The 57,437-nt window shown below is 72.2% G+C and carries 51 protein-coding genes and 2 rRNA genes (1 of these 53 running past the window's edge); 14 read left to right on the top strand and 39 right to left on the bottom strand.

The window, feature by feature from the left end; genetic code table 11:
* Both BM424_RS22445 and BM424_RS22440 read right to left on the bottom strand, forming a co-directional pair.
* On the bottom strand, positions 1-15 hold the 5' end (the start) of the coding sequence (locus BM424_RS22445) for a DoxX family protein (protein ID WP_093421521.1). It extends 390 nt beyond the left edge of the window; only the first 15 of its 405 coding nucleotides appear in the window; it begins with the start codon at positions 13-15; its stop codon lies beyond the left edge, outside the window.
* 132 nt (positions 16-147) lie between these two features.
* Positions 148-1,248, bottom strand: coding sequence for a J domain-containing protein (locus tag BM424_RS22440; protein ID WP_093421519.1), 1,101 nt, complete (start codon positions 1,246-1,248; stop codon positions 148-150).
* 523 nt (positions 1,249-1,771) lie between these two features.
* On the opposite strand from BM424_RS22440, the gene BM424_RS22435 reads away from it, so the two are divergent.
* Positions 1,772-2,677: a dihydrodipicolinate synthase family protein gene (locus BM424_RS22435; RefSeq protein WP_093421516.1), complete on the top strand. Its 906-nt coding sequence runs from the start codon at positions 1,772-1,774 to the stop codon at positions 2,675-2,677.
* Complete coding sequence (locus BM424_RS22430; RefSeq protein ID WP_093421514.1) at positions 2,678-3,451, top strand: SDR family oxidoreductase; 774 nt, start codon at positions 2,678-2,680, stop codon at positions 3,449-3,451.
* 103 nt (positions 3,452-3,554) lie between these two features.
* Here BM424_RS22430 and BM424_RS22425 read toward each other — a convergent pair whose 3' ends face one another.
* Positions 3,555-4,400: an SGNH/GDSL hydrolase family protein gene (locus BM424_RS22425; protein WP_093421511.1), complete on the bottom strand. Its 846-nt coding sequence runs from the start codon at positions 4,398-4,400 to the stop codon at positions 3,555-3,557.
* A gap of 330 nt (positions 4,401-4,730) precedes the next feature.
* Between BM424_RS22425 and BM424_RS22420 the strand changes: the two genes are divergently transcribed.
* The 4 genes from BM424_RS22420 to BM424_RS28535 all read left to right on the top strand — a co-directional run bounded on the left by BM424_RS22420 (position 4,731) and on the right by BM424_RS28535 (position 10,458).
* Positions 4,731-6,290: an aldehyde dehydrogenase family protein gene (locus BM424_RS22420; RefSeq protein ID WP_093421509.1), complete on the top strand. Its 1,560-nt coding sequence runs from the start codon at positions 4,731-4,733 to the stop codon at positions 6,288-6,290.
* 270 nt (positions 6,291-6,560) lie between these two features.
* The gene (locus BM424_RS22415) at positions 6,561-7,637 is read left to right on the top strand and encodes an EfeM/EfeO family lipoprotein (RefSeq protein ID WP_245776050.1); all 1,077 of its coding nucleotides are present in this window, start codon (positions 6,561-6,563) and stop codon (positions 7,635-7,637) included.
* On the top strand, positions 7,634-8,845 hold the full coding sequence (locus BM424_RS22410; RefSeq protein WP_093421960.1) for a Dyp-type peroxidase: 1,212 nt from the start codon (positions 7,634-7,636) through the stop codon (positions 8,843-8,845). Before BM424_RS22415 ends, BM424_RS22410 begins: the two co-directional genes overlap by 4 nt.
* Before the next feature lie 41 nt (positions 8,846-8,886).
* Positions 8,887-10,458, top strand: coding sequence for a phospholipase C (locus BM424_RS28535; protein ID WP_425442052.1), 1,572 nt, complete (start codon positions 8,887-8,889; stop codon positions 10,456-10,458).
* On the opposite strand, the gene BM424_RS28530 is transcribed toward BM424_RS28535, so the two are convergent.
* The 3 genes from BM424_RS28530 to BM424_RS22395 all read right to left on the bottom strand — a co-directional run bounded on the left by BM424_RS28530 (position 10,448) and on the right by BM424_RS22395 (position 13,232).
* Positions 10,448-11,740: an FAD-dependent oxidoreductase gene (locus tag BM424_RS28530; RefSeq protein ID WP_139274134.1), complete on the bottom strand. Its 1,293-nt coding sequence runs from the start codon at positions 11,738-11,740 to the stop codon at positions 10,448-10,450. The two genes, BM424_RS28535 and BM424_RS28530, sit on opposite strands and share 11 nt — an antisense overlap.
* Positions 11,737-12,042 (bottom strand): (2Fe-2S)-binding protein, encoded by a 306-nt coding sequence (locus BM424_RS22400; RefSeq protein ID WP_245776049.1) that lies wholly within the window; start codon positions 12,040-12,042, stop codon positions 11,737-11,739. The genes BM424_RS28530 and BM424_RS22400 overlap by 4 nt, the downstream gene beginning before the upstream one ends.
* A 203-nt stretch (positions 12,043-12,245) precedes the next feature.
* Positions 12,246-13,232, bottom strand: coding sequence for a M28 family metallopeptidase (locus BM424_RS22395; protein WP_245776048.1), 987 nt, complete (start codon positions 13,230-13,232; stop codon positions 12,246-12,248).
* 369 nt (positions 13,233-13,601) lie between these two features.
* On the opposite strand from BM424_RS22395, the gene idi reads away from it, so the two are divergent.
* The gene (idi, locus tag BM424_RS22390; protein WP_093421499.1) at positions 13,602-14,180 is read left to right on the top strand and encodes an isopentenyl-diphosphate Delta-isomerase; all 579 of its coding nucleotides are present in this window, start codon (positions 13,602-13,604) and stop codon (positions 14,178-14,180) included.
* Between the two features lie 69 nt (positions 14,181-14,249).
* Here the strand turns inward: idi and BM424_RS22385 are convergent, their stop codons facing one another.
* Positions 14,250-15,581 carry a GNAT family N-acetyltransferase gene (locus tag BM424_RS22385; RefSeq protein WP_093421497.1) on the bottom strand — a complete coding sequence of 444 codons (1,332 nt, stop codon included), beginning with the start codon at positions 15,579-15,581 and terminating at the stop codon, positions 14,250-14,252.
* A 149-nt stretch (positions 15,582-15,730) separates the two neighbouring features.
* On the opposite strand from BM424_RS22385, the gene BM424_RS22380 reads away from it, so the two are divergent.
* A complete protein-coding gene (locus BM424_RS22380) occupies positions 15,731-16,687 on the top strand; it encodes an aldo/keto reductase (RefSeq protein WP_093421494.1) in 957 nt (318 codons plus the stop codon).
* Positions 16,687-17,256, top strand: a complete 570-nt coding sequence (locus tag BM424_RS22375; RefSeq protein WP_093421491.1) for a TetR/AcrR family transcriptional regulator — start codon at positions 16,687-16,689, stop codon at positions 17,254-17,256. Before BM424_RS22380 ends, BM424_RS22375 begins: the two co-directional genes overlap by 1 nt.
* Before the next feature lie 8 nt (positions 17,257-17,264).
* Here the strand turns inward: BM424_RS22375 and BM424_RS22370 are convergent, their stop codons facing one another.
* The 6 genes from BM424_RS22370 to BM424_RS22345 form a co-directional block, all read right to left on the bottom strand.
* Positions 17,265-17,903: a class II aldolase/adducin family protein gene (locus BM424_RS22370; RefSeq protein WP_093421489.1), complete on the bottom strand. Its 639-nt coding sequence runs from the start codon at positions 17,901-17,903 to the stop codon at positions 17,265-17,267.
* Positions 17,904-17,920: 17 nt separating this feature from the next.
* Positions 17,921-18,406 (bottom strand): ribose-5-phosphate isomerase, encoded by a 486-nt coding sequence (locus tag BM424_RS22365; protein ID WP_093421487.1) that lies wholly within the window; start codon positions 18,404-18,406, stop codon positions 17,921-17,923.
* Complete coding sequence (locus BM424_RS22360) at positions 18,403-20,148, bottom strand: dihydroxyacetone kinase family protein (RefSeq protein ID WP_093421485.1); 1,746 nt, start codon at positions 20,146-20,148, stop codon at positions 18,403-18,405. The genes BM424_RS22365 and BM424_RS22360 overlap by 4 nt, the downstream gene beginning before the upstream one ends.
* 1 nt (position 20,149) lies before the next feature.
* Positions 20,150-21,610 carry an FGGY-family carbohydrate kinase gene (locus BM424_RS22355; RefSeq protein WP_093421483.1) on the bottom strand — a complete coding sequence of 487 codons (1,461 nt, stop codon included), beginning with the start codon at positions 21,608-21,610 and terminating at the stop codon, positions 20,150-20,152.
* Entirely contained in the window at positions 21,607-22,662 is a 1,056-nt protein-coding gene (locus BM424_RS22350) for a 2-hydroxyacid dehydrogenase (protein ID WP_093421480.1), read from the bottom strand. The genes BM424_RS22355 and BM424_RS22350 overlap by 4 nt, the downstream gene beginning before the upstream one ends.
* Positions 22,663-22,725: 63 nt before the next feature.
* Positions 22,726-23,421, bottom strand: coding sequence for an HAD family hydrolase (locus BM424_RS22345; protein ID WP_093421478.1), 696 nt, complete (start codon positions 23,419-23,421; stop codon positions 22,726-22,728).
* A gap of 122 nt (positions 23,422-23,543) precedes the next feature.
* On the opposite strand from BM424_RS22345, the gene BM424_RS22340 reads away from it, so the two are divergent.
* Together BM424_RS22340 and BM424_RS22335 are read left to right on the top strand one after the other, a co-directional pair.
* Positions 23,544-24,332, top strand: coding sequence for a DeoR/GlpR family DNA-binding transcription regulator (locus tag BM424_RS22340; protein WP_093421476.1), 789 nt, complete (start codon positions 23,544-23,546; stop codon positions 24,330-24,332).
* A 308-nt stretch (positions 24,333-24,640) separates the two neighbouring features.
* Positions 24,641-25,984 carry an RbtT/DalT/CsbX family MFS transporter gene (locus BM424_RS22335; RefSeq protein ID WP_093421474.1) on the top strand — a complete coding sequence of 448 codons (1,344 nt, stop codon included), beginning with the start codon at positions 24,641-24,643 and terminating at the stop codon, positions 25,982-25,984.
* On the opposite strand, the gene BM424_RS22330 is transcribed toward BM424_RS22335, so the two are convergent.
* The 3 genes from BM424_RS22330 to BM424_RS22320 are packed head-to-tail and all read right to left on the bottom strand — an operon-like array spanning position 25,981 to position 31,000.
* Positions 25,981-27,639 carry a PIG-L family deacetylase gene (locus BM424_RS22330; protein WP_093421471.1) on the bottom strand — a complete coding sequence of 553 codons (1,659 nt, stop codon included), beginning with the start codon at positions 27,637-27,639 and terminating at the stop codon, positions 25,981-25,983. The genes BM424_RS22335 and BM424_RS22330 overlap by 4 nt on opposite strands.
* A complete protein-coding gene (locus BM424_RS22325) occupies positions 27,636-30,062 on the bottom strand; it encodes a GtrA family protein (protein WP_093421469.1) in 2,427 nt (808 codons plus the stop codon). The genes BM424_RS22330 and BM424_RS22325 overlap by 4 nt, the downstream gene beginning before the upstream one ends.
* Positions 30,062-31,000 carry a glycosyltransferase family 2 protein gene (locus tag BM424_RS22320; protein ID WP_093421466.1) on the bottom strand — a complete coding sequence of 313 codons (939 nt, stop codon included), beginning with the start codon at positions 30,998-31,000 and terminating at the stop codon, positions 30,062-30,064. The genes BM424_RS22325 and BM424_RS22320 overlap by 1 nt, the downstream gene beginning before the upstream one ends.
* 292 nt (positions 31,001-31,292) lie before the next feature.
* On the opposite strand from BM424_RS22320, the gene BM424_RS22315 reads away from it, so the two are divergent.
* A complete protein-coding gene (locus BM424_RS22315; RefSeq protein WP_093421463.1) occupies positions 31,293-33,371 on the top strand; it encodes a S9 family peptidase in 2,079 nt (692 codons plus the stop codon).
* On the opposite strand, the gene BM424_RS22310 is transcribed toward BM424_RS22315, so the two are convergent.
* From BM424_RS22310 to cmk, 5 genes are all read right to left on the bottom strand, one after another.
* On the bottom strand, positions 33,372-34,457 hold the full coding sequence (locus BM424_RS22310) for a sensor histidine kinase (RefSeq protein ID WP_093421461.1): 1,086 nt from the start codon (positions 34,455-34,457) through the stop codon (positions 33,372-33,374).
* Positions 34,454-35,131, bottom strand: a complete 678-nt coding sequence (locus tag BM424_RS22305) for a response regulator (protein WP_093421458.1) — start codon at positions 35,129-35,131, stop codon at positions 34,454-34,456. The genes BM424_RS22310 and BM424_RS22305 overlap by 4 nt, the downstream gene beginning before the upstream one ends.
* 82 nt (positions 35,132-35,213) lie before the next feature.
* Complete coding sequence (gene der, locus BM424_RS22300; protein ID WP_093421456.1) at positions 35,214-36,641, bottom strand: ribosome biogenesis GTPase Der; 1,428 nt, start codon at positions 36,639-36,641, stop codon at positions 35,214-35,216.
* Positions 36,638-37,309, bottom strand: a complete 672-nt coding sequence (locus BM424_RS22295) for a lysophospholipid acyltransferase family protein (RefSeq protein ID WP_093421453.1) — start codon at positions 37,307-37,309, stop codon at positions 36,638-36,640. The genes der and BM424_RS22295 overlap by 4 nt, the downstream gene beginning before the upstream one ends.
* Positions 37,306-38,004 (bottom strand): (d)CMP kinase, encoded by a 699-nt coding sequence (gene cmk / locus BM424_RS22290; protein ID WP_093421451.1) that lies wholly within the window; start codon positions 38,002-38,004, stop codon positions 37,306-37,308. Before cmk ends, BM424_RS22295 begins: the two co-directional genes overlap by 4 nt.
* A 219-nt stretch (positions 38,005-38,223) precedes the next feature.
* Between cmk and BM424_RS22285 the strand changes: the two genes are divergently transcribed.
* The gene (locus tag BM424_RS22285; RefSeq protein WP_093421448.1) at positions 38,224-38,706 is read left to right on the top strand and encodes a cation:proton antiporter regulatory subunit; all 483 of its coding nucleotides are present in this window, start codon (positions 38,224-38,226) and stop codon (positions 38,704-38,706) included.
* Positions 38,707-38,761: 55 nt separating this feature from the next.
* Positions 38,762-39,937 carry a cation:proton antiporter gene (locus BM424_RS22280; RefSeq protein WP_093421446.1) on the top strand — a complete coding sequence of 392 codons (1,176 nt, stop codon included), beginning with the start codon at positions 38,762-38,764 and terminating at the stop codon, positions 39,935-39,937.
* A gap of 60 nt (positions 39,938-39,997) precedes the next feature.
* Here BM424_RS22280 and BM424_RS22275 read toward each other — a convergent pair whose 3' ends face one another.
* The 18 genes from BM424_RS22275 to BM424_RS22190 form a co-directional block, all read right to left on the bottom strand.
* Positions 39,998-40,771, bottom strand: a complete 774-nt coding sequence (locus tag BM424_RS22275; protein WP_093421443.1) for a pseudouridine synthase — start codon at positions 40,769-40,771, stop codon at positions 39,998-40,000.
* Positions 40,761-41,510, bottom strand: coding sequence for an SMC-Scp complex subunit ScpB (gene scpB, locus BM424_RS22270; RefSeq protein ID WP_175548214.1), 750 nt, complete (start codon positions 41,508-41,510; stop codon positions 40,761-40,763). Before scpB ends, BM424_RS22275 begins: the two co-directional genes overlap by 11 nt.
* A complete protein-coding gene (locus BM424_RS22265; protein WP_175548213.1) occupies positions 41,510-42,457 on the bottom strand; it encodes a segregation and condensation protein A in 948 nt (315 codons plus the stop codon). Before BM424_RS22265 ends, scpB begins: the two co-directional genes overlap by 1 nt.
* Positions 42,454-42,813, bottom strand: coding sequence for a hypothetical protein (locus BM424_RS22260; RefSeq protein WP_093421441.1), 360 nt, complete (start codon positions 42,811-42,813; stop codon positions 42,454-42,456). The genes BM424_RS22265 and BM424_RS22260 overlap by 4 nt, the downstream gene beginning before the upstream one ends.
* On the bottom strand, positions 42,810-43,748 hold the full coding sequence (locus BM424_RS22255) for a ParA family protein (RefSeq protein ID WP_093421438.1): 939 nt from the start codon (positions 43,746-43,748) through the stop codon (positions 42,810-42,812). The genes BM424_RS22260 and BM424_RS22255 overlap by 4 nt, the downstream gene beginning before the upstream one ends.
* 174 nt (positions 43,749-43,922) lie before the next feature.
* Positions 43,923-44,870, bottom strand: a complete 948-nt coding sequence (gene xerD, locus BM424_RS22250) for a site-specific tyrosine recombinase XerD (RefSeq protein ID WP_093421953.1) — start codon at positions 44,868-44,870, stop codon at positions 43,923-43,925.
* Positions 44,867-45,514, bottom strand: coding sequence for an NUDIX domain-containing protein (locus tag BM424_RS22245; RefSeq protein WP_425442051.1), 648 nt, complete (start codon positions 45,512-45,514; stop codon positions 44,867-44,869). Before BM424_RS22245 ends, xerD begins: the two co-directional genes overlap by 4 nt.
* Positions 45,515-45,600: 86 nt before the next feature.
* Positions 45,601-47,316, bottom strand: a complete 1,716-nt coding sequence (locus BM424_RS22240; RefSeq protein WP_425442057.1) for a CTP synthase — start codon at positions 47,314-47,316, stop codon at positions 45,601-45,603.
* 236 nt (positions 47,317-47,552) lie between these two features.
* Positions 47,553-48,497, bottom strand: a complete 945-nt coding sequence (locus tag BM424_RS22235; protein ID WP_093421431.1) for a copper transporter — start codon at positions 48,495-48,497, stop codon at positions 47,553-47,555.
* Positions 48,494-49,678, bottom strand: coding sequence for a putative cytokinetic ring protein SteA (gene steA, locus BM424_RS22230; RefSeq protein ID WP_093421428.1), 1,185 nt, complete (start codon positions 49,676-49,678; stop codon positions 48,494-48,496). Before steA ends, BM424_RS22235 begins: the two co-directional genes overlap by 4 nt.
* A 317-nt stretch (positions 49,679-49,995) precedes the next feature.
* Positions 49,996-51,774 (bottom strand): DNA repair protein RecN, encoded by a 1,779-nt coding sequence (recN, locus tag BM424_RS22225; RefSeq protein ID WP_139274133.1) that lies wholly within the window; start codon positions 51,772-51,774, stop codon positions 49,996-49,998.
* A 132-nt stretch (positions 51,775-51,906) separates the two neighbouring features.
* Positions 51,907-52,794 carry an NAD kinase gene (locus BM424_RS22220; RefSeq protein WP_093421423.1) on the bottom strand — a complete coding sequence of 296 codons (888 nt, stop codon included), beginning with the start codon at positions 52,792-52,794 and terminating at the stop codon, positions 51,907-51,909.
* Positions 52,791-53,645 (bottom strand): TlyA family RNA methyltransferase, encoded by an 855-nt coding sequence (locus tag BM424_RS22215; RefSeq protein ID WP_093421421.1) that lies wholly within the window; start codon positions 53,643-53,645, stop codon positions 52,791-52,793. Before BM424_RS22215 ends, BM424_RS22220 begins: the two co-directional genes overlap by 4 nt.
* 4 nt (positions 53,646-53,649) lie before the next feature.
* Positions 53,650-53,880, bottom strand: a complete 231-nt coding sequence (locus tag BM424_RS22210) for a hypothetical protein (protein ID WP_093421418.1) — start codon at positions 53,878-53,880, stop codon at positions 53,650-53,652.
* A gap of 122 nt (positions 53,881-54,002) precedes the next feature.
* Positions 54,003-55,001 (bottom strand): HAD-IIA family hydrolase, encoded by a 999-nt coding sequence (locus BM424_RS22205; protein ID WP_093421414.1) that lies wholly within the window; start codon positions 54,999-55,001, stop codon positions 54,003-54,005.
* Positions 54,998-56,833 carry a tetratricopeptide repeat protein gene (locus BM424_RS29575; protein ID WP_245776047.1) on the bottom strand — a complete coding sequence of 612 codons (1,836 nt, stop codon included), beginning with the start codon at positions 56,831-56,833 and terminating at the stop codon, positions 54,998-55,000. Before BM424_RS29575 ends, BM424_RS22205 begins: the two co-directional genes overlap by 4 nt.
* 273 nt (positions 56,834-57,106) lie before the next feature.
* Positions 57,107-57,223 (bottom strand): 5S ribosomal RNA (gene rrf / locus BM424_RS22195).
* A gap of 127 nt (positions 57,224-57,350) precedes the next feature.
* Positions 57,351-57,437: ribosomal RNA gene (locus BM424_RS22190) — 23S ribosomal RNA — on the bottom strand; the annotation flags it as partial.

The following is a 57,437-nucleotide window of genomic DNA, read 5'->3' as shown; positions in this document are numbered from 1 at the left end:
CGCACTCGTAGTCATCCGATGCACCCTTCCCAAGCGCCGTCGAGGTTCGAACGCAGGTATCGACTCCTCGGGCGCCGGAAACTCATCGGTCGCCCGACGGCGTGAGCGGATCGGGACGCCTCGGGGGTGATGAGGGGGTGCGGCCGGTCAGTCCACCAGCTGGTCGAGGACCGCGGTGAACACGTCGCGGTCGACGGTGACCGGGTCCTGGGCGAGCCAGTGCCCGATGTCCTTGACGAACTGCGCCGGGGTCATCGGCACCACCTGGTCGCCGTGCTGTTCGACGGTGGTGATGTCACCGGCCCTGCTGGGGTAGATCAGCACGGCGCCGCGCACCTCGACCTCGGGCAGCAGGTCCTCGAAGGTCGCCACGCCCTCGTTCAGGCGGGTCACGCCGCCGCGGAACGGGTGCCCGTTGCGCCACAGCTCGCCGTTCTCATCGGTCGTGTAGTGCCCGGGCAGCCAGCTCTTGGACTCCAGCAGCACCAGCCGGCGCCCGCACAACACGGCGTGGTGGACGTCCTCGTAGTCCGAGTCCGGCGAGGCCAGGCCGTGGAACACCCGCACGCCGGGCAACCGGATGAGGTACTTGGCGCACAGCTCGGCGGTGAGCAGCTGGGCGCGCTCGTGCTGGATGTCGGGCAGCCCGAAGATGCGCTGGTCGCCGAACTCGGCGGTGAACATCCGGTGCTCGCGGTGGGCGCAGATGTGCTTGCGCAGCAGGACGACGATCACGACCCCGGAGGCGATGAGCAGCCCCAGCCAGGTCGCCCTGAGCGCCGCGTTGAGCTCCACGGCCATCCCCGCCAGCAGCAGCAACGACCAGGCGCCGACCAGCGCCAGCGTCGGCCACCGGTCCGGCCCCAGCACCGGCAGGTACTGCACCCGCGCCTGCGGGTCGACGACGTCCCACCAGGCCAGGTCGTCGAGCCGCACCCGGGGCATCCGGGGCACGTAGTCGGGATCCTCGCCGAGGTCGCTGCCGGGGCGCCGGCTGCCGCCCGGCCGCCGGGAACGCTGGGCCGCCGCCTTGGCCTCGGCCTTCCGGCGCCGGGAGCTGTCGTAGGACGCGCGGCGCGCCGGGTCGGTGAGGGTCTCGTAGGCCTCCTGCAGGAGCAGGAACGCGTTGTCGTTCCCGCCCACGTCGGGATGCATGGTGCGGGCGAGCGTCCGGTACGCCGATTTGATCTCGACCGGTGTGGCGTCGCTCCCCACGCCGAGGAGTTCGTAGTAGTCGACCCCGCGCACTACCCTCCCCGCCTCCCGGACCGCGCGGCAACAACGAGCTGCAATGACAAGCCCGGTCATGATAGGACGCGCAGCGAGATCAAGATCAACCGACTGGCCGGATTTCACCCCAGCGCCACCCGTCCGAACGGGCTCGGACACGAAAAACCCGCTGACCTGCCTGGCCAGCGGGCTCTTCCACGCGGATGACCGAGACGGCGTTGGCCGTCCCTCCCTTTTGGCCATCCGGGAGCCGGGCGCGGTCCTGGATGGCGCCTGGGACCGGCTCGGCCTGCTGTGCGGTGCACGACCGCGTAAGTCCTGGTGGGATGCCCGGTGGAACGGGGTCCGCCCGGCATCGCCGTCCACCATAGCCGATCGTGGCGGCGTTGTGGGGCACATCTGGCCCCGCTTCGGTGAGCGGTTCCGCGCGCACCGGCGCTCGGGCCGCCCGGAGGCGACGATCGGCCTCGGGGCGTTCTTGACGCGATCTGATCCGGCGTGCATAGGATCGCCGGTCGAACCGCTGGGGGGAGGCTTTCGAATGGTCGCGGATCCGCTCGCCCCGGGCGTCTGGGGAGTGGTCGCCACCCCGTTCACCGAGTCCACACTGGACGTCGACGTGGCCTCGCTGGCCAAGCTGGTCGCGCACTACCACCGCATCGGCGTCACCGGGCTGACCGTGCTGGGCGTGTTCGGCGAGGCGGTGCGGCTGTCATCCGCCGAGAAGCGCGCGGTCCTCGAGGTCGTCGTGGACACCGTGGACCTGCCGGTCGTGGTGGGCGCCTCCAGCACCTCGCTGGCACCGGTCATCGAGGAGGTCGAGCTGGCCACCGACGTGGTCGGCGACCGGCTGGCCGGTGCGATGGTGCAGGTCAACACCGCTGACCCCGATCTGCTGGCGAGCCACCTCGGCGCGGTGCACGACGCGACCGGCGCCGGTCTGGTGGTCCAGGACTACCCGCTCATCACCGGCACCGCGATCAGCGCGCTGAACCTGGCCGAGGCCGTCGAGCAGGTCGAGTCGGTGGTGGCGATCAAGGCCGAGGCACCGCCCACTCCCCCGGCGATCGCGACGCTGACCGCGCGCACCGGGGTCCCGGTGTTCGGCGGGCTCGGCGGTGTCGGCCTGCTGGACGAGCTGGCCGCCGGCGCTGCGGGTGCGATGACCGGCTTCTCGTTCCCCGAGGGGCTGCAAGCCTGCGTGGACGCGTGGTGGCGCGGCGGCTACCAAGCCGCCCTGGAGGCCTACCTGCGGTACCTGCCGCTGGTGAACTTCGAAGCGCAGGCCCGCATCGGCCTGGCCATCCGCAAGGAGGCCCTGCGGCGCCGGGGCCTGATCAGCGACTCCGGGGTTCGGGCGCCCGCACCGGGCATGCCCGAAACCCTGGACAAGCAACTGGACCGGCACGTGGCGGCCGTGGAGAACATGAACGACCGGGAGAGCTGAATGGATCTGGGAATCGCCGGGCGCACCGCCCTGGTGTGCGCCTCGACGGGCGGTCTGGGTGAGGCGACGGCGCGGGCGCTGGCCGCTGAGGGAGCCCGCGTGGTGGTCTCCGGCCGTCGCGGTGAGCGAGCGCGTGCCATCGCCGCCGAGCTGCCGGAGGCGGTCGGCGTGGAGGTGGACCTGACCGCGCCCGGCGGTGCCGAGCACCTGCTGTCGGCGGCGCAGGACGCGCTGGGGCCGATCGACGTGCTGGTGCTCAACGGTCCGGGTCCGCGTCCGGCCACGGCCTCCGAGGTCGATCCGGAGTCGACGGCGGAGGCGGTGCAGAACCTGCTGCTGGTGCACCAGAAGCTGGTCGGCGGGGTGCTTCCGGGGATGCGCGAGCGCCGGTGGGGCCGGATCCTGGCGATCGCCTCCAGCGGTGTCGAAGCGCCGATTCCGAACCTCGCGCTGTCGAACATCGGTCGCAGCGCCCTGGCGGCCTACCTCAAGAGCCTGTCGATCGACGTGGCCGACGAGGGCGTCACCGCGAACCTGCTGCTGCCCGGCCGGATCGCCACCGACAGGCTGTCGGCGCTGGACAGCGCCGCGGCGGAGCGGGAGCGGCTGCCGATCGAGGAGGTCCGGGCCCGGGGCGAATCGGCGATCCCCGCCAAGCGCTACGGGCAACCGGCCGAGTTCGGGGCCACCGCGGCCTTCCTGTGCAGCGCGCACGCCTCCTACATCACCGGCACCGCGATCCGCTGCGACGGCGGCCTGGTCCCCACGCTCTGATCCCCGGGTCCTCTGGACCCGGAGCCGGGAACGCGGGTGCGGCGTGCCGCGCGGAACGACGGGATTTCTCCGCGCGGCACGCCTCGTTCCGCCACCGGGAGTGTCAGCCGGTGACGGAGTCCAGGGTCGGCAGGTACGCGTTGGCGTGCCCGTCGACGTTGGGGTGGAACGACTCCTGGATCGGGTTGCTGGGCCCGTTGATCCACTCCTCGGAGGAGCACACGCCGTGGCCGGAGAAGGCCTCGCGCGGGTCCGCGAAGGAGAACCCGGCGGCCGAGGCGCGGTCGGAGATCACCGAGGCGAGCTCGTCGGCGCCCTCGTTGATCCGCTGCCGCTTGTTCTCGGTGTAGAACGGGATTCCGCAGTCGCCCATCTCGTTGAGGCGCGGGTAGCCGACCACCACGACCTTCGCGTTGGGCGCGGCCTCGCGGATGTTGGCGTAGGTCGTGTCGAGCTTGGCGGGCAGCTCGTCCTGGGCCTTGGCGGTCGCCTCGCTGACAGCGCCGTCGCAGGCCTCGTCGGTGCCGGCCACGCACCGGGTGACGACGTCGACGAAGCCGATGTCGTTGCCACCGATGGAGATGGTGACCAGGGTCGTGTCGGCGCTGAGCGCACCGAGCTGGTCGGCGTTGACGTCGTCGGTCACCGCACCGGAGCAGGCGGCGAACTCGAAGGACGCGGCACCGTGCTCGTCGGCCCATAACTGCGGGTAGGCCTTGGGGCTTCGCAGGCAGTCCCCGCTGTCCTCGAAGTAGTCCCGGGTTCCGGTTCCCGAGGCGTAGGAATCGCCCAGGGCGACGTAGTTCTCAGCGGCGGAGGTCGTGGATCCGGAGTTCTTGGCGGAGAGCGAACCCGCCGCGAGGGAATCCGCGGCGAAGGCCGGGGCGGCCATGCTCGAGGCGACCGTGCACGCGGTCACCGCACCGATGAGGTACCTTGCGTGGCGCATGTTTTCCTCCGTTCGGAGCGCGAAAAGCCCCTTCATTCAAGGAACTCCGCGCCGGATTCAGGAGGAATTGGCGAATACCCGCCAGTAACCCCCATTCCCGGCACGCCGAACGAAGACGTGGTATCCGCCAACGGAACAATTCCGGGAATCGATTTCCCCGGATTTCCCACAGTCCGGCGCGCGCACGAGGCCGAGAGGAGCCCTGAACGGGTTCACAAGACGCACGTACGTTTTGTTCGAATTCGCACGATTGCAGCAGGCGTCGAGCGCCCTGACGTGGCATAGTTCTATGCCTCCCGGCACCCCATCCCCATGTTCTGAGGAGGGCGTATGACACTCCGGGTTCCCGATCACCGCACCGCTTCGGCAGTGCTGTCGCGCGTCACCGCCGCGGTACCGGAGGCCATCGGCGACGGCGTGCCCCACAACCTCATCGACGGCGACTGGCGGGCCGTCGGCACCCCCGCGCCGCAGGTGACCCCGGTGGACGGAACGATCTTCTCCCAGCTGCCCAAGATCGACGCCGACACCGCCCAGCACGCCGTGCGCGCCGCGTCCCGCGCGCACGTGTCGTGGGCCCGGACCACCTACGACGAGCGGCGCGAAGCCGTGCTCGCCGCCGTGGAGGCGATGGCCGGGGTCCGCGACGACCTGGCGCTGCTGCTCGCCTGGGAGATCGGCAAGCCGTGGAAGCTCGCCTGCGCCGACGTCGACCGCTGCCTCGACGGCGTCCGCTGGTACGCCGAGAACACCGAGCAGATGCTCAACCAGGACGTGGAGGGCGCCCCGTTCAAGCGCCAGCCGCTGCCGGGCCCGGTCAGCAACATCGCCAGCTGGAACTACCCGATGAGCGTGCTGGTGCACGCCGAGCTGGTGCAGCTGCTCGCCGGCAACGCGGTCATCGCCAAGACCCCCACGCAGGGCGGAGCGGTCACGCTGACCGTCGCCCACGCGCTGATGGCGCGCGCCGGGCTTCCGGCCACGCTGCTCTCCGGCGACGGCTCGTCGCTGTCCGATCCGCTGGTGCGCTCCCCCGAGGTCGGTGCGCTCGCCTTCGTCGGGGGCCGGTCCAACGGCGGCAAGATCGCCGCGCAGCTGGTCGACACCGGCAAGCGGCACATGCTGGAGCAGGAGGGCCTCAACACCTGGGGCCTGTGGGAGTTCTCCGACTGGGACGGGCTGAGCGCACACCTGCGCAAGGGCTTCGAGTACGCCAAGCAGCGCTGCACCGCCTACCCGCGGTTCGTGGTGCAGCGCAAGCTGATGGACAAGTTCCTGGCAACGTACCTGCCGGTGGTCCAGTCGGTGCGCTTCGGCCACCCGCTGGCCGGCGAGAACGACGAGCCGCCCGCGCTCGACTTCGGCCCGCTGATCTCGGCGGCGAAGGCCACCGAGCTGGAGGGCCGGGTCGCCGAGGCGCTGCGGCACGGCGCGGTCCCGCTGCACCACGGCGACCGCGCGCACGGCCACTACCTGGAAGGCCAGGACGTCTCGGCGTACGCGGCCCCGGTGACGCTGCTGGCCCCGCCCGGGGCGAGCCGGTTGATGCACGAGGAGCCGTTCGGGCCGGTGGACACGATCGTCGTCGTCGACACCGAGGCCGAGCTCCTCGCGCAGATGAACGCCTCCAACGGCGCCTTGGTGGCCACCCTCTCCTGCGACGACGAGGCGTTCGCCGCGGAGCTCTCCGAGCACGTGCAGGCGTTCAAGGTGGGCATCAACAAGCCGCGTTCCCGCGGTGACCGGGACGAGCCGTTCGGCGGGCGGGGCGCGTCGTGGAAGGGCGCGTTCGTCGGCGGCCGGCACCTGGTGCACGCGGTGACCCAGGGGCCTCCGGGTGAGCAGCTCTACGGCAACTTCCCGGGCCACCACCGCTATCCGCAGACCTGATCGCGGCGCGAGCGAACGGGGAATCCCGCCACGGCGGGGTTCCCCGTTCGTATCACCGGAGTTCACCGCCGGTTCGGGATGATTCGCGCAGCGAGCGCGCAGCGGTGCGAGAACGGCCAATCGGGGCGAATGCGCCTTTGCGTCCGATTGCCCGACAAAGGCCCCGGTGAGCCTTGTCGGAATGCCGGGAGCGGCCTAATCTCCTGCCGCCGGAAGCGGTTTTCGCTGGTCGTCACTCCGAAGGGCGGGATCGTGCGCGAGGGGATGCGCGTGGCTGCGTGCGCGGCCGTGGCGGGAACCCTCGCGTCGTGCCAGGCACTTCCCGATCCCGCGCCGGTTCCCGCGGTCGCGGTGTCGAGGACGCACTGCGGTGAGGGCTGGACCGCGCCGCACCCCGGCGCCCAGGTCTTCCACCTGCGCAACACCGGGAACCTGGCGGCCACCGCGCGGCTGGTCGATCCGCGGACCGGTGTCGTGTTCGGCGAGGTCGATCAGCTGGGGCCGGGCGCCGAGCGCGACCTCTCGGTGGTGCTGGGCGGTGGCCGGTACGCCTTCCGCTGCCTGCCCGAGGCGCACGACCCGGTCACGGGACCGACCGTGCAGGTGGCCGGCCCGGTCGTGCGGATGCCCTCGGCCTTGCCCGTCTCGGAGAACGACCTGCTGGAGCCGCTGCGCCGCTACCGCGAGTACGTGCGCGGCGGACTGGACGGGCTGGTCACCGACACCGAGCGGCTGCGCAGCGCGGTGCGCGCGGGCTCCCCGCAAGCCCGGGACTGGTGGCTGACCGCGCACCTGGACTACGAACGGCTCGGCGCCGCCTACGGGGCCTTCGGCGACTTCGACGAGGCGATCAACGGCGAGGACACCGGTTTCCACCGGCTCGAACGAGGCCTGTGGTCCGGTGCGGATCCCCGGGAGCTGGGCCCGGTCGCCGACCGGCTGGCCGAGGACGTCGCGGCGCTGCGCGCGGACTTCGAGCAGCAGCGGATCGATCCGCTCGACCTGGGGCTGCGCGCCCACGAGATCCTGGAGAACACGCTGCAGTTCGAGCTCACCGGCCGCAACGACCAGGGCAGCGGCAGCACCCTGGCGACCGCCCGCGCCAACCTCGACGGCACCTACGCGGTGCTCGACGTGCTGCGCCCGCTGCTGGTCGGCCGCTACCCGGAGCTGCCCGCCACCGACGCCGCGCTGCAGCGGGTCCGCGACGAGCTGGACCGCCACCGGGGCACGCCGCTGGACGCGCTCCCACGACGAGACCGCCAGCGGCTCAACGGGTTCGTAGGTGAGGCGCTGGAGCGACTGGCGCCGATCGCGGCGCTGTGCGAACCGAGGCGCACCCCGTGAGCGCCCTCGACCGCCGCCGGTTCCTGCGCGGCACGCTGCTCGGGGCGGGCGCGGCGGGCACTCTCGCCGCGTCGACCGGTTCGAGCGCCGACGAGGCGACGAGCAGCGCGGGAGCCGCGCCGGTGTTCCACGGCAGGCACCAGAACGGCATCCTGCCCGAGCCCAGCAGGCACACCGCGATCGCCGCGTTCGACGTCATCGCCGGAACACCCGGCGAGCTCCGGGATCTGCTCCGCACCCTCACCGACCGGCTGCGCAGGCTCACCACGGGCGGCACGCCCACACCGGTGGGGATCACCGCACCGCCGGAGGATTCCGGAGTGCTGGGCCCGGAACCGCCCGGGGGCGTGCGCAGCGTCGTCGGCGTGGGCGCGTCGCTGTTCGACGAGCGCTTCGGTCTCGCCGCGCGGAAACCGGCCGCGCTGACGCCGATGCGGGAGTTCCCCAACGACGACCTCGACTCCGCCCAGTGCCACGGCGACCTGAGCCTGCAGCTGTCCGCCGAGCACCCCGACACCGTCCTGCACGCGCTGCGCGACCTCGCCCGGCACACCCGGGGCGGGATGCAGCTGCGGTGGCGGGTGGACGGGTTCACCTCTCCCCCGCGCCCCGACGGGGCACCGCGCAACCTGATGGGTTTCAAGGACGGCACCGCCAACCCCGATCCCGCCGACTCCGCCGAGATGGACCGGCTGGTCTGGGCCCGTCCTGAGCCGGAGTGGACGGCCGGCGGCAGCTACCAGGTGATCCGGCTGATCCGCATGCTGGTGGAGTTCTGGGACCGGATCTCGGTCAACGAGCAGGAGCTCATCTTCGGCAGGCGACGCGATTCCGGCGCCCCGCTGGACGGTTCCCGCGAAGCCGACGCCCCGGACTACCGCCTGGACCCCGCGGGCGCGGTGGTCCCGCTGTCCAGCCACATCCGCATGGCCAACCCGCGCACCCCGGACACCGACGCCCACCGGATCCTGCGCCGCAGCTACAACTACGACCGGGGCATCGACGAGGTCGGTGACCTCGACATGGGCCTGGTCTTCACCTGCTTCCAGCAGGACCCGGCTCGGCAGTTCGAGCAGGTGCAGACCCGGCTCGTCGACGAGCCGCTCACCGACTACATCGCACCGTTCGGCGGCGGCTACTTCTTCGCGCTGCCCGGGGTGCGCGACGAGTCCGATCACCTCGGCCGCTCCCTGCTGGCCGACCTATGAACCCGGGTCCTGAGCACGGACCCGGTGAGGGGAGAACGCTCGTGTCCGCGAAACCGCTGAAGCTCGCCGCCCTCGGGCTGGCCGGCGTGGTGGCGGCGGGCTGTTCGGCGACGCCCGCCGCGCAGCCGGTCACCCAGACCGCCACGCCGATCCAGCACGTGGTGGTGATCTTCCCGGAGAACATCTCCTTCGACCACTACTTCGGGACGTACCCGAACGCCGCCAACACCGACGGCACCCCGTTCACACCGGCCCCGGGAACCCCGGCGGTCAACGGGCTCAACGACGACCTGCTGCACCACAACCCCAACGCCTACCAGCCGAAACGACTCGGTCCCGAGCACGCGCTGACCTGCGACCAGGACCACAAGTACTCGTCGGAGCAGAAGGCCGTCGACGACGGGAAGATGGACCGCTTCGTCGAGCACACCGAGCACGACCGCTGCACCGGCCAGCCGGTGCTGTTCGGCGAGCCGGGTCTGGTCATGGACTACTTCGACGGCAACACGGTCACCGCGATGTGGAACTACGCCCAGCACTACGCGATGAGCGACAACTCCTTCGACTCGACCTACGGGCCGTCGACTCCGGGCGCGATCAACCTGGTCTCGGGGCAGACCCACGGCGCGCAGGCCGTCGACGCGCACAGCCACGAGCCGGTCGCCGACGCGGAGAACGTGGCCTCCCCGGACCGCCGCCAGGTGGGCACGCTCATCGAGGACCCGGATCCGCTGTTCGACGAGTGCTCCAACAACAACCTCACCGGCGACGACAACCTGGCCCGGATGCAGGGCCGCAACGTCGGTGATCTGCTCAACGACCGCCAGGTGACCTGGGGCTGGTTCCAGAGCGGTTTCCGGCCGACCGGCCAGTCCGACGGGCACGCGGTCTGCGACGCAGCGCGGCCGAACGTCGGCGGGCAGTCCCAGGTGGACTACAGCCCGCACCACGAGCCGTTCCAGTACTACGAGTCGACGGCGAACCCGAAGCACCTGCCGCCGAGCTCGGTGCAGGCCATCGGGCACACCGATCAGGCCAACCACCAGTACGACATGAGCGACTTCCACGACGCGCTCGACGCGGGGAACCTGCCCGCGGTCAGCTACCTCAAGCCGCCGAAGGCGCAGGACGGGCACGCGGGCAACTCCGATCCGCTGGACGAGCAGCGCTTCATCGTCGACGAGATCAACCGGATCCAGCACTCCCGGGACTGGGCTTCGACGGCGATCGTCATCGCCTACGACGACTCCGACGGCTGGTACGACCACGTGGCCCCGCCGAAGATCAACGGTTCGGCCGACCCGGCCGAGGACGTGCCCGGCGTCTGCGGCGGCACCCCGGTCATGGGTGGCCAGCAGGACCGCTGCGGCTACGGGCCCCGGCTGCCGCTGCTGGTGATCTCGCCGTACAGCAAGCAGAACCACGTCGACCACACGCTCACCGACCAGGGCTCGGTGCTGCGCTTCATCGAGGACAACTGGCGCCTGGGTCGGATCGGCGAGAACTCCTGGGACACCAGGGCGAACCCGATCACCGGGATGCTCGACTTCACCGCTCCCCCGCACCCGGAGCCGCTGCGGCTGGACCCGGCGACGGGCGCGGTCAGCCCCTGAGCAGGTTCTCGGCGAGCTCCTCGGCGTTGCGGCCGCACATGCGGCCCTGGCAGCGGCCGACCCCGACTCGGCAGGACGGTTTCAGCGACCGCGCGTCGCCCTCGTCCTGCCGGGTCCGGCCCTGCACGCCGTCCCGGAACGCCTGGTAGGGCACCTCCTCGCAGCGGCACACCAGGGTCTGCGGGGTGAGCCAGGCGTTCCAGTCCTCGCCGATGCGGGTCGCCGAAGCCATCGCGCGGCCGAACCTGCGTCCACATCGGACGACGAGTTCCGCTCGGCGGAGCTGTCTTTCGACCGATCCCCAGGTCGCGGCACCGACTTCGACGGCGGCGGCGAGCCCGGCGACGGCGCCTTCGGCGGCTGCGGCCCGGGCTCCGGCGATCCCGGTGGTCTCGCCCGCCGCGAACACCCACGGGACCGAGGTGCGCTGGGTGGCGTCGACCCGCACGAACCCGTTCTGGAGGTCGCAGCCCGCGGCGTGGGCGAGTTCGAGCCTGGGCACCAGGCCGTGGGCGACGCAGATCGCGTCGACGGCGATGCGGCGGCGGGTGCCCGGCACCGGGCGCCAGCGCGCGTCGAGCTTGGCGACGACGGCCTCGCGCACCCGTTCCTCGCCGCGCGCTTCCACCACGCCCGCGCGCGTGCGGAACTGCGTGCTGCCGACGAGCCTGCGCAGGTATCCGGCGAACCCGGCGAGCTTGTCCCACTGCCCGGCCAGAGTCGGCGCGCGCCGCAGCCACGCGCCCGCGCTGCCCGCGTCGAGCACGGCCACCACCTCGGCGCCGACCTCCAGCAGCGACTCGGTCACCGGCAGCAGCATCGGCCCCGCCCCGGCGACCAGCACCCGGCTGCCCACGGCGATCCGCTGCCCCTTGGCCAGCGCCTGCGCGGCCCCGGCGGTGAACACGCCGGGCAGTTCCCAGCCGGGGAACGGCAGCACCCGGTCGTGGGCGCCGGTGGCCAGCACGAGCGCGTCGGCCCGCGCTGTCCGCATGGTCTCGCCGTCGTGGACGTGGACGGTGCGCCCGTCCAGCGAGCGGACGGTGCCCGCGAGACGGCGGATGCGCGGGTGGGTGCGGATCTGCTGGTCCAGGACCGCGAACGCGCGCTGGTCGCGGCGGGGACGACGTGGCGCGACGCCGAACTCCACCGGGGGCGCCAGGTGGTACTGCCCGCCCAGGGAGCGCGCGGGGTCGATGAGCAGCACGTCGGCACCGGCGCGGGCGGCGCGCAGCGCGGCGGTCATGCCGGCGGGACCGGCACCGACGACCACGACGCTCATCGCGTCCCCGGTTCCCGCGTGCTGATGACGTCGCCGGGTTCGACCTCGCGCAGGCAGGCCCGCACGTCCGGAGTCCCGTTGACCACCAGCAGGCACTCCGAGCACACGCCGATCCCGCAGAACAGGCCGCGTCTGCGGTCCGGCCCGCGCCAGCTGGTCACGCCGAGCGACATCAGCACGGCGGCGACGGTCTGCCCGGCACGCGCGGCGACCCGGCGGCCGTCGACCTCGACGGCGAACCCGGTCCTGTGCCGGGGCCGCGCGGGGTCCAGGTGGGCGGGCAGCAGGTACGGTCCGGTCAACGGCCGCCACCTCCCGGCGCGAGAAACGACTCCGACGCCGGAAATTGAACTGCCCCAGCCGTGATCGCGCATCAATCCATCGGTGTAGGCCCGTCAGACGTGGGACTGAGGAGTGAGCTGACCGGGCGGAACAGTCGTCCCCGGCAGCCACCGCCTGCGCTGCAGCGGCTGCCGGGGACGACCTCTTTCCCTCTCCCGATGGTCTAGGGCTGGGGGAACTGCGCGGCGTAGGTCGTGACCGCGTTGCTGATGGCCGCGAAGTTGCGCTCCAGCGCCTGGGTGTCGACGTTGTCGAGGGTGTCGCAGGACTGGTGGTAGCAGGCGTCGAACGCCTCACCGGCCTGCCCGCCCCACTTCTCGGCCTGCTCGGGGCTCTTGGTCTCCTCGGCACCGGTGAAGGTGCCGCCCGCCGGGATGCCGACCTCGATGAACGGGCCGTAGTCGGAGCGACCGTCGAAGTCGGTCCCCTCCGCCGGGGCACCGGCCGCGGCCAGGGAGTCGTTGAGCAGCTTCTCGATCTGCGCCGACCCCTCGGGGCCCGGTCCGGCTCCGACGCCGTCGGAGTCGTCGCCGTCGTAGGTGAAGTACCCGGCGTTGGGCGAGCCGACCATGTCGAAGTTGAGGTAGGCGGCGATCTTGTCGCGGTCGGCCTCCGGCAGCGTCTCCACGTAGTGGGTGGACCCGACCAGGCCTTCCTCCTCGGCGCCCCAGAAGGCGAAGCGGAGCTTGTTGGTCGGCGTCTCACCACCGGCCGCGTAGTCCAGCGCGGCCTGCAGGATCGCGGCCGAGCCGGTGCCGTTGTCGTTGATCCCGGGGCCCTCGCCGACGCTGTCGAGGTGGGCGCCGAACATGACGACGTTGTTGGCGTCGCCGCCGGGGCTGTCGGCGATGAGGTTGTAGGTGGTGCCGGCCAGGGACGGGAACTCCTGTACCTGGGTGGTGAACCCGGCCTCGTCGAGCTTGCCCTTGATGTAGTCCAGGGACGCCTGGTAGCCGGGCGTGCCGGAGGCCCGGTTGCCGTTGTGGGCTCCGGCGATGTTCTGCAGCTCCTGGAGGTGGTCCTGCACCGCCAGGACTCCCGCGCGCGGTGCGGCCTGGGTGGTGTTATCGGCGAGCGCCGCGGTGGGCAGCACCAGCGCCGCGGCCGCGGCCAGAGCCGCGGCGGTGGCGAGCATCGGTCGATCAGGCATCGCGCGATCCCCTTCGTCGAGGTCCGATCTCAATCGATCTCGTAGTCGCACGGCGAAGGTATCGGCGGACATCCGGGTGAAGACCGTTTTGACCAAAAGTCGCCGGGACAACGCGTTTTTCCCGTTCTCCGGGCGGATCTCACGACACGCGCGCCCGCTTGGGCCGTTCGGGGGATTCGGTGCCGATCGCCTCGCGTTGTTCTCGCGGCTCCGCTGAGGCAAGCTGGACGAGCACCTGGTCACGGCGTCGTGGCCGAGGACCCTGGCGGTCAGGCCGGTCGGTCCGGCGTGGCAGGCGCCGCCAGGACTGGATAGGGTCCCCACTTCGGTTGAAGATCATTTTCCCGCGTTCCCAGGGAGGTACCGCACGTGGAACAGGTGGTCCTGCTCGACGAGGCAGGTCAGGCCATTGACGTCGAGGACAAGGCGACCGTGCACCACCAGGAGACGCCGCTGCACCTGGCGTTCTCCTGCTACGTGTTCAACGACCGCGGCGAATTCCTGCTGACCCAGCGGGCTCACCACAAGAAGACCTTCCCCAGCGTGTGGACCAACACCTGCTGCGGCCACCCCGCTCCCGAGGAGGAGATGAAGGCGGCCATCACCCGGCGCCTCGGCGAGGAGCTCGGCCTGACCGTGCGCGGCCTCGAACTGGCGCTGCCCGCGTTCCGCTACCGCGCCACGATGGACAACGGCGTCGCCGAGAACGAGATGTGCCCGGTGTTCGTCGCTTTCACCGACAGCACCCCGCACCCCAACGCCGACGAGGTCGCCGAGACCCGCTGGGTGCAGTGGAAGGAGTTCAGCACCGGTGTGCTCGCCGGCGACACCGAGGTGTCGCCGTGGTGCGCGCTGCAGGTCCGCGAGCTCACCGAGCTCGGCGCGGAACCGGCGCAGTGGCCCGTGGGCGACCCGGCGAACCTGCCGCCCGCCGCGCACGTGGCCTGATCGGTCCCCGAAAAAGCGCTCGACAGCCCCGGATTCCGGTGAATCCGGGGCTGTCGTGCGTCTGCTGGGCTACTTCGCCGCCGCCTGGGTGAGATCGCGTGCCCAGCTCCACTCGCCGGGTTCGGGGGCGCCGACGAGCTTGAGCCCGGCGCCGCGCAGGGTGCGGGCGATCGCGGTGTTGTCGACGTGGGTGTTGGCGGTGAGCGTCGTGATGCCCAGCTCGGCGGCCTCCCGCACGATCTGGTCGGCCAGCGCGGTGCCCACGCCTCGGCGCTGCCAGTCGTCGCGCACCAGCAGCGCCAGCTCGCCGGTGTCGCCGTCGTACATCAGGTTGCCCATGCCGACGACCTCGCCGTCCGGGCTCAGCGCCAGCAGCGACCGCCCCAGGGCCGGGGTGAGCAGCCTGCGCAGTCCGCGCTCGCCCGGCGCGGGGCCGGGGCTGAAGTAGCGGCGGAACCGGGCGGCGCTGGAGCAGCGCTCGTGGAACTCGGCGACCAGCTCGATGTCGTCGCGGTCGGCCGGGCGCACGGTCAGCTGGACGCCGCTGCGCGTGGTCGCGGTCCGCTCCACCGGGCGGAGGCGAGCGCGGCAGCTGATCGCCAGGTCGACCAGGGCGCGAGCGCGGGCGAACTCAGCGGGGGTGAACTCCCCGCCGGGACGGGTCAGCAGGAGCTCCCCACCACCGGGTTCGGCCAGCCGCATCGCGGTTTCGCTGAAGGCCTCGGCGACGGGCTCGGCCTCCTCCTGCCAGCGCACCTCGACGGACCCGAGCAGCGAGCGGAGTCCGCGCACCAGGTCCGTCCGGCCGTTGACCAGGTCGTTGGCGAGGTGGGCGGTGCGGGTGGGCACGTCGTCGAGCTCGTGGACGTCGGCCCGCGCGGCGGTCACGTCGTAACCGCCGGCCTCCTCCACGGCCGCGACCAGGTCGGCGTGGCGGACGTGCGCGGGCACGTGCAGCAGCACCTCGTCCACGGCGCCGTCGGCGACCGGGTGCACCTGCATGGTGCGGATGTCCCCGCCGAGCCCGGCCAGCGCCCCGGCGAGCTTCGCCAGCCGCCCGGGCGTGTCGGTCACCCGCGCCCGCAGCCGCCACAGGTGCTGCGGCACGAACACGGCCTCCGGCGAGGCGGGATCGAGCGAGTCCGACTCCGAGCTCCCGGACGCGTCGGCGTGGGCGGCGTCGGGCGTGCGAGGCGCGGCCGCGCGACGCGACCACCACCGCACGGCCGCGATCACCATCAGCGCCGCGCCGATGGTCAGCAGCAGCAACGTCGCACCGGAGTGGCTGCGCACCCCGGTGACGACCAGGTTCGCCGCGCCCGCCACCAGGAACAGCACGGCCAGTTCGACGATCTCGCGGGTCCAGTCCCCGTGCGCTCGGCGGTGCTCGCTGGAAGTCATGCCCCCATGCTTCCGCCACCACGTTTCCCCCGGACGAACCCACATCACACCGGGGTTAACACCCGAACATCACATCCCCGGGGGCATCGTCGAGTTCGAGGCAAGGTTACAGATTTTGAAATCTGTCATCGGTTCGCTACGGTCTCCCCATGCGGATGAGCACGCTCGGTTCCCTGTCGGTTCCGGCGGTCGGCTTCGGCGCCGGCGGCCTGACGGCAGGCCAGGAGGCGATCGATACCGTGCGCGCCGCGGTGAACGACGGCATGACGTTCCTGGACACGGGGGACTTCTACGGCTCCGGGCTGAGCGAGGAACTGCTCCGCGAAGCCCTCCGGCCGATTGATCGCGACGCCGTGCAGCTGAGCGTGAAATTCGGTTCGCTGCGCGATCCGCGAGGCCGGTTCCTCGGAATCGAGGGCCGCCCGGCGCACGTGAAGAACTTCCTCGCCTATTCGCTGCAGCGGCTCGGCACGGATCACGTCGACGTCTACCGACCGGCACGGCTGGATCCCACCGTCCCGATCGAGGACACGGTCGGAGCGATCGCCGAGCTCGTCGAGGCCGGGTGGGTGCGGCACATCGGCCTGTCGGAAGTCGGGCCCGACACGATCCGACGCGCGCACGCGGTGCACCCGATCGCGGACGTGCAGATCGAGTACTCGATCTTCAGCCGCGGCCCGGAGAGGGCGGTGCTCCCGACCTGCCGAGAGCTGGGCATCGGTGTCACGGCCTACGGCGTGCTCGCGCACGGCCTGCTGACCGGATCTTTCCGCGCAGGCGGACCGGCACCGCAGCATCTGCCCCGCTTGCACCCGGAGAACCTGCCCGCGAACCTCGCGCTGGTCGAGCGGCTTCGCCCGATCGCCGACGCGCACGACGTGACCGTGGCGCAGCTCGCCATCGCATGGGTGCTGGCGCGCGGAGGAGATCTCGTCGCGCTGGTCGGCGCTAGCCGCCCCTCCCGCGTTCCCGAGGCCGTCGCCGCGGCCGCGCTCGCCCTGTCCCCGGGCGAACTCGCAGCGATCGACGAAGCCGTCCCCCAAGCGGCCGTGGCCGGCGAACGCTACGCGGCTCCGCTGATGGCGTCGCTGGACAGCGAGCGCTGATGCTCGATCGCGACACCGTCCTGACCGCGACCGAGCGCGTGCTGCGTCGCCACGGCCCGGCGAAGGCCAACGTCGTCGACGTCGCGCGCGAACTCGGGGTGAGCCACGCCGCGGTCTACAGGCACTTCGCCTCCAAGTCCGACTTGCGCGAGGCCGTCGTCCGCCGCTGGCTCGGAAACGCCCGCGATGAGCTCGCGGAGATCACGCGGTCCGCACAGCCGCCGGCGGACCGGCTGCGGTCGTGGTTGACCGCGCTGTTCGAGGTGAAGCGGGCCGCGGTCGACGAGGATTCGGAGCTGTTCGCCACATTCGGCCTGCTGGCCGCGGAGAGCGGCTCGGCGCCGTCCGAGCACGTCGCCGATCTCCTCGCTCAGCTCACCGGCATCATCACCGACGGTGTCTCCAGCGGCGCCTTCGCCGCCGGAGACCCGGAAGCGACCGCACGCGCGGTGTTCGACGCCACGGCCGTCTTCCACCACCCCGCCCACGCGACCCACTGGTCCCGTCCTGGGACCGAGGCGCGGCTGGCCGCCGTCTGCGACCTCGTCCTCGCCGGGTTGCGCACCTAGCGCGCGGGTCAGCGGGGAGTTTGGCCGTAGCCGGCGAAGAGGGTGGCGCAGTGGGCGAGCTCGGCGTCCGGGAGCAGCGCGGGGTCGCCGAGCTTGGCCGCGGTGAGCCAGAGCTCGCACAACCACTCGAGCTGGCGGGCGCGGTTGTAGGCCTTGGTGAGGGTGTCGCCGAGGGTGACCGTGCCGTGGTTACGCAGGATGCAGCCGGTGCGGTCGCGCAGCGCCTCCGACATCGACCGCGCCAGCTCCGGGGTGCCGAAGGTGGCGTAGTCGGCGACGCGCACCGCGCCGCCGTAGTCGGCCAGCTGGTAGTGCACGGCGGGCACCTCGTCGCGCAGCAGCGACAGGGCGGTGGCGTGCAGCGAGTGGGTGTGCACCACCGCGCCCGCGTCGTGCTCGGTGTAGGCGGTCAGGTGCATCGGCAGCTCGGAGGTCGGCTTGAGCTCGCCGTCGACGATCTCACCGCTGAGGTCCACCAGCGGGATGTCGGCCGGGCGCAGCCGGTCGTAGTCCACGCCCGAGGGCGTCACGGCGACCAGGTCACCGCTGCGCACGGACACGTTGCCGGAGGTCCCCACCACCAGCCGGTCGGAGGTCATCCGCCGGGCGATGTCGATGACCTCGTCGCGCTCGTCGGCCAGCCGCACCGCTCATCCCCTCCCGTTCAACAGGCCACACCCGTGCCCTCGTACCCGTCGATCGCCGCGACCTTGTCAGCCGAGGCCGACGTCGTGTCGAAACGGTAGTCGAGCCACTCGCCGGCGAGCTTGCGGGCCAGTTCGAGGCCGATCACCCGCTGCCCGAAGCACAGCACCTGGGCGTTGTTGCTGAGCACGGACCGCTCCACCGAGTAGCTGTCGTGCGCGGTGACCGCGCGGATGCCGGGCACCTTGTTGGCGCTGATGGCCACGCCGAGCCCGGTTCCGCACACCAGCAGCGCCCGGTCGGCCGACCCCTCGGCGACCAACCGGGCGGCCTGGACCGCCACGTGCGGGTAGGCGGTGTGCTCGTCGGTGCCGACGCCGACGTCGACGACGGAATCGACCCGCGAGTCCTTCTCCAGATCGCGCTTGAGCGCGTTCTTGTAGTCCAGCCCGGCGTCGTCGGAGCCGACGACGATCCGCAGCGACCGATCATTCGTGCTGCTCACTGGTGTTCTCCCCCTTCGGTGTCCGCCGCGCACGTCGCGTCATCGAGCAGTTCTGCGAGCCGGGTCAGCACGAGCGCCAGCGACGTCGCGCCCGGGTCCGGTGTGCCGACGCTGCGTTCGGCCAGCGGTCTGGCCCGCCCGGTGCGGGGTCGCAGGTCCGCGGTGGCGGCGGCCGCCTTGGTCGCCACCGCCGCCGCGCGCCGCCACGCCACGGCTCCCCCGCATCCCTCGTCGACCGCGCCGCGGAGCTCGTCCGCGAACGGCGCCAAGGCGTCGACCAGGGTCTTGTCGCCGAGCTCGGCCCGCCCGAGCCGCTGGACCGCCGCCAGCGCCGCCTCGGCACCGGCGGCCAGGTCGGACGCGGTGACGGGGCGGTCGTCGGGCAGCAGGTCGCCGAAGGACCGCAGCGCCGCTCCCCACAGCACCCCGGAGGTCCCGCCGGCCTTCGACGCCCACTCGTCACCGGCCGCGAGCAGCACCGCGGCGGGGCCCACCCCGTCGGCCGCGGCGCTCTCGGCCGCCTGGACCGCGGCGGCGCTGCCCCGCGTCATGCCGCGCCCGTGGTCGCCGTCGCCCGCGATGGCGTCGAGCCTTCCGAGCTCGTCCTCGTTGTCCCGCAACAGGTCCGCGATCGCGTACAGCGCGCCGACGACCTCGGCGGAGGTGGCCTGCCCGGCTTCCGGGGCGACCACGACCTCCGGTTCGGGCACCACCGGCTCGTCGACCTCGACGTCCGATGTGGACGGTGCGACGGTTCCCCTGCGGTAGGCCGGGGTGTCGGCGGGAGCGAGCCAGAGGCGTTCGAGCTCCTCGTCCAGCCAGGTCAGGGTCAGCGAGCACCCGGCCATGTCCAGGCTGGTCACCAGCTCCCCGACCTCGGGGGCGACGACCTCGACACCGGCCTCGGCCAGCAGCCGGGACGCGGTGCCCCACACCACGAACAGCTCCTCGTACTTGGTGGCGCCGAGCCCGTTGAGGATCGCCGTGACCCGGCCGCCTTCGGCCGGGGCCTCCGCCAGCAGCCCGTCGACCAGCGTCTTCGCCAGCTCCGACGCCGAGGGCATGGCGCTCTCCGACACGCCGGGCTCGCCGTGGATGCCCAGGCCGAGGCCCATCCGGCCCTCGGCGACCTCGAACAGCGGGTGGTCCTGGCCGGGCAGCGTGCAGCCGTCGAAGGCCACGCCGAGGCTGCGGGTGCGCGCGTTGGCGTGCTCGGCCACGCGCACCACCTCGTCGAAGTCGTAGCCCTCCTCGGCGGCCGCGGCGGCGACCTTGAACACCACGAAGTCGCCCACCACGCCGCGCCGCTTGCCGCTCTCCTCGGCGGGTGCGCTGGCCACGTCGTCGGTGACGACCACGTTGTGCGCGCGAATCCCCTCGCGCTGCAGGCGTTCCACCGCCAGCCCGAAGTTCATGTTGTCGCCGGCGTAGTTGCCGAAGGAGAAGATCACCCCGGCGCCGCGGTCGGCGGCACGCCCCACCGAGCAGGCGTCGGCGGCCGACGGCGAGGTGAAGATGTTGCCGATCACCGCTCCGTCGGCGAAGCCGGGCCCGACCACGCCGCAGAACGCCGGGTAGTGCCCGGAACCGCCGCCGGTGACCACGGCGACCTTGCCCGCGCGGGCCGGGCGGGAGCGCACCACGCCCCCGGGCACGCGGCGCACGTGGCCGGGGTGGGCGGCCACGAACCCGGTGACCATGTCCTCGGTGAACGTGGCCGGATCGTCGTACAAGCGCGTCACGTCAGGCCTCCTCGACGGGCGCCCAGTGCGGCCGGGCGCGTTCGATGGCGGTCAGGTAGTCGCGGTAGCCGCGGTCGTAGAACTCCACGGCTCGCGGATCGGGTCGCACGACCCGGCGATCGGCGGCCCACCGCTCGCGGTCGACGGGTTCGCCGAGCGCGTCCCAGGCGGTCATCGCCGCGCCCCGGGCACCGACCCCCTCCTCGTGCGGGACGTGCAGCGCGCGGCCGAGGACGTCGGCGAAGATCTGGCTCCACGCCTGCGATCGGGCACCGCCGCCGCAGGCCGCGACCGCGCCGGAGAGCCCGGCGCTCTCCAGGTTGTGCCGCGCGGCGTAGGCGACGGCCTCGCACATCGCGCGCACCAGGTCGGCCGGGGTGGTCTCCAGCGACAGGCCGGTGAACTGCCCGCGCGCCCGCGAGTCGACGAACGGCGCGCGCTCGCCCGACGACGACAGGAACGACAGCGCCGACACCCCTCCCGCGCCCGGTTCGCTCTGCGCGAGCAGGGTTTCCAGCTGCTCGACGCCGGAACCGGTGGTGGCCAGCACCCAGTCGAGGTTGGCGGTGCCGACCATCGCGGGCATCACCCGCAGATAGTGCTGCGGCAGCGGCGTGGCCAGCCACATCCCGGCGGGTTCGCCGTGCGGGTCGATGACGACCTCGTCGCGCAGCACCTGGCAGCCCAGGGTCGTGCCGATCACCAGGCTGCCGTCGCCGACCTCGCTCACGCCGGAGCCGAAGGCGCAGGCGGGCAGGTCGAACGGACCGGCCGACACCGGGAGCCCGGACGGCAGGCCGAGTTCGGCGGCGGCCTCGCCGGTGAGCGCGAACAGCTCGCCCACCGGCGTGGTCTCGGCCAGCAGCCGGCGGTGCTCGGAGATCCCGCAGACGTCGAGCGCGGTGTCGGAGTACTCCCGCGCGGGCACGTCCAGGAACGGCAGCGAGGCGTCGGAGGCGTCCACCGCGATCTCGCCGGTGAAGCGCTGCACGATCGCGTCCACGCAGTACCCGGCGACGGCGGCGCGCTCCAGGCGCTCGGGTTCGTGCTGGGCCAGGTGCGCCAGCAGCGGTCCGGCCGAGCCGGGGAACATCCCGGAACCGGTGAGCGCGTAGACCTTCCGCTGCACCCCGGAGGCTTCCCAGGCGCGCAGCGTTCCGGCCGCGCGGGCGTCGAGCCAGGAGATGGCGCGGCCGACGCCGCGACCCCGCTCGTCGCGCAGCCACAGCCCGTCGCCCTGACCGGTGATGGCCAGCGCCTGCACGGGTTCGGTGGCCGCGGCGGCGACCTGGCGCACGACCTGCACGACCGAGTCGACGACCTCGTCGAGGTCCTGCTCCACCAGTCCGGGCGCGGGCCGGTGCAGGGTGGAGCGCACGCTGCGGGTCAGCTTCGCCGACCCGTCGCGGCCCAGCAGCGATGCCTTGGTCACCGAGGTGCCGACGTCGACTCCGATGATCATGGCTGCAGGTCCTCGTACCGGGCGAGCACGTCGGGGTTGGCCACGAACCGCGGTCGCCGCCCTTCCAGGAAGCGGCCGACCTCGCCGGCGACGATCTCGGCGGCCCGGTGCGCGGTCTGCCGGGTGGCCCCGGCCAGGTGCGGGGTGGTGATCACGTTGGGCGCGTCGAACAGCGGCCAGTCGCGCGGCGGCGGTTCGATGTCGTAGACGTCGACGGCCAGCGCGCCGAGCCGGCCGCTGCGCAGCAGGTCCGGCAGCGGGGCGTAGTCGAGCAGACCGCCGCGCGCGGAGTTGACCAGCACCGCGCCTTCGGGCAGCAGCTTGAGGTTCTCGGCGTTGAGCAGGTTGCGGGTCTCCGGGGTGAGCCGGGCGTGCAGGCTCACCACCGAGCTGCGCCGCAGCAGCGCCTCCAGCTCGACGAGCTCGACACCCTCGCCCGCGGCCTGGATCGGGTCCGCGAACGGGTCGGCGACCAGCACGGTGGCGCCGAAGGCGCGCAGCACGCGGGCGACGATGCGGCCGATCGCGCCGTAGCCGACGAGCCCGACGGTGGAGCCTTCGAGCTCGATGCCGGCGTTCTCGTAGGCGTAGTAGTCGCCGCGCCAGTTGCCGTCCTTGAGCTCGGCGTCCGAACCGGGGATCCGGCGCAACGCGGCGAGCATCAGGCCGACGGCGAACTCGGCCGCCGCGGCGGCGTTGCGGCCGGGGGCGTAGCTGACGATGACGCCGTTGTCGGTGGCCGCCTGCAGGTCGACGTTGACCGGGCCGCCCCGGCACACCCCGACGAACTTCAGGTTCTTCGCCGCGGCGAGGACGTCGCCGGTGAACGGCGCCATCTGGGTGGCGACAATCTCGTGGTCGCCGAGGGCGTCGAGCAGCTGCTGCTCGGTGCCGCTGGCCTCCTGCACATTCCCGACGGGGCCGAAGGGCTCCACCGGCCACGGCAGCTTCAGCGTGTCGAAGCGCAGTTCGCGCGCGCTCGCGCGGCGCAGGGCGTCGACGAACACCTCGGGATGCACGAAGTGGTCACCGGCGGCCAGAACGCTCGTCATCTCCTGGACTCCTTTGTCGCGAGGTGCATCGGCTCCACGAGCCGGGGATTCGGCTCTGTCGGGTCAGCTCGGGGGTTGGGGCAGCGATCCGACCAACCGCAGCCGCACGTCGTCGAGGTCGGTGGCGATGTGGGCGGCTCCGGCGAGCGCGTCCTCGGCCGGCGGGTAGTCGCCGTTGGGGATCGCCACGACCGTCATGCCCGCCCGGGCAGCCGCGCGCAACCCGTTGCTGGAGTCCTCGACCGCGAGGCACTGCGCCGGGTCGTGGCCGAGCTTGTCGGCGGCGGCCAGGTAGACGTCGGGGCTGGGTTTGCCGCGCGGCACCTCGGCGCTGGACACGGTCGCCGAGAAGTGCGGGGTGAGCCCGTGCCGGTCGAGGACGGCGTCGATGAGCCGTCGCGGGGCGGAGGAGGCCAGCGCGATGGGTGCGCGGGCGGCGACGTCGGTGACCATCTTCTCGGCGCCGGGCAGCAGCTCGATCTCACCGCCGTCGAGAGCGGTGATCATGTCGTCGACGACGATCCGCTCGGTGTCGGCGGCGGATTCGGCGGCCCGGCTGAACTCGGCGAGGAACGCGGCCCACTCGGGTGCGCTCATGCCCTGGACCTGCCGGGTCTGCTCCCCCGTCCAGCTGCGGCCGCGAGCCGCGGCGAAGCGGGTCCACATCCGCTCCCACAGGTGCTCGCTCTCGACCAGGACGCCGTCCATGTCGAACACGACCGCGCGATGAGCGCCGTTCGGCCGATCCGGCTGGGTCATCCGTACCTCCCACCAATCACTGGTGGAGCCAAATTAACACTCGGATCGTTAACTGTCACTAGTCCAGTGATAGTCCGGCGGGTCTCCATCACATCGGACGCTCGACGAGGCAAGATGTCCGCATGTCGTCCGCACCGAAGAAGCAGTCCCCCCGACTCCAGCGGCAGCAGAGGATCGTCGACCACGTCCTCGCGCAGGGCTTCGCCAGCGCCGCGGAGCTGTCCTCGCTGACCGGGGTCAGCCTGATGACGGTGCACCGCGACCTCGACGACCTGGCGACGCGGGGCCTGCTGCGCAAGTACCACGGCGGGGTCTCGGCCCAGCCCTCGACGGTGTTCGAGTCCAGTTCGGACTTCCGGCTGCACACCCACACCGCCGAGAAGGAGGCGCTGGCCCAGGACGCGCTGCGGTTCATCACGCCGGGCATGTCGGTGATGCTCGACGACTCCACGACGGCGCTCGCGCTGGCCAGGCTGCTGCCCGAGGTGGGCCCGCTGACGGTGGTCAGCAACTACCGGCAGGTCCAGGAGACCCTGCGCGACGTGCCCGACATCCGGCTGATCGGACTGGGCGGCGAGTACTCCCGCACCCACGACTCCTACCTGGGCCTGCCGTGCCAGGAGATGATCTCGACGTTCTCGGTGGACATCGTGTTCCTGTCCACCTCGGCCATGAACGCCCGCCTGACCTACCACCAGGAGCAGGAGATCGTCCTGGTCAAGCGCGCGATGATGGGCAGCGCCACCACGAAGGTCCTGATGATGGACGCCAGCAAGGTCGCCCGCTCGGCCCTGCACCAGCTCGCCCCGGTCAGCCACTTCGACCACGTCCTGCTGGCCGGAGACCTCGACGAAGCCCTGGTCGAGGAGATGCGAGAAGAAGCCGAAGTCCACATGACCAAGGCGCACTGACGACAGCAACCCGAGCACGTCAGGCAACCGGCGAAGCCGGTTCCTCACTACCCCACCTAAGACGCTTGCACCGCCGCGGGTTCTGACACGTCTTCTGGGGAGGACAGCCGACGCGCCGTGTATTGGCATACATAAGCCTCGGATCCCGGAGCCAGAAGGCGTGTCAGGTTCCGCTTCTGGCACCGCCAAGCAAAGGGACCACAGAGTAGTGTCAGTGGACAGAACCAAATTCACACCTTGTGCGTTAACTTCAACAGGGTGCATGATGTCCGACATTCGTTGGTAGACACGACCCGTTGGAGACAGTGATGTCCCAAACGTCCGCGACCGGGGCCCCGGGGTTCCTGGACCGCATCGGCATCCCGAGACAGCTCTTCTGGGGCTTCGTAGCCGTCCTCATCTTCATGATCGGCGACGGCGTGGAGACCACGTTCCTGTCCGACTACCTGCAGCAACCCGAGGGCGGAGCGCTGCCGGGCGCGGTGGCCTCGTTCGCGACGGTCACGCTCTACGGCGTCGCGGCCATGATCGCGGCGTGGTTCTCCGGGACGCTCTCGGCGATCTGGGGTCCGCGCCGGGTGATGTGGCTGGGCGGCGCGTGGTGGGTCGGCTTCGAGTGCCTGTTCCTGTTCGCGGCGCTGCCGTCGCACAACGCGGTGTTCATCGTCGCCACCTACGGCGTCCGCGGCTTGGCCTACCCGCTGTTCGCGTTCTCGTTCCTGGCGTGGGCGCAGGTGGCGAGCCCGACGAAGATGCGCGGTTCGGTGGCGGGCTGGTTCTGGTTCGCCTTCACGGGTGGTCTGCCGACGCTGGGCGCCGCGCTGGCGGCCCTGTCGATCGGCGTGTTCGGGCTGAACGACTACCAGACCCTGGTGCTGTCGCTGGTCGTGGTGACGGTCGGTGTGCTGCTGGGTTCGTTCGCGGTGCGCGAGGAGCACGGGCTTCGGCCGATCGCGGATGAGACGGTGGAGAACCCGCGCAGCCTCAAGCGCCTGGCGGAGGGCGTGGACATCCTGTGGCGGGATCGCCGGGTGCTGGCGGGCGGTTTGATCCGCATCGTGAACACGGCGCCGCAGTACGGGTTCTTCGCGATGTTCCCGTTCACCTTCGGCCCGGCGGCCCCGGGCGGCGGGTTCCTGACGGCGGCGCAGGTGGCGTCGCTGGCGTCGATCGCCTACGGCGCGAACATCGCGGCGAACCTGTTCTTCGGCGTGTTCGGCGACCGCTTCGGCTGGCGCCGCACGGTGACCTGGTTCGGGTGCGTGGGCTGCGCGATCGCGACGCCGCTGTGGTACTTCAGCTCGATGGCCTCGCAGAGCTTCGCCGTGGCGGCGACGTTCGGCGTGCTCTACGGCTTCGTGCTGGCCGGGTTCGTGCCGTTGTCGGCGCTGATGCCGTCGATGGTGGCCGCCAAGGACAAGGGTTCGGCGCTGGCGGTGCTGAACTTCGGTGCGGGCGGCGCGGCGTTCGTCGGCCCGGTCGTGGTGACGGTGCTGTACCCGCTGGTCGGCGGTGGTGGCGCGGCGATCGTGTTCTGCCTGATGTACCTGGCGGTGGGCTTGCTGTCGTTGCGGATGAAGGACGACAGCGACCCCGGCGAGCACCGCGCGTCCCGCTCCGGTGCGCCCGAGACCGCCGGGGCGTCCGCCTAATCCACTTCGAAGGTCCTGATCAGGCCGTCGTCCGCGAGGGCGGCGGCCTGATCGCCGTCCGGGGTCAGCGCGGGTGGTCCCGCGACGGGCCCGAGCTCGGTTCTGCCGCCGTCCGGCCGGATGATCTCCAGGAGCCCGTCGGCGTTGCGGATCGCGAGCACCGGCCCGGGCGCGATCGCGGGGTCGGAGATCGCCTCGGCGTCGACGGTCCGGACGCGCCGCCAGCCGGCTTGCTCGGCCAGCACCACCAGATCACCCCGCGAGTCCCGGAAGGCCGCGTACCCCCTGGTCACGGCGATGCCGCCGACGGGGTGCTCGTTCGAGGCGAGCGGCTGCCCGCAGCCGGACGCGGTGAGCCGCCAGTGCCGCAGCCCGGATCGCGAGGCCGCCAGCACGTGGACCTCGCCGCTGCCGTCGAGGACCGCGGACACCTCGTCGGCGACGTCGGTTCCGCCGAGCCGGCACCACCCTCCCGCGTCGCGCACGCTCACTCCCCCACCCCGGTCGCGGACGGCGACGAGGACGTGGTCGCCGACCGGCACCGCCGAGGGCGGCCCGAGGTCCACTCCCGGTTCCCGTGGCGGTGGTGCGCCGAGCGGGAGCCACCGGTCGCCGTCCCGCAGCCACACCGCGCCGTTGTCGCGTTCCTGCACCACGAACCGGTCCGGACCGGCGAAGCTCACCGAGCCCTCGCGCGGCACGAACCCCGGTGTGTCCACAACGGACTCGACTCCGGAATCGGTGCGGACGAGCCGGTTTCCGCGCACGTGCACCTGCTGATCGGTGGTGGCCCACCGGGTTCCCCACGGCCGGCGCAGGCGCATCGAGGCCAGCCACGCGTCGTAGGGCGCGTCGAGACTGACCTGCGGGTCGTGCTCGGCGTAGCGGGCGAACACGGCTCGCTTGGCGGCCACGACCCGCTCCGGGAGGTTCGGCGGGGCGTCGGCGACGTTGTAGTCGCGGTAGTGCAGCAGCGGGAGATCCGTTCCGCGCAGCGCGGTTTCGGTGAACCGCGCGGTCGCGACGTGATCGGGGTGGTCGTGGGCGGCACCCCACTGCCCCTGGTAGCGCGGGTCGGGGCGCGGGTCCTGGGTGCGCACGAGCGTCGGCGCGAACTCGGCGACGATCCGGCGCAGCGCGGCGATCACCGAATCCCGGTCGTGCGCGGTCGCGGGTACGACGGAGCCGGTGGCGGGAACCGTGGGCACGTGGTGGGCGGGATCCCGCCAGAGCCTGCTCAGGGCGTGCCGCGAGTCGGGGTCGTTGTCGTCAGGCAGGGCGAGGAACACCAGCGCGACCTCGGGCCGCTCGCGGAGCCGCTGCAGCTCGGCCCGCCGCCCGCCGGGCAGGTCCAGCGCCGAGCGGGTCCAGTCGTCGGCGGCACCGGCCATCGCGGCGAACGCGGCCCGGGTGCCCGCCTGCCTGCTCGCGGCGTAGTCGGCGGGCGGGCGCACGTCGCTCTCCCCCGCCGTGAGGAACACGGTCGTCACCCGGGCGCGGGAGCGCAGCGCCAGGGCCACGTCCGGGCTCATGAACAGCATGTCGTCGTCGGGGTGCGCCACGACCTGCAGGTGCGACGGTCGCGGTCCCGCCGCGGCGACGCCGGGTGAGACCAGCGCCAGCAGAATCGCCAGCAGCGCGACGACCGCCCTCATCGTCCCCACCTCCGCGACAGCACCAGCGCCGTCAGGGCCCCGGTGGCGACCAGCAGCAATCCGACGCGCACACCCGGCGGCGCCCACGTCACCGACAGCACCCCGCCGTCGACGTCCCGGGGGATCCGCACGGTCAGCAGCCCGGCGTCGGTCGCCGAGACCGGAACCGGCCGGCCGTCCACGGTGGCCCGGTAGCCGGGCCAGAACAGCCGCGCGAACACCAGCTCGCCGTGACCGGTGAAGCGCACGGTCTCGCCGCGCGCCCCGCGCTGCGCGTCGTCGATCACCCGCACCCCGCGCGCGGTGCTGACCCGGCCGTGCGGCCACGGCACCGGTGTCGTGCGGGCGAGCACGACGACGTCGGCGTCCCGGTGCGACACGCGCCAGCCCGGTGGCGCCTCGGTCACCTCCCGCAGCCGTCGCTGCACCACGACGCGGGTGGCCTTGAGCTGGTCGGCCAGCCGGTCCGGGCCCCACAGCCGGTCGTAGGCCTGCGGGCAGGTGGCGCCGAAGTAGTTGAGGCACAACGTCCGGTGCAGCGCCTCGTGCCCGATCCCGGTGTAGGACACCAGGCTCGGCACTCCCGCGGCGGCGGGCATGTTGCCCAGCAGCAGTTCCGACCACGCGCTGCGGTCGGCGATGCGCTCGGGCGGTATCGCCTCGCGGGCGGCGATCTGCACGACCGTTCCCCCGCGCGACGCGCCGTGCTGCGCGCGCAGGGCAGCGACGTCGGTCGGGAAGCGGTAGTCGGCGACGTCGGCGTTGACCGGGAACCACAGCAGCTGCAACCCCAGCACCAGCGCGGTTCCCAGGTGCAGCACCACGAACAGCCGCGTCCGCAGCGCGCACACCAGCAGGCCCGCGACCAGCACCAGCCCGATCACGTGCTTGGGCGCCTGCGCCGGCCAGGCCGCGACCGCGAGGTAGCCGCCCACCAGCAGCAGCGCACCGGAGGCCGCCGCGCGCGCCCGCACCCGGTCCCGGCGCGCCCCGGCCGACAGCGCGACCGCCAGCAGCACCGCGAGCGCCAGGTGCAGCAGCGCGACGTGCCGCAGCGGCCACCGGAACATCCACACGTTCGACGGGCCGAGGCACAGCAGCGCCGAGCAGCAGGCCACCACGAGCGCGGTCCGGCACCGCCGCCACGACACCGCGCGCCAGTCCAGCCAGGGCAGCAGCGGCACCGCGAACCACGCCAGGAACGTCGCCGGGACCGTCATCCGGTAGTCGCCGAAGGACAGGATCTGCGGCAGGAACCCCGGGGTGCTGGCGTTGAGCAGGTCCCCGACGCCGGGCACCAGCAGTCCGGAGTTGAACAGCTCCCGGCCCGACCGCCACCCCACCGACGAGGTCGCCAGCACGGGCCAGAACACCAGCGGCAGGCACGCGGCCACCGCGACCCCGATCCCGAGCAGCCGGCGCGGCCCGAACTCGACCGCCCAGCCCGCGAACACCAGGCACAACGCCAGCAGCGCGTACGGATCGCCCGCCGAGACGCACAGGTAGCACAGCGCGAACGGCAGCAGCGCGGGCGCGCCCTCGGCGACGTGGCGGCGCAGCGCCCACCAGGCCCAGGGCACCCACGCCAGCCCCATCAGCCCGCCGGCCCAGCTGGCCGCCTCGAAGTACAGCACGAACCCCGACACCGGCAGCGCCACCGACATCGCCGACGCCGCAGCGGGTTTCGCTCCACACCCGCGGCACAGCAGGAAGGTGCCGACCGCCAGCAGCACCAGGAACTGGATCTTCACCACCGCCGCGGCCACCGCCAGGTCGCCGATGAGGGCGACGAGGACGTAGTCCAGCAGGTGCACCGGGTTCCAGATGCCGAACAGCGATTCGGCGGCGAGGTTGCCGCCCATCCACGAGTCCGGTTCCAGGCCCAGCGACCACTGCCCGGCCAGCAGCCGCTCGCCGAGCCGGTGCCACATCGGCAGGAACTGCGCCGCGCTGTCGTCGGTGAAGTAGAACGACGGGTTCACCAGCAGCGGCACCGTCCCCAGCGCGGCGGTGGCCAGCGCCACCCCGGCCGCGCCCCGCCACTCGCCGATCTCGCCCCGGGTGAGGGCGGCGCGACTGGCCAGGAAGGTCACCGGCACCAGCGCGAAGCCCACCAGCGGCGCCAGCCTCGGGTCGATCCCGTAGACGCTGACCGCCAGCGCCACCGCGGCCGTGCTCACCACCAGCAGCGCCAGGCTCGTCAGCGGGAACAGCAGCAGCGACCGCCCGGTCGGCGGCACCCGGAAGGTGAAGCGGCAGTGCAGCGCGTAGGAGCACAGCGTCGCGACCGCCGTGGCCAGCACGTGCGCCAGCAGGTACGGCAGCAGCAGCCACAACCCCAGGTACGCCGCCCAGTGCACGGCGGTGTTCGCGCCGCCCACCAGCGCGAACCGGCACAGCTGCGAGTCCTCGATCCGCCGCATCACGACACCAGCCCCGGTCCCGGCACCGGCTCCGCCGCGCGCAGCTCGACCGGTGCCGGGCTGGACTCCTTGACCAGGTAGTGCGGCCGCTGCCGGACCTCGGCGCAGGTGCGCCCGACGTACTCGCCCAGCACGCCGAGCAGGAACATCTCGATCCCGGCGCACCCGAGCAGCGCCGCGGCCCAGCGCTGCGGGGAGCCGACGATCGCGGCAGCGGCGCAGCCGAGACCGAACACGAGCGGGCCGAGGTAGAGCGCCGGGCGCAGCGGGTGGTCGTTGAACGAGGTCAGCCCGTCGACGCCGTGATCGACCAACGCAGACGGCCGCCACCGCGAGTCCCCGGTCTCCCGGGGCACGTTGCGGTAGGTGACGCAGCCGGTGTCGAAGCCGATCCAGGCGAACAGGCCCTTGGAGAAGCGGTGCTGCTCGGGCAGCGACAGCAGCGCGTCGACCGCGCGACGCGACAGCACCCGGAAGTCCCCGGCACCGTCCTGCACCCGCACGTCCAGGCACCGCCGCGCGAGCCGGTAGTAGGCGCGCGACAGCGCGGTCCGCCAGGCCCGGTCGCCGGAGCGGCTGCGCCGGGCCACGACCTGGTCGTAGCCGGTGTCGAGCAGCACCAGCATCCGCGGCAGCAGCGCCGGTGGGTGCTGCAGGTCGGCGTCGAGCAGCGCGACGCGGTCGCCGCGCGCGTGCCGGAGCCCGCACAGCATCGCCGCTTCCTTGCCGAAGTTGCGGCTCAGCGACACGTACCGGAACCGGGGGTCGTGCTCGTTGAGGCGCCGCGCCTCGTCCAGGGTGCGGTCGGTGCTGCCGTCGTCGACCAGGATCACCTCGTAGTCCTGGGTCGCGCCGGACAGCGCCGCCACCAGCGCGTCGTGCAGCCGCTGCACTCCGTGCTCCTCGTTGAAGCACGGCACCACCATCGACAGGTACATGGGCAGTTCTCATCCGTTCCGGGGCCGACGCCCGCCGCGCGGAGAACCGGAATCCGCTGCGGGCCTTGCGAGATCACCGAAACCCTGCCCGCCGTCCCGCTCGGCACCCCCTCCCAACACACCGGCGAATCCCCCGTCCCGGTGCGAAATCCGCCGCGAGGTTCCCGATTTCACCGGAAATCGGCGACCGGATTTCCCTGGAAATCGGAGGCCCGACTTCCGCTGGAATCCGGTCGTGGCGAGAAGCGACCTGGTGCGGCATCGGGGTGTGCGTGATGGCAGGCTGGTTCGCATGTCGTCCGCATCGTTTCCTCGCCGGAGCGCGCGCACGCAGGGCTTCAGCCTGGGCGCGCCTCGTAACTTCACCGTCGTCGGAGGCGGTGCGCGCGTCCTGTTCCTGCGCTCGACCAGCGGAACCGACCGCACCACCGCCCTGTGGTCGCTGGAGACCACCACGGGCACCGAACGGCTGCTGGTCGACCCGGCGACGCTGCAGGCCGGCGAGCAGGTGAGCGCCGAGGAGCAGGCCCGCCGGGAACGCGCCCGGGAGCGGGCCACCGGCATCACCGGCTACAGCACCGACCGCGACGGCGGGCTGGTCGTGTTCACCCTGTCCGGCCGCCTGTTCGCCGTCGAGGTGTCCTCCGGCGACGCCCGCGAGCTGCCGGTCCAGCAGCCGGTGGCCGACCCGCGCCCGAGCCCGGACGGTTCCCGCATCGCCTACCTGTCCGGTGGCGCGCTGCGGGTGATCTCCGCGGACGGCTCCGGCGACCGGGCCCTGGTCGAGCCGGACGGCGAGAACATCACCTGGGGCGCGGCGGAGTTCATCGCGGCCGAGGAGATGGACCGCCACCGCGGCTACTGGTGGTCCCCGGACGGCGCGTCGCTGCTGGTCGCGCGGGTCGACGAGTCCCCGGTCCGGCACTGGTACCTGGGCGATCCCGCCCACCCCGACCGCGTCCCGGTCGCCACCCGCTACCCCGCCGCCGGGACCGCCAACGCCGAGGTGTCGCTGCACGCGATCGCGCTCGACGGCACCCGCGCGGAGATCGAGTGGGACCGCGACACCTACCCGTACCTGGCCACCGCGCACTGGTCGTCGCACGGCAGGCCGCTGCTGGCGGTGCAGACCCGGGACCAGCGCACCCAGCTGGTCCTGGCCGTCGACACCGAGACGGGCACGACCGAGGAGATCCACCGGGACACCGACCCGCACTGGATCGACATCAAGCCGGGCTGGCCGTCGTGGACGCCGTCCGGCGAGCTGGTGCGCGTCGACGCCGCCGAGGGCGCCTACCGCCTGGTGGTGGGCGACCGGCCGTGGACCTCCGCGCCGCTGCAGGTGCGCGGCATCATCGACATCGGCACCGACGACGTGCTGGTCTCCGGTTCCGAGGACGACCCGGCCGAGGTGCACCTGTACCGGGTCACCGCCGCCGGGCACGAGCGCGTGACCGGCGAGTTCGGCGTGCACACCGGAACCCGCGGCGGCGACGTGCTGGTGGTGGCCACCGGTTCCCCGGACCAGCCGCGCACCCGGGTGGTGGTGCGCCGGGGCGGTGAGACGATCGCCGAGATCGACAACCACGCCGAGGAGCACGGCCTGGACCTCAACGTCCGGCTGCTGCGGCTCGGCGAGCGCGAGCTGCGCAGCGCCCTGCTGCTGCCCAGCGGCTACTCCCCCGACGACGGTCCGCTGCCGGTGCTGCTCGACCCCTACGGCGGCCCGCACGCCCAGCGGGTGCTGGCCCGCCAGCAGGGCTACCTGACCTCGCAGTGGTTCGCCGACCAGGGCTTCGCGGTGCTGGTCACCGACGGCCGCGGGATGGCGGGGCGCGGACCGGACTGGGACCGCGCGATCGCCGGGGACCTGGCCGGGCCGCCGCTGCAGGACCAGGTCGACGCGCTGCACGCGGCCGCCGCCGAGCACCCCGAGCTGGACCTGGACCGGGTCGCGATCCGCGGCTGGTCGTTCGGCGGCTACCTGGCCGGACTGGCGGTGCTGCGCCGCCCGGACGTCTTCCACGCCGCGATCGTCGGCGCCGGTGTCGTGGACTGGCGGCTCTACGACACCCACTACACCGAGCGCTACCTGGGCGATCCGAACACCTCGCCGGAGGTCTACGAGGCGAACTCGCTGCTGCGCGACGCCGCGAAGCTGGAGCGCCCGATGCTGATCGTGCACGGCACGGTCGACGACAACGTGGTGCTGGCCCACGGACTGCGGCTCTCGGCGGCGCTGACGGCGGCGGCCCGCCCGCACTCGGTGCTGCCGCTGGCGGGCGTGAGCCACATGCCCACCGACGAGACCACCAGCGAGAACCTGCTGGTCATGCAGGTCGACTTCCTGAAGAAGTCCCTGGCCCGCTAGCTAGGACTTCTGCGGCAGGACGGCGACGAGGTGGAAGCCGCCGTCCTCGGAGGGGCCGGCGTCGAGCTCGCCGCCGGCCATCCGGATGCGCTCGGACAGCCCTTCCAGGCCCGCGCCGCCGGAGAGCTCGGTGATCGCCTCCCGCGCGCCGTCCGGGGCGCCGTTGGTGACCTCGATGCGCAGCGCGTCGGCCCGGTTGCTCAGGTTCACCCTGATCCCGGCGCCGGGCGCGTGCTTGGAGGCGTTGGTCAGCGCTTCCTGCACGACCCGGTAGGCGGCGCGCTCGACCGCTCCCGGCACCTCGTGGTTCTCCAGCTCCCCGGTCAGCTCCACCTCGACCCCGGAGGCCCGGGCCTGCCCGACCAGGTCGGAGATCGTGCGCGCCTGGCCGTCGGCCTGCGCGGTCCCCAGACCGAGGGTGGAGCGCATCTCGTCCAACGCCTGCTTGGCCAGCCCGCGCACCCGGGTGGCGGCCTCGCGCACCGCCGGTTCGGAGGTGGTCGCGCCGAGCGCGGCGGATTCGACGGCGATGAGCGTGACGTGGTGGCCGACGGCGTCGTGGATCTCGCGGGCGATGCGGGCCCGCTCCTCCGCGCGCGCCACCTCCGCCTTGGCCTGCGCGGCGACCTCGCCGGCCGCCGCCAGCCGGCGCAGGCTGTCGGCGAGCTGCTCCCGCAGCGCCACCAGCATCCCGATCGCGGCCGGGGCACCGGCCGACAGCAGCACGAACGCCAGCGTCAGCAGGATCGAGCCCGGCGTCAGCGACTGGGTGAGCAGCACCGGGGCGACGGCGACGACGCAGGTCAGCAGCACCCACCCGGCCAGCTCGCGCACCTGCGGGTGCACCCGGGCGACGCGGAACATCGCCACCAGGATCACCGCCCAGCCCAGGCCACCGGCCATCGCGGGCATGCACAGCAGCACGGCCAGCCGCGGCCAGCGGTGCCGCAGCGGCAGCAGCAGCGCCGCGGCCAGGCCGGAGACGACCTTGTAGCCGAACGGGTCGGGCGCGGCCAGGACCGCGATCACGGGCAGCCCGACGGCCAGGGCCTCCACGCCCCAGAACCGCCAGTGCACGCCCTTCACCGCTCACCCCCGACGCCGGAGACGCGCTGGGCGATCAGCGCGGCCTGCACCCGGTTCTGCGCGCCCAGCTTGCTCAGCACGGTCGAGACGTAGCTCTTGACGGTGGCCTCGGTCAGGCCGAGGCGGCTGCCGATGTCGGCGTTGGAGCGGCCGTCGGCGAGCAGCTGCAGCACCTGCCGCTCACGTCCGGACAGGGCGTTGACGAGGTTCTGCTCGCGGGCGTTCTCGCTGCTGGTGCGCAGCCTCGGCAGCAGGCGCGCGGTGATCCGCGGGTCGAGGACCGCGCCACCGGCGGCCAGGTCGTGCACCGCGCGGACCAGCACCTCCGGCTCGGCGTCCTTGAGCAGGAAGCCCTGGGCGCCGAAGCGCAGCGCCTCGGTGACGTAGTCGTCGAGGTCGAAGGTGGTCAGCATCGCGGCCGCGGGCGGCTCGGGCAGCCGCGCCAGGTCCTGCAGCGCGGCGAGCCCGCCGGTGCCCGGCATCTGCACGTCGATCAGGGCGACCTGCGGGCGGTGCGCGCGCACCTCGGACAGCAGGCCGCGCCCGTCCTCGGCCTCGGCCACCACGTCGATGGTGCCGCCGCTCTCCAGCAGGACCTTGAGGCCGCGCCGCAGCATCGGCTCGTCGTCGGCCAGCACGACCCGGATCCGCGCACCGCCGTCGGTTGCCGCCACCTCTCGGTTCACCTCCGCTGCTTCCCGAGGGTCGCCAGCAGACTAACTCCGGTCACCGGCCCGCAGCGCACGGACCGCCGGTTCAGCGCTTGCCCTTCGCCTTCCGCTCACGCACGCGCACCGAGATCCGCACCGGGCTGCCGACGAAACCGAACGTCTCGCGGAACTTGCGCTCCAGGAACCGCCGGTACCCGGCTTCGAGGAAACCGGTGGTGAACAGCACGATCGTCGGCGGCCGGGTCTGGGCCTGCGTGGCGAACATGATCTTCGGCTGCCGTCCGCCGCGCGCCGGCGGCGGGTAGGCGGCGACGAGCTCGTTGAGCCAGCCGTTGAGGCGGCCGGTGGAGATCCGGGTGTCCCAGGAGTCCAGCGCCGTGCGCAGCTGGGGCGCCAGCTTGGCCACCGAGCGGCCGGTCAGCGCGGAGACGTTGACCCGCTCGGCCCAGCGCACCCGCACCAGCTCGCGGTCGATCTCCTTCTCCAGCTGGTGGCGGCGGTCCTCGTCGACCTTGTCCCACTTGTTGTAGGCCAGCACCAGCGCGCGACCCGACTCGACCACCATCGTGATCACCCGCAGGTCCTGCTCGCTGATCGGCTCGGAGCCGTCGACGAGCACGATCGCGACCTCGGCGGCCTCGATGGCGGCCTTGGTGCGCAGCGACGCGTAGTACTCGGTGCCGCTGGCGGTCTTGACCCGCTTGCGCAGCCCCGCGGTGTCGACGAACCGCCACACCTGGCCGTCGAGCTCGACCAGCGAGTCGACCGGGTCCACGGTGGTGCCCGCGACGTCGTGCACCACCGAGCGGTCCTCGCCGGTGAGCTTGTTGAGCAGGCTGGACTTGCCCACATTGGGCTTGCCGACCAGCGCGACCCGGCGCGGGCCGCCGGTGGCGCCGAAGACCTCACGCGGGGTTTCCGGCAGGGCTTCGAGGACCTTGTCCAGCAGGTCGCCCGAGCCGCGCCCGTGCAGACCGCTGACCGGCATCGGCTCGCCCAGCCCCAGCGACCACAGCGAGTGCACGTCGGCCACGCCGCGCTCGTCGTCGACCTTGTTGGCGACCACGATCACCGGCCGCTTCGAGCGGCGCAGCACGCGGGCCACGGCCTCCTCGGTGGCGGTCGCGCCGACCTTGGCGTCGACGACCAGCACGATCGCGTCAGCGGTGTGCATGGCCATCTCGGCCTGGGCGGCCACCGCGCTCTGCAGCCCCTTGGCGTCGGGTTCCCACCCGCCGGTGTCGACCACCGTGAAGCGGCGGCCGTTCCACAGCGCGTCGTAGGCGACGCGGTCCCGGGTCACGCCCGGAGTGTCCTGCACGACGGCCTCACGCCGTCCCAGAAGCCGGTTGACCAGGGTGGACTTGCCCACGTTGGGGCGTCCGACCACGGCCAGGACCGGCTGCGGCTTCGGCGGTGCCTCGTCGCCCTCGGCGGCGGCCTCGTCGAACTCCGCCCACTCGGACTCGTCGGACCACGTGCCGTCCAGGCCCTCCAGCGACTCGTCGGTCACGCTCGTTTACCTCTCACATCGTCAATGGTCCGGTCGGCGACCAGCCGATCCAACTCGGCGATCAGCTCGACCAGTTCGGTGCGCACGGTGTCGGTCGCCGCCACCAGCCCGGCGCGGCCCTTGCCGCCCGCCGGGGAAATCGGCTCCCCGAACAACACGTCGATCCTGGGTAACAGCCTACGGCCCGATCCTTCGGGACGTCGCGTGCCCCGGCAGGCGACCGGCAGGATCTGCGCGCCCGAGGCGCGCGCCAGCCACGCGGCCCCGTGCTCGGCGTTGTCGACGTCACCGGAACCGCGGGTGCCCTCGGGGAACACCCCGACCAGCCCGCCGCCCTTGAGCACGCGCACGGCCGTGAGCAGCGGGGTGCGGTCGGGTTCGCCGCGGCGGACGCCGATCTGGCCGATGCGGGTCAGGAACCAGCCCAGGGCGCCCTTGAACATCTCCTGCTTGATCAGGAACACCGCCGGGCGCGGCACCGTGCCCAGCAGCAGCGGGCCGTCCAGCAGGGAGCTGTGGTTGGCCACCAGCACGACCGGACCGGTGCGCGGCACCCGGTCGGCGCGGTGGACCTTCACCCGGAACGGCAGCCGCAGCGGTCCGCGCGAGATCCACTGGCCGACCCGGTGCAGCCACGGCCAGGAGCCGTCGGGCAGCTGCTCGCTCATGCCGCACCTCCGTCGCCGGTCACGAGCCCGCGCGATTCCACGAGCTTGGTGAGCTGTTCGAGGACGCCGTCGATGTCGAGGTCGGTGCTGTCGAGCTCGACGGCGTCGTCGGCCTGCCGCAGCGGCGCGACCTTGCGCCCGGAGTCCAGGGCGTCGCGGCGCTGCACGTCGGCGTGCGTGGTGCGCAGGTCGCTGCGCCGCCCGTCGGAGGCGTCCTGGGCGGTGCGGCGCGCGGCCCGCGCCTCGGCGGAGGCCGTCAGGTACACCTTCAGGCCCGCGTCGGGCACCACGACGGTGCCGATGTCGCGACCCTCGACGACCATGCCGCCCGGCTCGGTCATCGCCCGGCCGATCAGCTCCCGCTGCAACGCCACCAGCAGCTCCCGGACCTCGGGAACGGCGGAGACCGCCGAGACCGCGCCGGTGACCTCGGGTCCCCGGATCTCGCCCTCGACCTCGGCCCCGTCGAGCCGCACGCCCGGGGCCAGCGGGTCGGTGCCCATGCTCAGCTCGGCCGCGCGGGCCACCCGGATCACCTCGGCGCCGTCGGCCGGGTCGACCCCGGCGCGCAGCACCGCGAGCGTCACCGCGCGGTACATGGCACCGGTGTCGAGGTAGGTCGCGCCGAGCGCCGCCGCCAACTTCTTCGACACCGTGGACTTGCCGGTGCCCGACGGTCCGTCGAGAGCCACCACTCCACGAAGCCTGGCCTGCGCCACGTCGCCGTTCCTCCCCGCTTCACGAACACCGCATCACCAACACGGCCCGGCCGGTCGCCGGAATCAACCATCCATTCTGCCTGGCGGTCACCCGGTGGTCGGAATCGCACCCGGTTGCGGACCGGAACCGGACCGAGATCACGAAAAGGACGGGGGGATCAAGGAATACGGGTCCAGACCTTTAGAGTTGACAGAGTGGACGTAACTGTGACTCCGCTGCCGGGGCTCGGCACGCGCCAGGACTTCACCACCGGATCCGGTCACCGCGTCGGGGTGATCACCTACCGGGACGGCCGCTTCGAGCTGATCGTCTCCGACCACGAGGACCCGGACAAGGTCGCCGCCTCGGTGGAGCTGACCAGCACCGAGACCAGCACGCTGGCCGGGCTGCTGGGGGCTCCGCAGCTGGTGTCGAAGCTCTCCGAGCAGCAGCGGGAGGTCACCGGCGTGACCACCTGGCAGCTGCCGGTGCTCGCCGGGTCGCCCTACGCGGGACGCGAGCTGGGCGACACCGAGATGCGCACCCGCACCTCGGTGTCGATCGTCGCGGTCGTCCGCGACGGCGTCGTCCACCCGTCACCGCGGCCGGACTTCGTCTTCGCCTCCGGTGACCTGGTGGTCGTGGTCGGCACCGCCGACGGGTTGCGCGCGGCCGAGGAGATCCTCACCAGGGGGTGATCCGGATCGCGACCGTCACAACTCCATACGCAGGGAACACGCGAGAGGAAACACGGTGCACGACACGGCGATCTCCCTTATCGAGCTGGGAGCGGTGTTCTTCGGTCTCGGCATCCTCGGGAGGCTCGCGTGGAAGATCGGCATATCCCCGATCCCGCTGTACCTGCTGGGTGGAGTCGCGTTCGGCACCGGCGGTCTGATTCCGCTGCACGGCATCCAGCCGTTCACCCACATCGCCTCCGAGATCGGCGTGGTGCTCCTGCTGCTGTTGCTGGGCCTGGAGTACTCGGCGGGCGAACTCGTCACCGGGCTGCGCCGATCCTGGGTCGCCGGCCTGATCGACATCGTGCTCAACGCCGCGCCGGGCGCCTTAGTGGCGCTGGCGCTGGGCTGGGGGCCGATCGGGGCGCTGGCGATGGCCGGCGTCACCTACATCTCCTCGTCGGGCATCGTCGCCAAGGTGCTCGGCGATCTGGGCAGGCTCGGTAACCGCGAGACACCGGTGATCCTGTCGATCCTGGTCTTCGAAGACCTCGCGATGGCCGTCTACCTGCCGATCCTCACCGCCCTGCTGGCCGGGGTGAGCTTCATCGGCGGGCTCACCGCCGTCGGCGTCTCGCTGCTGGTGATCACCGTCGTGCTGGTGATCGCGCTGCGCTTCGGCAAGTACGTCTCGGCGATCGTGGACAGCCCCGACCCCGAGGTGTTCCTGCTGCGCCTGCTCGGCGCCGCGCTGCTGGTCGCCGGGCTGGCCTCGGAGCTGCAGGTCTCGGCCGCGGTCGGCTCGTTCCTGCTGGGCATCGCGATCTCCGGGTCCACCGCGCAGAACGCCACCCGGATGCTGGAGCCGCTGCGCGACCTGTTCGCCGCGGTGTTCTTCGTCGTCTTCGGCCTCAACACCGACCCGGAGCTGATCCCGCCGGTGCTGCCGATCGCCCTGGGCCTGGCCGTGCTGACCGTCGTGACGAAGGTGCTCACCGGCTGGATCGCGGCCCGCATGCAGGGCGTGGCGCGGATGGGCCGGCTGCGCGCGGGTGCGGCGCTGGTGGCGCGCGGCGAGTTCTCCATCGTCATCGCCGGTCTGGCGGTGTCCTCCGGTGCCGTCAACGGCCAGATGGCCGCCCTGTCCACCGCCTACGTGCTGCTGATGGCGATCCTCGGCCCGGTCGCGGCCCGCGTCGTGGAGCCGCTGGCCCGCGCGGTCCTGACCCGCAGGACGCAGGCCGCCTGAGAACCGCGAAAGCCGCGGTCGGGAGAGTTCCCGGCCGCGGCTTTCGGCGTTCTCGGAGCGTCACATGCCGACGATCTTGTACAGCGAGCTGATCTCCTGGCGGTTGAGCGGCCGGATGGCGCCCTGCCGCTCGGTGGTGAGCTGCACGTCGCCGATGCGGGTGCGCACCAGGCGCTGCACCGGGTGGCCGACGTGCTTGAGCAGGCGGCGCACGATGCGCTTGCGGCCCTCGTGCAGCACGACCTCCACCAGGGCGCGGTTCTGGTTCTGGTCGACCAGCTTGAAGCGGTCCACCTTCACCGGGCCGTCCTCGAGCTCCACGCCCGCCTTCAGCCGCTGCCCGAGGTCCTTCGGGATGGGGCCGAGCACCTCGGCCATGTAGGTCTTGCGGACCTTGTAGGACGGGTGCATCAGCCGGTTGGCGAGCTCGCCGTCGTTGGTGATCAGCAGCAGGCCCTCGGTGTCCTGGTCCAGGCGGCCCACGTGGAACAGCTTGCCCTGGCGTTCCCGCAGGTAGTCACCGATGCACGGGCGGCCCTTGTCGTCGGACATGGTGCACAGGATCCCGGCGGGCTTGTTCAGCAACAGGTGCGTCAGGTTGTTGTTGACCATGATGCGGCTGCCGTCGACGTGGATGACCGCGGTCTCCGGGTCGACGCGGCGGCCGAGCTCCATGACGACCTCGCCGTCGACCTCGATGCGTCCCTCGACGATCATCTCCTCGGCGGCTCGCCGCGACGCGACACCCGCCTGCGACAGCACCTTCTGCAACCGCACCCCCTCTTCGGAGGGGTGCTTCGCGGCACTGGACGGGGAACGGCGTTCAGACGTCATCGATCGAATCCACTTCGGGCAACAGGGGTGCGAGCGGCGGCAGGTCCTTGAGCGACGACAGCCCCAGCCGCTCCAGGAACAGCTCGGTCGTGCAGTACAGGATGCCGCCCGTCTCCGGGTCGGTGCCGGCCTCACCGATCAGGCCGCGCCCCACCAGGGTACGGATGACGCCGTCCACGTTCACACCCCGTACCGCCGCGACCTTGGAACGCGTCACCGGCTGCCGGTAGGCGATCACCGCGAGGGTCTCCAGCGCGGCCCGGGTCAGCTTGGTCCGCTGCCCGTCGAGCAGGTAGCGCTCGACGTAGGCCGCGTACTTCTCCCGCGAGTAGAACCGCCAGCCGTCGCCGACGTAGCGCAGGTCGATGCCGCGCTCGCTGTCCGCGTAGCCCTCGGACAACCGCCGCAGCGCCTCGCGGACCCGCCCCACGGGCTGCTCCAGGGTGTCGGCCAGCAGCTCCTCCCCCGCCGGCACGTCCACCACCAGCAGCAACGCCTCCAGGGCGGCGTCCAGCGCGGAGTCCTCGGTCAGGTCCGGAGCCCCCGAGGTCTCGACCTCGTCCTCCCCGGCGACGTCCGCGGTTTCGGTGGAACCCTCACCACTGCTCTCGGGAGGCGTGGTTTCCGCAGGCCCCGTCACCTCGTCGGGCGCCGGGGCGGGGGAAGCCTCAGCCGACACCTCGCCGTCGGTCTCGGGGGCTGGGGTTTCCGCGGAAACCTCGGATTCCTCGGCGGGCATCAGCCGTACTCCTCCTCTTCCTGATTGGCGCGCTGCGCCTCGGCCTCGGCCTGCGCTTCGGCGAGGCTGCCGCCGACCCAGGTGACCTGCAGCTCACCGAGCGGGCTGTCCTGCTCGAACTGCAGCACCTTCTCCCGGTACAGCTCCAGCAGCGCCAGGAACCGGGCCACCACCTCGACGGTGTGCCCGCAGTCCGACACCAGCTCGGTGAACGTCAGCGTGCCCTTCTCGGCCAGCCGCACCCGCAGCAGCGCCGCGTGCTCGCGCACCGAGACGCCGTGCTGGTGGATGTGGTCCAGCGACACCGTCGGCGGCGGCTTCGGCCGGAACACCGAGGCGGCGATCTCGGCGAACCGCTGCGGGTCGACGCCGATCACCACCTCCGGCAGCAGGTTCTCGTAGCGCTCCTCCACCGACACCGAGCGCGGGTAGCGCCGCAGCGCACCGGCCTCCAGCTCGCCGAACAGCGCCGCCACCTGCTTGTAGGCCCGGTACTGCAGCAGCCGCGCGAACAGCAGGTCGCGGGCCTCCAGCAGCGCCAGGTCGGCCTCGTCCTCGACCTCGGCGGCGGGCAGCAGCCGCGCGGCCTTGAGGTCCAGCAGCGTCGCGGCGACCACCAGGAACTCGGTGGTCTCGTCGAGGTCCCACTGCTCGCCGAGCGCGCGGGTGTAGGCGATGAACTCGTCGGTGACCTTGTGCAGCGCCACCTCGGTGACGTCGAGCTCGTGCGCCGAGATCAGCTGCAGCAGCAGGTCGAAGGGGCCCTCGAAGTTCTCCAGCCGCACCGTGAACTTGCCGTCACCGGACTGCTCCTCGGTGGCGGCTAACGACGAGTCCCGCTGCGCCGCGTCGACCCCGGCATCGGAGGACGCGAGTTCGGCCCCGGCGTCCGCGGGCGCGAGCTCGGCAACAGCGTCGGACGGTGCGGGTTGGGCGGCATCGGTCACTCGCCGGACTCCCGCAGGTGCCGGACCAGGACGGAGTCCGCACCGCGCTCGGTGAAGTCGTCGAGCAGCACCGCGATGGCCTCGCGCACGACGCGGCCGCGGTCCACGGCGATGCCGTGGTCCGCCCGCAACGCGAGCCGAGCCTGCTCCAAACCCAGCAACTCCTCGTCGGACACGTACACGGTGATCTTCGAATCGTGCTTGCGCCGACCCGAACCCGCCGTCCGCGACCGTCCCCGCTCCTCGACCGGGGCGGCCGGCTTCGGGTCCTCCTGCGGCGCCGAGACCTGATCCGTTCGGGAAACAGTAGTACGGAACAGTTCAGCCGCTCCGGGCAGGGCGACCCGACGCGTCATCGAGCGATCACCTCGCGGGCCAGCGCCCGGTAGGCCTGCGCACCGGCGGAGCGCGGCGCCCACCGGGTGATCGGCTCACCGGCGACCGTGGTCTCCGGGAACCGCACGGTCCGGTTGATCACCGAGTCGTAGACCACGTCGCCGAAGGCCTCCACGACGCGCTGCATGACCTCCCGCGAGTGCAGCGTGCGCGGGTCGAACATGGTGGCCAGTATTCCGCTGATCTCCAGCTTCGGGTTCAGCCGCTCGCGCACCTTCTCGATGGTGTCGATCAGCAGCGCCACCCCGCGCAGGCTGAAGAACTCGCACTCCAGCGGGATGATCACGCCGTCGGCGGCGGCCAGCGCGTTGACCGTCAGCAGGCCCAGCGAGGGCTGGCAGTCGACCAGGATGTAGTCGTACTCCTCGATCGACTGCCGCAGCACGCGCAGCAGCGTCTGCTCGCGGCCGACCTCGGTGACCAGCTGCACCTCGGCGGCCGACAGGTCGATGTTGCTGGGCAGCAGGTCCAGGCCCTCGACGGTGGTGCGGCGCACCACGTCGTCGACGGTGACCCCGCGCTCCATGATGACGTTGTAGATGGTCTGCTCGAGCTGGTGCGGCTGCACCCCGAGGCCGACAGAGAGCGCGCCCTGCGGGTCGAAATCCACCAGCAGCACCCGACGCCCGTGTTCGGCCAGCGCGGCACCGAGGTTGATCGTCGAGGTGGTCTTGCCGACACCGCCCTTCTGGTTGCACATCGCCAGCACCGACGCGGGACCGTGGTGGTCCAGCAGCGGCGGTTCCGGGATGTGGCGGAGCGGCCGACCGGTCGGGCCGAGACCCCGGCTGTCCTGGTTGTCGGCGTTGGCCTCAGGACCCGTGGTCTCGGGGGCGATGCTCAGGTCGACCGCGCCCCGAGGCCGCCGGGCGGCGGAAGGATGCGGCAACGACATGGCGATCTGACTCCTTCGGTACCGGTGGCGATCGATCGCAGCCTAAGTCGCTCAAACGAGCTGCGGCAACGTGCCTCGCCGTGGTGTCGGTAATTGGTTCGGTGGATGTTCTTGATTTTCCTGTGATGAAGATCTACCGCCTTCGTTGATCACGCGCATGCGCAAGTGGTGATCTCACCCCGAAAGGTGTGCGCGCGGGTGCGCGGTGGCGTAGACCTCCCGCAGCGTGTTGACGGTGACCAGCGTGTACACCTGCGTGGTGGTCACCGAGGCGTGCCCGAGCAGCTCCTGCACCACCCGCACGTCCGCGCCGCCCTCCACCAGGTGCGTGGCGAAGGAATGGCGCAGCACGTGCGGTGAGACGGTTTCGGCGATTCCCGCTCGTTGCGCGGCCGTTTTCAGCGCGTTCCACGCGCTCTGCCGGGAAAGTCCGGTCCCGCGCGAATTCAGGAACACCGCCGAACTGCCGCGCCCGCGCGCCACCAGCACCGGTCTGGCGCGCACCAGGTAGGCCTCCAGCACCTCCAGCGCGGGACGACCGATCGGCACCAGCCGCTGCCTGCCGCCCTTGCCGTCGAGCAGCACGGTCCGGTCGGTGCGGTCGATGTCGTCGACGTCGAGCCCCACCGCCTCGGAGATCCGCGCGCCCGTGGAGTACAGCAGCTCCAGCAGCGCGCGGTCCCGCAGCCCGCGCGGGTCGTCACCACCGGCGTGCTCCAGCAGCCGTCCCACGTCGTCCACCGACAGCGCCTTCGGCAGCCGCTTCGGCGGGCTCGGCGGCGCGACCTCGCGCGCCACGTCGACGGCGATGCGACCCTCGGCGTGGGCGAAGCGGTGCAGGCCCCGCGCGGCCACCAGCGCCCGCGCCGCCGAGGACGACGCCAGCGGCGGCCGTCCCTCGGCCCCTTCGCGCAGCTGCGCCAGGAACTCGGCCAGGTGCTCGGTGCGCACCTCGTCGAGCGCGGAAACGCCCTGCGCCGTCAGGAATTCCGCGTAGCGGCGCAGGTCGCGGGCGTAGGAGTCGAGGGTGCTGCGCGCGGTCCCGCGCTCGACCGCGAGGTGGTCGAGGTACTCGCCGACGGCGGAGCGCAGTCCCGCGGGCAGCGATTCGAAGCCCTTCACCGCGCGGCGAACCGCTGCGGCCGGTCGGCCCACTCGGCGTCGGCGGGCCGCGGGCTCGCGACGCCGTCGCGCACCGCCTGGGCGGCCAGCAGACCCGCCACCGCGGGACCGTTCACGATCTCCCCCGCCAGCGCCATCCGCACCGCCTCGGCCAGCGGGAACCGCTCGATGACCAGGTCCGCCTCCTCGTCGCCGACCGCGTCGGGGCGCTCCACCTCCGACAGGCCGGTGGCCAGGAACACCCGCACCACCTCGTCGGTGAACCCGGGCGAGGTGGCCACGTCGACCAGCACCGACCAGTCCTCGGCGGCCATCCCGGTCTCCTCGGCGAGCTCGCGCTGCGCGGTGCGCACCGGTTCCTCGCCGGGGGCGTCCATCAGGCCCGCAGGCAGCTCCCACAGGCGGCGGCCGATCGGGTACCGGTACTGGTGCACCAGCACGACCCGCCCCTGCTCGTCGATCGCGGCGACGGCCACCGCGCCGTAGTGCTCGACGACCTCTCTGCGCGCGTGCCCTCCGCCGGGCATGCCGACCTCGTCGGCGCGCAGCGCCAGGATCCGCCCGACGTAGACGTCCTCACTGGTCAGCGTGGTGAACTCGTGCTCTCCGTTGGTGCGCGCGACACCGGTACCCGTGGTCTCCACGTGCACCACCCTAGAGCCGATCGCCCGCGCGTGAAGCGGCCCGCACCGACGTGATCGCCGATGCGGGCCGCTTCACCGGGCAGGACTCACGCCCCGGCGGGCTCGGACTCCGGCTCGGTCACGGCCGGCTCCAGCTCCACCGGCAGCCGCTCGGCGGCGCGGTAGTCGATCGCCGCCTTCACGAACGCCGCGAACAGCGGGTGCGGGCGCGTCGGACGGCTCTTGAGCTCCGGGTGCGCCTGGGTGCCCACGAAGAACGGGTGGATGTCCCGGTCCAGCTCGACGAACTCGACCAGCCGGTCGTCCGGCGAGGTGCCGGAAAAGACCACGCCCGCCTTGCTGAGGCGGTCCCGGTAGGCGTTGTTGACCTCGTAGCGGTGCCGGTGCCGCTCGGCGACCTCGGTCGAACCGTAGGCCTCGGCGACCAGCGAGCCCTCGGCCAGCTTCGCCGGGTAGGACCCCAGCCGCATGGTGCCGCCCATGTCCCGGTCGCCCGAGATCACGTCGTGCTGGTCGGCCATCGTGCTGATCACCGGGTGCTGGCAGGGCTCCTCGAACTCGGTGGAGTTCGCCCGCTCCAGACCGGCCAGCGACCGCGCCGACTCGATCACCATGCACTGCAGTCCCAGGCACAGGCCGAGGATCGGGATGTTGTTGGTGCGCGCGTAGCGGATGGCGCCGAGCTTGCCCTCGATGCCGCGCACGCCGAACCCGCCCGGGATCAGCACGCCGTCGACCCCGGCCAGCGCCTGCGCGGCACCGGCGTCGGTCTCGCAGGTGTCCGAACCGACCCAGGAGATCTCCACCTTGGCGTGGTGGGCGAATCCGCCCGCCCGCAGCGCCTCGGTGACCGACAGGTAGGCGTCGGGCAGGTCGACGTACTTGCCGACCAGCGCGATGCGCACCCGCTCGGACGGGTTGTGCACCCGGTCCAGCAGGTCGCCCCACACCGACCAGTCGACGTCGCGGAACGGCAGCCCGAGCCTGCGCACCATGTAGGCGTCCAGACCCTCGCTGTGCAGCACCTTCGGGATGTCGTAGATCGACGGGGCGTCCGGGCAGGCCACCACGCCGTCGGTGTCGACGTCGCACATCAGCGCGATCTTGCGCTTGAGGTCGGCGGGCAGCTCGCGGTCGGCCCGGCACACCAGCGCGTCGGGCTGGATGCCGATGTTGCGCAGCGCCGCCACCGAGTGCTGGGTCGGCTTGGTCTTCAGCTCGCCCGACGGCGCCAGGTAGGGCACCAGCGAGACGTGCAGGAAGAAGCAGTTGTCGCGGCCCACGTCGTGGCGGACCTGGCGGCAGGCCTCCAGGAACGGCAGCGACTCGATGTCGCCGACGGTCCCGCCGACCTCGGTGATCACCACGTCCGGGGTGACACCGTTCTCGTCGGGCTCGGCCATGGCCCGGATGCGGGCCTTGATCTGATCGGTGATGTGCGGGATGACCTGCACCGTGTCACCCAGGTACTCGCCGCGGCGCTCCTTGGCGATGACCGCGGAGTACACCTGGCCGGTGGTGACGTTGGCGTTGCGGGTCAGATCGCGGTCCAGGAACCGCTCGTAGTGACCGATGTCCAGGTCGGTCTCCGCGCCGTCCTCGGTGACGAACACCTCACCGTGCTGGAAGGGGTTCATCGTCCCCGGATCGACGTTCAGGTAGGGGTCGAGCTTCTGCATGGTCACCCGCAGGCCGCGGGAGGTGAGCAGTTCGCCCAGGCTGGACGCCGTGAGCCCCTTACCCAACGAAGAGGCGACGCCCCCCGTTACGAAAACGTGCTTGATAGTGCGTGCTTGCGGCACCAAGAAAAGCTCCCCGTGGTCAAGCCGTCGCCTGGCTGGATTTCTGCGCTGGCAGGACGGCTGGATCCGTCGCTCCCACGGAATTCCAGCCTAACGCACGGCGGTCGGACCCCGCACCGAGACCCGCCTTACGCGAAAACGGCGAACCGGCCGGGTCAACCGCCATCCGGCGGCCTTCCGGCCGGTTCGCCGTGACGTCTCGCCGAACGGGGCGGGACCAGGCGTGACTCCGCGGGTTACGAGTCGCCGCGGGTGCCCGGCACGGGCCCCTGAGCGCTGCTGGCCACACCGTAGTGCCCGCTCTGCCGGTCCGCCTGCTCGCGGGCGGCCAGCACCACCGCGACGCGGCCCGCCCCGGTCTCGGCGTTGTCCACGGTCGACAGCGCCGACGCCATCGCCGGGTCGGCCCGCGCCACCCCGACCGCGCCGCGACCGTCGGCGGAGCCGTGGGCGCCCGCCAGTACCGCTCCCTGACCGGACCGGTCGATCTGGGTGGCGAAGCGCGCCAGCGCGGTGGCCTCGTCCGCGGCGTTGTCGCCGTCGAGGCGACCGCCGGTGAGCACCACCGCCAGCTGGGCGGGGCGCAGCCCCTCGGACGCGGTCGCGTAGCCGCCGCCCGCCAGGCCCGACAGCGCCGCGGCACGCGCGTCGTCGGCGGCCTGCGGCTGGCCGGTCTCCGGGTTGACCAGCGTCAACGGGCCGATCAGGCCACCGGCGAGGGTGCCCGGGTCGGCGGCGGTGGGCAGCTGGACCCCGGCGGGCAGCAGCTGGGTGACCACGCCGCGCAGCTGGTCGGTGCGCTCCGGGTCGGTCAGCGCCTCGCCGAGGCGGACCTCGCCGGTGACGTCGGCGCCGGAGTCGCGCAGCAGCTTCGCCATCCCCTCGCGGCGGGCGTCGTCCACCTCGGGGGAGCTGATCAGCACGACGCTGCGGCCGGTGAGCTGGCCCTGCACGGCCAGCGGCGCCACGGTCGTGTCGAACCGGTCGGCGGCGTCGGCCTGGGCCTTGTACCGCGCGCTCTCGGCGCTGAGCTGATCGACCTGGTCCTGCAGCTGCTGCTTCTCCCCGCCGACGGACTTGAGCAGGCCCTCGCTGACCGAGCTGGTGCCCAGCACCACGCCCACGGCCAGCGCGAGGAACACCGCGGCGATCGAGACGATGTGGTAGCGCATGGTGATCACGAGAACAGCTCCTTGAAGTACGCCGAGACGACGCCGGCGGTGTCGGCCAGCTGGTCGGCGACCGCGGCTCCGAGCCCGGACACCAGCAGCGCCACGACGATGACCGCCAGCACGGCCAGCACCAGCAGCACCACCGCCGACATCGGCGTGCGGCTGCGCTGCAGGGTGGCGACCGCGGCGCCGTCGATGACCTTGCTGCCGAGGCGCAGCCGGGTCAGGAACGTCGACGGGTTGGAGCCGGAGCGGCCGCGGTCGAGGAACTCGCTGAGGGTGGCCTGGAACCCGACGGTGACGACCAGGTCGGCCTTGTGCGCGTCGGCCAGCAGCAGCGCCAGGTCCTCGGGGTTGCCGGAGGCGGGGAAGGTCAGCGCGCCCACGCCGAGGTCCTGGATGCGCTCCAGCCCGGGCGCGTGCCCGTCCAGGTGGGCGGGGATGACCAGTTCCGCGCCGCAGCGCAGCGTCTCGGTGCTCACGGTGTCCGGGGCGCCGACGATGACGCTCGGCTTGTACCCGGCGCGGTGCAGGGCGTCGGCACCGCCTTCGACGCCGATGAGCACCGGCTTGTACTCGCGGATGTAGCGCTTGAGGCGGCGCAGGTCGTCGGCGTGGCCGTACCCGGGCGCGACCACCAGCGCCTGCCTGCCCTCCAGGGAGCCGGTCAGCTCGGGCACGCCGATGCCGTCGAGGATCAGCGTGCGCTCGGTGCGCAGGAACTCGATGGTGTTGGCCGAGAACGCCTCCAGCTGGGTGGACATCCCGGCCTTGGCCTCGATGAGCTGGTCGGCGATCGAGTTGGTGTCCTGCTCGACGCCGCGCCCGAGCTCGCGGTCGCCGGCGAACACGCCGCCCTCGTGCAGGCGGATCTTCGCGCCGTCCTTGACCTGGTTGAGGATGTCGTTGCCGACGCCGTCGATGAGCGTCACCCCGGCGGCCAGCAGCACCTCGGGACCGAGGTTCGGGTAGCGCCCGGAGATCGACGGGGCCGCGTTGACCACCCCGATCACCCCGGCCGCCACCAGCGCTTCCGCGCTGCGGCGGTCCAGGTCGGCGTGGTCGATCACCGCGATGTCGCCGGTGCGGATCCGGCGCGGCAGATCACCCGAGCGGCGCTCCACCCGGGCGACCCCGGCGAGACCGGGCAGCTCCTCCTGCTGTCGAGTCAGCAGTCCGCTGATTTTCATGCGCCGATGGTGACAAACCCACCACCGAACGTGTCCGCGCCACGCCGCAACCCACTGCACCATCTACCGCAAAGAAAGAACCGCCATTCAGCACAAAGAACCACCGTCAGGCAAGCACCGAAGGTGCTTTCGCAGTACCCCACCTAAGGCACTGGCACCGCCGCGGGTTCTGAGCGGCTCTCTGGGGAGGACAGCCGACGTGTCGTGTATTGGCATACATAAGCCTCGGATCCCGGAGCCAGAGAGCCGCTCAGGTTCCGCTACCCGCACCGCCAAGCAAAAAGACCACAGAGTAGTTGATCTTTAAGACGAAGCACCTACTTCCGACCGCCCTTGGACTTACGGCCGAATTTCTCCTGGGTGAGCTTGTAGGTGTTAGCAGTCTCCAAAAGCTCCTCGGCGTGCGCCCGCCCGGTCTCGGTCGAATCCATCCCCGCCAACATCCGAGCCAGCTCCACAACCCGCCGCTCATCGGCGACCAGCCGCACGTCGCTCTTGGTGAGCCCGCCGTCGACCTGCCCCTTGTCCACCACCAGGTGCCGGTCGGCGAAGGCCGCGACCTGCGGGAGGTGGGTGACCACGATGACCTGGTGGGTGCGGGCCAGTCTCGCCAGCCGCCGGCCGATTTCGACGGCGGCGCGGCCGCCGACACCGGCGTCGACCTCGTCGAAGACCAGCGTGGGAACCGTGTCGGCGTCGGCGAGCACGACTTCCAGCGCCAGCATGACGCGGGAGAGCTCACCGCCCGAGGCACCCTTGTGGATCGGCAGCGCGGGCGCGCCGGAGTGCGCGACGAGCTGCAGCTCGACCTCGTCGACCCCGTCCGGCCCGGCGTGCAGAGTCCGGCCGTCGACCGGCAGCCCGTTCGGGTCGCCCTCCTCGGCGTCCTTGGGGTGCACCAGGACCTGCAGCTTGGCCTGCGCCATGGCCAGCCCGGACAGCTCCTCGGAGACGGCCTCGGCGAGCCGCACCGCCGCTTCGGCGCGGGCGGCGCTGAGCGCCTGGGCGTGCTCGGCGAGTTCCACGGCGAGCTCGTCGCGGCGGGCCGCCAGCGCGGCCAGCGCCTCCTCCGAGGTGTCCATCCCGGACAGCCGGGAGCGGGCGTCCTCGGCCCAGGCCAGAACGCCGTCGACGTCGGCCGCGTACTTCTTGGTGAGCTGCTTGAGCTCGGCCTGCCGCGCGAGCACCTGCTCCAGGCGAGCCGGGTCGGCGTCGAGCCGGTCTAGGTAGGCGCCCAGTTCCCCGCCCACGTCGGAGAGCACCGCGACGGCCTCGGCCACCCGCGGCTCCAGCTCCCGCAGGGCCGGGTCCTCCGAGGACGACAGCCTGCGCGCGGCCTCCCCGATCAGCCCGATCGCGCCCGGGGCCTCCGGGTCGCCGTCGGCGGAACCGGACAGCGCGTGCTGGGCCCCGGCGGCGATCTCCCGCAGCTGGTCGACGTCGGCGAGCCGCCGTGCCTCGTCCACCAGCGAGACGTCCTCGCCCGCTTCGGGGTTGACGGCTTCGATCTCCGCGAGACCGTGCCGCAGCATGTCGGCCTCGCGGGACAGCTCGCGGGAGCGCTCGGTGCGCTCGGTGAGCTCACGCACCGCCTCGGCCCACTCGGCGCGCACCCGCTGGTAGTCGGCCAGGACGTGCAGCACGGGCTCCCCGGCGAACCGGTCCAGCACCGCGCGCTGCTCCCCCGGGCGCAGCAGCCGCAGCTGGTCGTTCTGCCCGTGCACCGCCAGCACCTGCTCGGACAGCTCCGAGAGCACGCCGTTGGGCACCGAGCGGCCGCCCAGGTGCGCGCGGGAACGGCCGTCGGAGGTGACCGTGCGCAGCGCGATGAGGCTTCCGTCGTCATCGGGTTCGGCACCGGCGTCCCCGGCGACCTTCGCCGCCGGCGAGTCCGGGGTCGTCGCGAAACGTCCCTCCACGACGGCCCGCTGCGCACCGGCGCGCACGCGCGAGGCGTCGGCCCTGCCACCGCTGAGCAGGTGGAGGCCGGTGACCACCATCGTCTTGCCCGCGCCCGTCTCACCCGTGACCACGGTCAGGCCGGCGTGCAGTGCGAGCGTGGCGTCGTCGATGACGCCCAGTCCCTGGATACGCATCTCCGCCAACACACACAGCACCCTATCGGCACCGAGGCCCGCGACACGCCCCACTGCGGTGATCGCCACCGAAATCGTTAGACAGTGTGTTCGAGCCTCGGGCCTTCGAGCCCGGGGTGTTCGAGCCGCGACCTACTCGGCCGGACCGCGCCACCCCTGGACCGGGAGCTCGAACTTGCGCACCAGCCGGTCGGTGAACGACGTGTCGTGCAGCCGCACCAGCCGGATCGGCGTCGACCCGCCGACGACCTCCACCCGGGCACCCGGGGGCAGGTCGAACTGCCGCTGCCCGTCGCAGCACAGCACGGCGTGATGACCGTGCTGGTCGATCTCCATGGCCACCAGCGAATCCCGCGACACCACCAGCGGTCCGGCGAACAGCGCGTGCGCGTTGCTCGGCACCACCAGCAGCGCCTGCACGTCCGGCCACACGACCGGGCCGCCTGCGGAGAACGCGTAGGCGGTCGAGCCGGTCGGCGTCGAGCACAGCACGCCGTCGCAGCCGAACGCCGACACCGGGTGCCCGTCGACCTCGACGACCACGTCGAGGATGCGCTCCCGGCTGCTCTTCTCCACGCTCGCCTCGTTGAGCGCCCACGTGCCGGCGACCTTCTCGCCGTTGACCGTGGCGGTGACCTCCAGGGTCATCCGCTCGTCCACGTGGTACCGGGACTCCACGACCGCGGCGATCGCCTCGTCCAGCGCGTCGGAGTCGGCACCGGCCAGGAACCCGACCCGTCCCAGGTTGACCCCGAACAGCGGCACCCCGGCGGGTCTGGCCAGCTCCGCGGCGCGCAGCAGCGTGCCGTCACCGCCGAGCACCAGGACCAGCTCGGTGCCCACGGCGGGGTTCTCGTCCGGTCCGGTGACCTCGCAGGCGCTGTTGCGCAGCTCGTCGGCCTCACCGGCCAGCGCGCGCACCGCGATCCCCGCGTCGAGCAGACGACCGGCGACCTTCTCCGCTGTGCGCAGGTTCTGCTCCCTGCCGGTGTGCACCACCAGCAGCACCCGTCGGGTCAACTCCCACTCCCTTGCCGGGGCGATTTCCTGGTCGAGTTCTGCGGTCCCCGCTCGACGGCGTCGGCCACCAGGCGTTCCGCGCGGTCGTGGTCGGGGTCGGTTCCGGGGCGCAGCCAGACGAAGTACTCGACGTTGCCGGACGGTCCCGGCAGCGGGCTGGCCACCACGTCGCGCAGCCCGAGCCCGTGCTCGGCGGCGAAGTCGATCACCTCGAGGACGGCCTCGGCGCGCAGCTGCGGATCCCGGACCACTCCACCCGAGCCTAGCCGTTGTTTGCCCACCTCGAACTGCGGTTTCACCATCAGCGCAAGATCGGCGGAGTCGCTGGAGCAGGCGACCAGGGCGGGCAGCACGAGCTTGAGCGAGATGAACGACAGGTCGGCGACCACCAGGTCCACCTCACCGCCGATGTCCTCGGGCGTGAGCGCCCGGACGTTGGTGCGGTCGTGGATGCGCACCCGCTCATCGGTCTGCAACTTCCACACCAGCTGCCCGTAGCCCACGTCCGCGGCCACGACCTCGCGGGCCTCGCGGCGCAGCAGCACGTCGGTGAACCCGCCGGTGGAGGCACCCGCGTCCAGGCAGCGCTTGCCCGCCACCGACAGACCGCCGGGCTCGAAGGCCTCCAGCGCACCGATCAGCTTGTGGGCGCCGCGCGACGCCCAGCCGGGGTCGTCGACGTCCTCGGTGACCAGCACCGGGGCGTCGATCTCCACCGCCGTGGCCGACTTGCGCGCCACCATCCCGCGCACCGTCACCCGGCCCGCGGCGACGAGCTCTCCGGCGTGTTCCCGGGATCGGGCCAGTCCGCGCCGAACCAGTTCGGCGTCCAGGCGCGCCTTGCGAGGCACTTCGTCAACTCCGAGGGGTGTTCTGGGACTGCAGGTGGTCGGCCTTCGACAAGGCCTCGGTCAACGCGCTGTGCACGTTCTCGAACCGCTGGACGTGCTCGGCGACGGGCTGCTCGCGCACCTCGTCGAGCTCCGACATCGCCGCGGAGATCGCGTCGATCGCCGACTGCCCGTCGTCGGCCTGGCGGGCCAGCATCGCCGGGTTCGGCGCCTGCTGCTGCCACGGAGAGGTCATGGGCGGGTTCTCCCCTCGATCACCGGACGCCGGTCCTCGGGCCCGCGTCGTTCGGCAACCGCGCGATCGCCGCGCGGCACCGCCCTCACGCTAGCCGAACGGTCCGCGTCGTTCTCGTCAGGTCAGTCGATCTCCAGCGCCCGCAGCGCGGCGCGCGCGGCGTCGTCGGTGCCGACGACCTCCACCGGACCGGACCCGGCCGCCCACCACGCCGCGCACAGCGCGCGCAGGGCGCCGAGCTCGTCGCCGTCGCCGCGCGCCGACAGCTCCAGCCCGCTGCCGACCGACACCGACCAGGCCGGCTGCTCGGCGATGGCCACCTCGGAGGCGGGCGCGTGCAGGCCGCGCAGGTCGACCGACACGTTGTCGGCCCGCTCCTCCGGGATCGCCTCCAGCAGATCGCGGGGCGTGTTGACGCCGGTCAGCACCATCAGCGACGGCATCCCGGCCTTGACCGCGCCCGCGATGTCGGTGTCGAGCCGGTCGCCGACCATCAGCGGCTCGGCGCCACCGGCCGAGGACACCGCGCGGTCCAGCAGCGGTCGTTCCGGCTTGCCGGCCACGACCGGGTCCTGGTCGGTGGCCGCGCGCAGCAGCTCCACCAGCGACCCGTTTCCGGGCAGCAGGCCCCGCTCGGTCGGCAGGGTGCGGTCGGCGTTGCACGCCACCCACAGCGCCCCGTCGCGGATCGCCAGGCACGCCTCGGCGAAGTCGCCGTAGGTCAGCTCGTTGAACAGGCCCTGCACCACCGCCACCGGCTCGTCGGCGAACGCGCGCACCGACACCAGACCGAGCGCGTCCACTTCGGACTCCAGCGCGGGCGAACCCACGACCAGCACCCGCGACCCGGCGGGCAGCTTCTCGGCGAGCACCGCCGCGCCCGCCTGGGCGCTGGTGCTCACCTCGCTGCGCTCGGCGGCCAGCCCGAGCCCGATCAGGTGATCCACGACCGCCTGATCGGGCTTGGAGGCGTTGTTGGTGACGTAGCGGACCCGGACGCCGGCCTCGTGCACGCGCTCGATCGACTCCAGCGCGTGCGGGACCAGTTCACCGCCCCGGTAGACCGTGCCGTCCAGATCGAGCAGCACTACGTCGTGCTGGTCCAGCAGGGTGCCGCTCATCGCGCCTGCGAGCCTCCTTCGGCCGCAGACCCGGTGACGTTCTCACCGTCCTCGTCGGCCGCGGCGGTCTCATCATCGAGCTCGTCGTCCTCGGAGTCCAGGTCGTCGGCGAGAGGGTTCTCGTCCGCTTCGTCCTCGTCGTCGATCTCGGCGGCCGCCTCGGCCTCGGTGACCAGTTCCTCGACGACCTCCGGGCCACCGATCTGCACCGCGAGCTCCTCTAGGCGCTCCGGCGCGTCGGTCTCCTCCTCGTCGTCCGCGTGCGCGGCGTGCACGAACCAGGTGAACGCGTCCCGCTCGCGGCCCGCCGCCAGCAGGTTGTCGGCGTAGGCGTAGAACAGCCGGGCGCTCCACGGCTCCTGGCGCTTCGGGTCCAGCTCCGGGATCTGCAGGCTCACCACGGAGGCGTCGATCTCGTCGAGGTCGCGGCGCGCACCGGCGGCCACGATCCGCAGCTCGATCTCGTCCTCCTTGTCGAGCTGCAGCGCCTCCTCGCTGCGCACCAGCTCGATCGCCCGCTCCGGACGACCCAGCGCCCGCTCGCAATCGGCCATGATCGCCAGGTGACCGGGACCGCCGCCCATCCGGCGCGCGGCGCGCAGCTCGGACAGCGCCTCGTTCCACTCACCGGTCAGGTACGCGGTGAGACCGTTGGCCTCGCGCACCGACGGGATCCGGGCCGCCTTCTGCCGCGCGAAGCGGGCGTGCTCCAGGGCGCGCTCCGGCTCCTCGTCGATCAGCTGGCCGGCGGCGACCAGGTGCTGCGCGACCTTCTCGGCAGCGCCCTTGGGCAACGACAGCAGCTCGCGGCGGATCTCCGGGTCCAGCTCGGACGGGTCGACGCCCTCCTCCGGCAGCGCCGGCTCGACGGGCTTCGGAGCCTCGTCGTCCTTGCGGCGGTCGGGACGGCGGTCGTCGTCGCGCTTGAAGCCGCCCTTCTTGAACCCGTCCTTCTTGAAGTCGTCGCGCCGCCCACCCCGGTCGTCGCGGTTGCGGTTGTCCCGCCGGTCGTCCCGACCCCGATCGTCACGACGGGGACGGTCGTCCCGGTTGCGGTGGTCGCGATCGTCCCGGCGGGGACGGTCGTCGCGGCGGAAGCCGCCGCGGTCGTTCCTGTCGTTGCGGTAGCCGCCCCGGTTGTCGCGCCGGTCATCGCGACCGCGGTCATCGCGGCGCGGGCGGTCGTCGCGGCGGTAACCGCCGCGGTCGTCGCGATTGCGGTCGTCGCGGTAACCGCCGCCTCGGTTGTCCCGGCGGTCGTCACGGCGATCGTCGCGCCGGAAGTCGTCGCGACCGCCACGGCGGTCATCCCGGCCCCGGTCGTCCCGGCGGAAGCCCCCGCGGTCGTCGCGGTTGCGGTCGTTGCGGAATCCGCCCCGGTTGTCGCCACCCCGGTTGTCGCGCCGGAAGTCACCGCCGCGATTGTTGTCCCGGCGGTCGTCGCGACGGAAGTCGCCGCCCCGACGGTCGTCGCGGCCCCGGTCATCGCGACGGAAGTCGTCGCGGCGCGGACGGTCGTCCCTGCGGAAGCCGCCGCGGTCATCGCGCGGGCCCCGGTTGTCCCGGTCGCCCCGGTAGCCGCCGCGATCGTTCCTGTCGTTGCGGTAGCCGCCCCGGTCGTCCCGGCGGTCGTTGCGGGGGCCGCCGCGGTTGTCGCGGTCGTTGAAGCGGCGCTGACCGCCGTCGTTGTCACGACGCGGGCCGCCGTAGGAGCCGCGCCCCTGGGAGTTGCCGCCCGGCTTGCGGTCGTAGTTGCCGCGACCGCCCTGGCCACTGCGGCCGGCACCGGCCCCGCGGCGAGGACCGCCGCGCTTGTCGTCGGAACCGGACACCGAACCTCCTGAGAAAGAAAAGCCACAAGATCCAGCCGAGGAAGCACTCCCCGGCTGAGCGCGTCCGGTACCGCGGGGTCTTGATCGACCACCTGCGCTCGCACCATCATCCGAGCCCCGAGTTGGGGGCTGAACAGCCACGACCGAACCGCCTTCCCCAAATCGTACAGCTCGCCGACGCGCTCCGAGCCTCCGGGACCACGCGCTGAGAGCCGAACGACAAAAAACGGGGCCGGTAGAAGTTGCCTTCTACCGGCCCCGTCTCAAGGAATGTGTCGGCGGTGTCTTACTCTCCCACACCCTAGCGAGTGCAGTACCATCAGCGCTGGGGAGCTTAGCTACCGGGTTCGGAATGGGACCGGGCGGACCCTCCCCGCCATCGCCACCGACAACCCTCGTTCCCACGAACCCGCGGGAAAAACCAAAGGGCGCCAACTGCGTTGACACACAATATTCTGGAATCAACAACCCATAGGTTGTTGTCTCAGACATCGTATAGTGGGTGCGTAACACCTTCGTGAGCAAGTCCTCGGCCTATCAGCACCGGTCAGCTCCACACATTACTGCGCTTCCACATCCGGCCTGTCAACCCGGTCATCTACCG

The sequence above is a fragment of the Saccharopolyspora flava genome (genome assembly GCF_900116135.1).
Taxonomy (GTDB): domain Bacteria; phylum Actinomycetota; class Actinomycetes; order Mycobacteriales; family Pseudonocardiaceae; genus Saccharopolyspora; species Saccharopolyspora flava.
This window is presented reverse-complemented; position numbering and strand designations above follow the sequence as displayed.

What these genes read in the sequence shown, in the direction of transcription:
- BM424_RS22435 (WP_093421516.1), top strand. Translation starts at nt 1,772, where the DNA reads ATGGTCGCGGATCCGCTCGCCCCGGGCGTCTGGGGAGTGGTCGCCACC.
- BM424_RS22430 (WP_093421514.1), top strand. Translation starts at nt 2,678, where the DNA reads ATGGATCTGGGAATCGCCGGGCGCACCGCCCTGGTGTGCGCCTCGACG.
- BM424_RS22425 (WP_093421511.1), bottom strand. Translation starts at nt 4,400, where the DNA reads ATGCGCCACGCAAGGTACCTCATCGGTGCGGTGACCGCGTGCACGGTC.
- BM424_RS22420 (WP_093421509.1), top strand. Translation starts at nt 4,731, where the DNA reads ATGACACTCCGGGTTCCCGATCACCGCACCGCTTCGGCAGTGCTGTCG.
- BM424_RS28530 (WP_139274134.1), bottom strand. Translation starts at nt 11,740, where the DNA reads ATGAGCGTCGTGGTCGTCGGTGCCGGTCCCGCCGGCATGACCGCCGCG.
- BM424_RS22395 (WP_245776048.1), bottom strand. Translation starts at nt 13,232, where the DNA reads ATGCCTGATCGACCGATGCTCGCCACCGCCGCGGCTCTGGCCGCGGCC.
- BM424_RS22385 (WP_093421497.1), bottom strand. Translation starts at nt 15,581, where the DNA reads ATGACTTCCAGCGAGCACCGCCGAGCGCACGGGGACTGGACCCGCGAG.
- BM424_RS22380 (WP_093421494.1), top strand. Translation starts at nt 15,731, where the DNA reads ATGCGGATGAGCACGCTCGGTTCCCTGTCGGTTCCGGCGGTCGGCTTC.
- BM424_RS22375 (WP_093421491.1), top strand. Translation starts at nt 16,687, where the DNA reads ATGCTCGATCGCGACACCGTCCTGACCGCGACCGAGCGCGTGCTGCGT.
- BM424_RS22355 (WP_093421483.1), bottom strand. Translation starts at nt 21,610, where the DNA reads ATGATCATCGGAGTCGACGTCGGCACCTCGGTGACCAAGGCATCGCTG.
- BM424_RS22350 (WP_093421480.1), bottom strand. Translation starts at nt 22,662, where the DNA reads ATGACGAGCGTTCTGGCCGCCGGTGACCACTTCGTGCATCCCGAGGTG.
- BM424_RS22345 (WP_093421478.1), bottom strand. Translation starts at nt 23,421, where the DNA reads ATGACCCAGCCGGATCGGCCGAACGGCGCTCATCGCGCGGTCGTGTTC.
- BM424_RS22340 (WP_093421476.1), top strand. Translation starts at nt 23,544, where the DNA reads ATGTCGTCCGCACCGAAGAAGCAGTCCCCCCGACTCCAGCGGCAGCAG.
- BM424_RS22335 (WP_093421474.1), top strand. Translation starts at nt 24,641, where the DNA reads ATGTCCCAAACGTCCGCGACCGGGGCCCCGGGGTTCCTGGACCGCATC.
- BM424_RS22330 (WP_093421471.1), bottom strand. Translation starts at nt 27,639, where the DNA reads ATGAGGGCGGTCGTCGCGCTGCTGGCGATTCTGCTGGCGCTGGTCTCA.
- BM424_RS22325 (WP_093421469.1), bottom strand. Translation starts at nt 30,062, where the DNA reads ATGCGGCGGATCGAGGACTCGCAGCTGTGCCGGTTCGCGCTGGTGGGC.
- BM424_RS22320 (WP_093421466.1), bottom strand. Translation starts at nt 31,000, where the DNA reads ATGTACCTGTCGATGGTGGTGCCGTGCTTCAACGAGGAGCACGGAGTG.
- BM424_RS22315 (WP_093421463.1), top strand. Translation starts at nt 31,293, where the DNA reads ATGTCGTCCGCATCGTTTCCTCGCCGGAGCGCGCGCACGCAGGGCTTC.
- BM424_RS22295 (WP_093421453.1), bottom strand. Translation starts at nt 37,309, where the DNA reads ATGAGCGAGCAGCTGCCCGACGGCTCCTGGCCGTGGCTGCACCGGGTC.
- BM424_RS22275 (WP_093421443.1), bottom strand. Translation starts at nt 40,771, where the DNA reads ATGACGTCTGAACGCCGTTCCCCGTCCAGTGCCGCGAAGCACCCCTCC.
- scpB (WP_175548214.1), bottom strand. Translation starts at nt 41,510, where the DNA reads ATGCCCGCCGAGGAATCCGAGGTTTCCGCGGAAACCCCAGCCCCCGAG.
- BM424_RS22260 (WP_093421441.1), bottom strand. Translation starts at nt 42,813, where the DNA reads ATGACGCGTCGGGTCGCCCTGCCCGGAGCGGCTGAACTGTTCCGTACT.
- BM424_RS22255 (WP_093421438.1), bottom strand. Translation starts at nt 43,748, where the DNA reads ATGTCGTTGCCGCATCCTTCCGCCGCCCGGCGGCCTCGGGGCGCGGTC.
- steA (WP_093421428.1), bottom strand. Translation starts at nt 49,678, where the DNA reads ATGAAAATCAGCGGACTGCTGACTCGACAGCAGGAGGAGCTGCCCGGT.
- recN (WP_139274133.1), bottom strand. Translation starts at nt 51,774, where the DNA reads ATGCGTATCCAGGGACTGGGCGTCATCGACGACGCCACGCTCGCACTG.
- BM424_RS22210 (WP_093421418.1), bottom strand. Translation starts at nt 53,880, where the DNA reads ATGACCTCTCCGTGGCAGCAGCAGGCGCCGAACCCGGCGATGCTGGCC.
- BM424_RS22205 (WP_093421414.1), bottom strand. Translation starts at nt 55,001, where the DNA reads ATGAGCGGCACCCTGCTGGACCAGCACGACGTAGTGCTGCTCGATCTG.